Origin of the sequence: Rathayibacter sp. AY1C1, assembly GCF_002932105.1 — a bacterium.
GTDB lineage: Bacteria > Actinomycetota > Actinomycetes > Actinomycetales > Microbacteriaceae > Rathayibacter.
Window position 1 is genome coordinate 1 of record NZ_PSWH01000020.1, and the last position, 56,255, is coordinate 56,255.

The following is a 56,255-nucleotide window of genomic DNA, read 5'->3' on the forward strand; positions in this document are numbered from 1 at the left end:
CCGCCACCCCCGTCCGCCCCACCCGAGAGGAGGCGACCGCATGTACGAAGGCATCGTCCAGGAGCTGATCGACGAGCTCGGCCGGCTCCCTGGCATCGGCCCGAAGTCCGCCCAGCGCATCGCGTTCCACATCCTGCAGACCGAGACGTTCGACGTCACCCGGCTCGCCGAGATCCTGCTCGAGCTGCGCGGCCGTGTGCACTTCTGCGACATCTGCGGGAACGTGGCGGAGGAGGCGACCTGCGGGATCTGCCGCGATCCGCGCCGCAGCCGCGCCGTCATCTGCGTCGTGGAGGAGGCGAAGGACGTCCCGGCGATCGAGCGCACCCGCGAGTTCCGCGGGCTCTACCACGTGCTCGGCGGCGCGATCAGCCCGATCGACGGCATCGGCCCGGATCAGCTCCGCATCCGCCAGCTGCTGCAGCGGCTCGCGGACGGCGAGGTGCAGGAGGTCATCATCGCGACCGACCCGAACCTCGAGGGCGAGGCGACGGCGACCTACCTCTCGCGCATGCTCAGCACCCTCGGCATCCGCATCACCCGCCTGGCCTCCGGGCTGCCCGTCGGCGGAGACCTCGAGTACGCCGACGAGATCACCCTCGGCCGCGCCTTCGAGGGCCGCCGGCTCGTCGAGAACTGACGCGGCCGCCGGAGTCGCATGACCGCTCCGGCATGCGGTCGACCGGTAGACTCGCCCGTCGGGTCGCGACGGCGGTCCAGCCACCGACACGGGAGCAGCACGTGAGCCTGATCGTCCAGAAGTTCGGCGGGTCCTCCGTCGCCGACGCGGAGAGCATCAAGCGGGTCGCGAAGCGGATCGTCGCCACCAAGCAGGCGGGCAACGACGTGGTCGTCGCCGTCTCTGCCATGGGCGACACCACCGACGACCTGCTCGAGCTCGCCCACCAGGTCACGCCCATCCCCGCCCCTCGCGAGCTCGACATGCTGCTCTCCTCGGGCGAGCGCATCTCGATGGCGCTGCTGGCGATGGCGATCAAGAGCATGGGCTTCGAGGCCCGCTCCTTCACCGGCAGCCAGGCCGGCATGATCACGGACGCGCAGCACGGCGCCGCCCGCATCGTCGACATCACCCCGGTCCGCCTCCGCGAGGCGCTCGACGAGAACGCCGTCGTCATCGTCGCGGGCTTCCAGGGCTTCAACCGCGACACGAAGGACATCACCACCCTCGGCCGCGGCGGCTCGGACACCACCGCCGTCGCGCTCGCCGCGGGACTCGGCGCCGACACCTGCGAGATCTACACCGACGTCGACGGCGTCTTCACCGCCGACCCGCGGGTCGTCAAGAAGGCCCGCAAGCTCGATCGCATCACCAGCGAGGAGATGCTCGAGCTGGCCGCCGCGGGAGCGAAGGTGCTGCACATCCGCGCCGTCGAGTTCGCCCGCCGCCACGGAGTCACGCTCCACGTGCGCTCCTCCTTCAGCCCCAACGAGGGCACCATCGTCTACAACGCCGAGACCGCCGGCGCCGAGCAGAACGGACAAGCCGTGGAAGAGCCCATCATCGCCGGAGTCGCCGCCGACCTGAACGAGGCGAAGATCACCGTCGTCGGAGTCCCCGACATCCCTGGCAAGGCCGCGCAGATCTTCACGATCGTGGCCAAGACCGGCTCCAACATCGACATGATCGTGCAGAACGTGTCGGCTGCGGCCACCGCCCGCACCGACATCTCGTTCACCCTGCCCAAGGCCGACGGCCAGACGGTCCTCATGGCTCTCAACGCCGAGAAGGACGAGGTCGGCTTCGAGTCCCTGCAGTACGACGATCAGATCGCCAAGCTCGCGCTCGTGGGCGCCGGGATGCGCACCAACGCCGGCGTCTCCGCGAAGCTGTTCCGCTCCCTCTACGAGGCCGGGATCAACATCGAGATGATCTCCACGAGCGAGATCCGCATCTCGGTCGTCACCCGCGCCGACACCGTGAACGAGGCCCTGCGCGTCGTGCACACGGCCTTCGGGCTCGACGCCGAGGACGAGGCCGTCGTCTACGCCGGCACCGGCCGCTGACGGCCGGACACCCTCGCGGTCCGGCCGTTCCTCCCGAGCGGCCGGACCGACCGGTACCCTCTCCCTCGATCCCCCCGCCACGAGCGGCCTGCGCGCCGCACGGACGAAAGAGCACAGCATGAGCAGCACCCCCCTCCACGTGGGCGTCGTCGGCGCGACCGGCCAGGTCGGGAAGGTGATGCGCCGCCTCCTCGAGGAGCGCGACTTCCCGATCGCGTCCATCCGCTTCTTCGCCACCGCCCGCTCGGCGGGCACGACGCTGCCGTTCCGCGGCGAGGACGTCGTTGTCGAGGACGTGGAGACCGCCGATCCGTCGGGGCTCGACATCGCCCTGTTCTCGGCCGGAGCCACGGGCTCGCGCGCGCAGGCGCCCCGCTTCGCCGCGGCCGGCGTCACCGTGATCGACAACTCCAGCGCCTGGCGGATGGACCCCGAGGTCCCGCTGGTCGTCAGCGAGGTGAACCCCCACGCCATCGACCAGGCAGTCAAGGGCATCATCGCCAACCCCAACTGCACCACGATGGCCGCGATGCCGATCCTCAAGGTCCTCGACCGCGAGGCGGGGCTCACGCGCCTGATCGTCAGCACCTACCAGGCCGTGTCCGGCAGCGGGCTGGCCGGAGCGAACGAGCTGGCCGGCCAGGTCCGCGCCGCCGTCGCCGACGAGCACCTGCTCGACCTGGTGCACGACGGCTCGGCGGTCGACTTCCCCGCGCCGGACAAGTACGTCGCCCCGATCGCCTTCGACGTCATCCCCTTCGCGGGGAGCCTGGTCGAGGACGGCTCGAACGAGACCGACGAGGAGAAGAAGCTCCGCAACGAGAGCCGCCGCATCCTCGAGCTCCCGGAGCTGCTGGTCTCGGGCACCTGCGTGCGCGTCCCCGTGTTCACCGGCCACTCGCTCTCCGTCAACGCCGAGTTCGCCTCCGCCCTCAGCCCCGAGCGTGCTCGCGAGCTGCTGGCCGACGCGCCCGGCGTCGTGCTGCGCGAGGTGCCGACTCCGCTGGAGGCCGCGGGCAAGGACCCGAGCTTCGTCGGCCGCATCCGCGCCGACGAAGGCGCTCCGGAGGGACGCGGCCTCGCGCTCTTCATCAGCAACGACAACCTCCGCAAGGGCGCGGCCCTGAACGCCGTGCAGATCGCCGAGCTCATCGCGGCGAAGCAGCCCGTCTCCTGACCTCCGTGGACGGGGCCGGCGCCGAGCGCTCCGGCCCCTTCCGGGTGGAAAAGCCGCGAATTTGATGGGGGAGCGGGGCCCCTCCCCGCCGCGGTGTGCTCGGGCGAGCGTAAACTCGACTCTCGTGAACTCCTCGGAACCGGTCGACGTCGCCCTCATCGGTGGGGGCATCATGAGCGCCACGCTCGGCGCCCTCATCACCCAGCTGCAGCCCGACTGGACGATCGCCGCCTACGAGCGCCTCGGCGACGTGGCGCAGGAGTCGTCGAACCCGTGGAACAACGCGGGCACCGGTCACGCGGCCCTCTGCGAGCTGAACTACATGCCCGAGGCGGCCGACGGCTCCGTCGACCCGGCCAAGGCGATCCAGATCAACGAGCAGTTCCAGATCTCGCGCCAGTTCTGGTCGAGCCTGGTGGAGTCCGGCGACATCCGCGAGCCCTCCAGCTTCATCAACCCGGCGCCGCACATGACCTTCGTGCACGGCGAGGCCAACGTCGAGTACCTCCGGAAGCGCTACGAGGCGCTCAAGGACCAGCCGCTGTTCGCCGGCATCGAGTTCACCGAGAGCGTCAAGACCATCCACGAGTGGGCGCCCCTGCTGATGGAGCAGCGTCCCGCCGGCGGCGGCCCCTACGCGGCGACGCGCATGCCGGCCGGCACCGACGTCGACTTCGGCTCGCTGACCCACCAGCTGTTCGACCACGTCGTCGCCCACGGCGGCACGCTCGACACCGGCCGCGAGGTCACCGACATCACCCGGCAGAAGGACGGCACCTGGCGCCTCGACCTCAAGCAGGTCGTCGGGGGCACGCCCCAGTCGGTGACCGCCCGCTTCGTCTTCGTCGGCGCCGGCGGCGGTGCGCTGCACCTCCTGCAGAAGTCGGGCATCCCCGAGATCAAGGGCTTCGGAGGCTTCCCGATCTCGGGCCAGTTCCTCCGCACCGACAACCCCGAGCTGGTCGCCCGGCACAAGGCGAAGGTCTACGGCAAGGCCGCGGTCGGCGCGCCCCCGATGTCGGTGCCGCACCTCGATGCGCGCGTCGTCGACGGCGAGTCGTCCCTCCTCTTCGGCCCCTACGCGGGCTTCACGCCCAAGTTCCTGAAGCGCGGCTCGTGGCTCGACCTGCCCCTGTCGATCCGGCCGCACAACATCGGCCCGATGCTCGCGGTCGCCCGCGACAACCTCGACCTGATGAAGTACCTGATCGGCGAGGTGCTCGCCGGCCGTGGCAAGAAGATGAAGGCCCTGCGCGAGTTCCTGCCCACCGCCCGCGACGAGGACTGGTACCTGATCACCGCCGGCCAGCGCGTCCAGGTGATGAAGAAGGACGAGAAGAAGGGCGGCGTGCTGCAGTTCGGCACCGAGGTCATCACGGGAGGGGACGGCACGATCGCCGGCCTGCTCGGCGCCTCGCCCGGAGCCTCGACCGCCGTGCCGATCATGCTCGACATCGTGCAGAAGTGCTTCCCCGACCGGATGAAGGCCTGGGAGCCGCGTATCCGCGCACTGGTGCCGAGCTACGGCTCGACGCTCAACGACGCGCCCGAGAAGGCCGAGCAGACGGTCACCGCGACCGCCGAGACGCTGGAGCTGTCCGCCTCGGTCTGATCGGCTGCGACCCGCTCGAACGTATGTTCTAATGGCCCCATGAGGTGGAGCGGGCAGTCGATCGGCACGGCCGACGAGGCCGCGCTGCCCGGGCTCGTCAAGCTCACCGACCTGGTGCGGACGGTGCGCACGCCGGAGTTCGAGGGCATCACCTTCTACGAGGTGCTCGCGAAGTCGGCGCTCAACCGCGTGCACACCTCCTCGAAGATGCCGTTCGGCTGGAGCATCAACCCGATGCGCGGCTGCACCCACGCCTGCACCTACTGCTTCGCCCGGCCCACGCACGAGTACCTCGAGTTCGACGGCGGCCGCGACTTCGACTCGCAGATCGTCGTGAAGGTGAACGTCGCCGAGGTCCTCACCCGGGAGCTCGCGAAGCCGAGCTGGGAGCGGCACCCCGTGGCACTCGGCACCAACACCGATCCGTACCAGCGCGCCGAGGGCCGCTACCGGCTGATGCCGGGCATCATCGCCGCGCTCGCCGCCTCGGGCACCCCGATCTCGATCCTCACGAAGGGCTCGCTGCTGCGGCGAGACCTGCCGCTGCTCCGCGAGGCCGCCGAGCACGTCCCGGTCGACCTCGGAGTGTCGATCGCCGTCTACGACGAGGGCCTCCAGCGCTCCGTCGAGCCGGGTGCGCCGACCGCGGCGGCCAGGCTGGCGACGGTCACCGCGGCACGGGAGGCCGGCTTCGACTGCTCGGTGTTCCTGATGCCGATCCTGCCGTTCCTCACCGACACACGGGCGCACCTCGACGAGTCGCTCCGGGCCTGCCGCGAGGCGGGCGCCAGCACGATCATGTACTCGACCCTCTACCTCAAGTCCGGGGTGAAGGAGTGGTTCCTGCAGTGGCTCGGGCAGGAGCACCCCGAGCTGGTCGACAAGTACCGAGCGCTCTACCCGGGCCGCGACGCCTACGCGCCTCTCGAGTACCGGCGCTGGCTCTCCGCGCGCATCCGCCCGCTGATGCGCGCGCACGGGCTCGAGCGCGGCGAGGAGGACCCGGCCACCGGCTCCGTCAAGTCCTCCGCCCTGAATTCGCTCGGGACGCTGCGGACCCTCGGCGGCGAGCGGCGCTCCCTCCAGCACGACGGGCTGCTGGTCGGGGAGCTCGGGCCGGAGCGCGCCGCGATCCTGCCCGGCGTCGGGCAGCCGACGCTGTTCTGAGCCGGGGGCGGGCCCGGCCGCGGCTAGGATCGTCCGCATGGTCACCCGCTCCGGTGAGCCCTCGGGCTCCTCCGCCCGGAGCGCCCGCGACGCGGCACCCCGTGCGGTCCGGCTCGGCCTGCTCGACCCGCGCGAGGACCTGCTCGCGGCGACGAGCGCGTGGATCCGCACCCACGCCCCGGACTTCGAGGTCGTCGTGGCCGCCTCCACCTGGCACGACCTGGTGACGAGCGATGTCTTCCCCACCCAGGTGGTCGTGATGGACGTCGAGCTGCGCGAGCCGATCTCGATCGAGGCGCGGATCCGGACCTGCCGGGCGGCGGGAGCCGCGGTCGTGGCGCTCTCCGCGAGCGAGGACGACGAGGTCCGCGAGCGCGCCCTGAAGGCCGGAGCCGTGCGGCACCTGGCGAAGTCGCGCCCGCTCGCCGAGGTGATGGAGCAGACCCGCGCCGCTCTCGAGATGCGCTCGGCCGACGTCTCGTCCGCGCAGTGGCGGCCCCTGCCGTCCGGGGTCGCGGCGCAGCAGCGCCCACGGCTCAGCGCCGGCGAGCTGGAGGCGCTGCGCCTCTACGCGTCCGGATCGAGCACCCCCGAGGTCGCCGCCAAGATGAACGTGCAGTTCGAGACCGCGAAGACCTACCTGCAGCGCGTGCGCCGCAAGTACGTCGCCGTCGGCAGGCCCGCGAGCCGCCGGGCCGATCTGATCCGCCGCGCCGGCGAGGACGGGTTCCTCCCGTGACCGGCCCCTGCTCACCCCGGGGGCCCCGCCTCCGGACCCGCCCCGAGGAGACCTGATGGCCAAGCTGTACTTCCGCTACGGAGCGATGAACAGCGGGAAGAGCACGTCGCTCCTGCAGGCCGCGCACAACTACGAGGAGCGCGGGCACCGGGTGCTGCTGGCCAAGCCGGCCGTCGACACGAAGGGCGAGGAGCTGATCGTGTCGCGGCTCGGCGTGACCCGTCCGGTGGACATCCTGTTCGAGCCCGACGGGGACCCGGTGGCCGTCTTCACCGCGGCCCGGGCCCGCGTCCTGGCCGAGTCGAAGCGCGACGTGAGCGCTCTGCTCGTCGACGAGGTGCAGTTCCTGCCGGAGTCGCACGTCGACGATCTGCTCCGGATCTCCATCCTCGAGAACGTGCCCGTCCTGGCGTACGGCATCCGCACGGACTTCCGCACCGCCGCGTTCCCGGGCAGCAGGCGGCTCCTGGAGATCGCCCACAGCCTCGAGGAGCTGAAGACGATCTGCCGGTGCGGGCGCAAAGCGATCTTCAACGGGCGCGTCGTGGACGGCCGCTTCGTCTTCGACGGCGATCAGGTCGCGATCGACGGAACGGCGGTCACCTACGAGTCGCTGTGCGGCGCGTGCTACCTCCAGGAGAGCCGCGGCCGGCTCCGCGGCTGACCGGTCGAGCGTTCCTCACCGGTGCGACACCCCTCCGAAACGAGGAAGTGGGTAGCCTGACGACGTGACAACACCGGAAACGGAATTACGCCTTTCGAAGCAGCAGGAAAGGTCGGGGGAAACGATGACGGCGCAAGGGGCACCGCTGAGGCGTCGGCCGTCGTGGGAGCAGGACTACCGGCGACGGCTGCTCATCACGGACGTCGTCGCGATCGTCCTCTCCGTCTTCGGCACGCAGCTCTTCTGGTTCGACCTGAACCTGAACTCGGATCTGGGGTTCAAGAACCCCGCCGACATCGCGGTCAGCTACACCTGGGTGTCCGTCGCCCTGTCGGTCGGCTGGCTCCTCGCCCTCCAGGTCTTCGACACGCGCGACCGCCGGATCGTCGGCACCGGCTACGTCGAGTACCGCCGCGTCGTCGACGCCTCCATCTGGCTCTTCGGCATCGTCGCGATCATCGCCTACCTGCTCCAGATCCTGCTCGCGCGCGGCTACATCATCACGGCGTTCCCCGCCGGGATCGTGCTGATCTGCGTCGGCCGCCTGGTCTGGCGATCCTGGCTCACCCGGCAGCGCCGGGCGGGCCGCTTCTCGAGCCAGGTCGTGCTCCTCGGCTCCCGCGCGAGCGTCCTGCACACCGCGCGCGAGCTGCGTCGCGGCACCGAGGCCGGCTACAAGCTCGTCGGTGCCGTCTCGACCTCGGTCGGCGGTGCGGACGCGCTGCGGAGCGAGCAGGAGCTCTCGGGCCTCGCGGTCCACGGGTTCACCGGGATCGACGGCGTCCGCGCCGTGATGGACGCCACCGGTGCCGACACGGTGGTCGTCACGAGCTCCGACGAGCTGGCGCCGCAGCGGATCCGCGAGCTGAGCTGGACGCTCGAGCCCGGGCGCGAGCACCTCGTCGTGGCGCCGAGCCTCACCGACATCGGCGGTCCGCGCATCCACACCCGCCCCGTCGCGGGCCTTCCGCTGATCCACGTCGAGACCCCGCGCTTCGACGGCCGCCAGCGGTTCGCCAAGCGCCTCTTCGACATCCTGGCGTCGACCATGCTGATCATCCTCAGCGCGCCGGTGCTCGTCGTCGTCGCCGTGCTGGTCAAGGTCACCAGCCCCGGGCCCGTGCTCTTCCGGCAGGAGCGCATCGGCCTGAACGGCGCGACCTTCGAGATGCTGAAGTTCCGCTCGATGGTCGTCGACGCGGAGGCGCGACTGGCGGCTCTCGCGTCGCAGCAGCGTGCGGAGGGGAACTCGATCCTCTTCAAGATGGCGAAGGACCCGCGCGTCACCCGGGTGGGCGCGATCCTCCGGCGCTTCAGCCTCGACGAGCTGCCCCAGTTCCTGAACGTCTTCCGCGGCGACATGTCCCTGATCGGCCCCCGCCCGCCGCTGGCCCGCGAGGTCGAGCAGTACGAGGAGCACGTGCACCGCCGCTTCCTGATGAAGCCGGGCATCACCGGGCTCTGGCAGGTCAGCGGACGCTCGAACCTCTCGTGGGAGGACACCGTCCGCCTCGACCTGTACTACGTCGAGAACTGGTCGATGACCGGCGACATCGTCATCCTCTTCAAGACCGCGCGCGCCGTCCTCGCCCGCGACGGGGCGTACTGATCGCCGGGGGGAGGGGCGCCGAGCCCCGCACCCTGTCCGTCTCGGTCCTCGAGACCCCGTTCCGCGTGGTCTTCGGACGCGGCGTCGGCGACGAGGACGCGGCGCGGATCGCCGACAGCTGGGCCGCCTGCGCGTCCGAGCCCGACGCGGGAGCACGCGACGTCCTCGCCGAGGTGGGGCACGATCCCTCCGTCCCGGTCGACGGCTCGCCCCGGGTCTCGAGCGCCACGCTCGCGCAGCTCGAGGAGTCCCTGACCTCGACCCTGACCCTCGAGGCGATCGGCGCCCGGCGCGCCGACCTGCTGATGCTCCACGCCTGCGGGATCTCCGACGAGTCCGGCCGCGTGCTGGCCTTCGTCGCCGCCTCCGGGACCGGCAAGACCACCATCGCCCGGACGCTCGGGTCCCGCTTCGGCTACGTCACCGACGAGACGGTCGGCGTGACCCCGGAGGGGCGCGTCCTGCCCTATCCCAAGCCGCTGTCGGTGAAGCCGCTGACCGGATCGGCGCCGAAGGCGCAGCTGGCCCCCGGGTCGCTCGCCCTCCGACCGGTCCCGGAGGCGCCCCTGCGTCTGGCGGGCGTCCTCCTGCTCGAGCGCCGCGACGGCGTCGGGACGCCCTTCCTCGAGCACGTCGACCCGGTCGACGCGATCGAGGATCTGGTGCCGCAGACCTCGTACCTCTCGGCCCGACCGCGGCCGATCGCCGATCTCGTCCGCACCCTCTCGGCGCTGGGCGGCGTCCGGCGACTGGTCTACTCCGAGGCCGCGAGCGTGGTGCACCTGGTCGAGGAGGTCTTCGCGTCCCTCGGCGCCGAGGCCCCGTCCGCCTGGTCCGAGGTGGTCTCCGTGCAGCTCGACCCTGTGGGCGAGGCCCTGCCCGGCACCGTCCTGCGCACCCCTGCGGACGACGCGGTGGAGCTCGCCGACGGCCAGCTGCTCGTGTTCTGCGGCGGCACCCTCGTTCGCCTGTCCGGCATCGGCCCGACGATCTGGCGCCACGCCGGCCGGGGCTCCGATCTGCCCGGTCTCGTCGCCGCGGTGCTCGAGGAGGCGGGCCCGCCGCCCGCCGGCGTCGATGCGGAGGCGGTCGTCGAGTCGGCGGTCGTCGAGCTCGAGGGCCTCGGAGTGATCAGGAGAGGGACTCCGCCGGAGCCCACCCCTGACGGGTGGCACGGTTGACGCGCCTGGCGCCGAGGGCGCGGAAGCGCTGTGTCAGAATTCGGAAGAACCCGTCGCCGGCGCCCGCCGCGTGATCCGTACCAGCGAAGGAAATCTGACTCTGTGGAACTTCGAGACGTCCTCCGGCTGCTGCGCGACCACTGGATCCCGATCGTCGCGGCGATCCTCCTCGGCACTCTCGTCGCCTTCGGCTGGTCGCTGACGCAGAAGCCGCGGTACGTCGCCGACTCGCAGGGCCTGGTCTCCGTCGCCACCACCGGTGCCGACGACAGCCAGGCGATCTACACGCAGCAGATCGCGCAGTCCGTCGCCAAGTCGAGCCTCGCCACGTACGTCCCGATCGCCACCTCGCGCGACGTGGCGCAGATCGCGATCGACAGCCTCGGCCTCGACGTCTCGCCCGCCACGCTGATCTCGGCGATCACGGTGCAGGCCGACACGGTCGCCCCGGTGATGAAGGTCAGCGCCACCGCCTCCACCCCCGAGGGCGCGCAGAAGCTCGCCGACGCCTGGGTCGCGGCCATCGCCACCAAGGTGCAGCAGGTCAACCAGGAGACGGGCGTCGGCGACACGGTCTCCCTCACCGTTCTGCAGGCCGCGGCGCTCCCGTCCTCGCCGGCGTTCCCGAACCTGCGCCTCGTCCTCGCGGTCGGCGCGCTCGCGGGCCTCGTCCTCGGTCTCGTCTACGCGTTCGTCCGCAACACGTTGGACCGGCGCATCCGCACCGCCGAGATGGTCGAGCGCCTGTTCGACCTCCCCGTGGTCGGCACCCTCCCCGTCGACAAGCGCCTCAGCGAGACCAACCGCATCGTCCCCGAGGCCGACACGACCGACTACATCAAGGCCGACGGCAAGCACGCACTCGCCGAGGCGCTGCGCGAGCTCCGCACGAACCTGCAGTTCATGAACATCGACAGCCCGCCGCGCATCATCGTCGTGACGAGCCCGCTGCCCTCGGACGGCAAGTCGACGGTGACCGCGAACCTCGCGGTGACGCTCGCCGCCTCCGGCCAGCGGACCGTCGTCGTCGATGGCGACCTCCGCAAGCCCACCGTCGCCAAGTCGTTCGGCCTCGTTCCCGGCGTCGGCCTGACCGACCTGCTGATCGGCAAGGCGGAACTGCAGGACGTCCTGCAGCCGTGGGGCCCGTCCGGCAACCTCTGGGTGCTCGGAGCCGGGTCGATCCCGCCGAACCCGTCCGAGCTGCTCGGCTCCAACGGCATGGACATCCTCCTGCACGAGATCGCTCGCGAGGCCATCGTGATCGTCGATGCGCCGCCGCTCCTGCCCGTCACGGACGGCGCCATCCTCACCGCCCGCACCGACGGCGCGCTCGTGGTCATCTCCGCGGGTAGGACGACGACCGACGAGCTGGGCAAGGCGATCCAGAACATCGAGCGGGTCAGCGGCCACACCCTCGGCGTGATCCTCAACCGCGTGCCCGCGCGCGGCCAGGTCGGCCGGGGCTACGGCTACTACTACACGAGCTACTACGGCTCCGAGCGATCGGGTGCCCGCCCGGACACGGCCGTCGAGCCCGAGCCCGCGTCGACCTCGGCCTGAGCGCCCCGCGATGATCTTCCCGGGAGACGACTCCGCCCGCCCCGCCCGCCGGAGCTGGCGACCGGACGAACCGGTCGCCGCCTCCGCCGCCCCCGTCTTCACCGTGCTCTCGGTCTGCACCGGCAACATCTGCCGGTCGCCGATGGCGGAGCAGCTGCTGCGCGCCGCACTCGCCGACGCGACATCACCCGCGGGAGGTCCGCTCTTAGCGTTCACGAGCGCCGGAGTGAGGACGCGCGACGGACTGCCGATGGACCCGGTCTCGGCCCGCTTCTCGGCTCAGCACGGGGGAGACCCGGCCGCGCACACGAGCGCGGTGCTCGGCGACGCGATCGTCGGCGACGCCGACCTCCTGCTCACGATGACGCGCGACCACCTGGTCGACGCCTCCCGGCGCTTCCCGTCGCTCCTCCTCCGCGGCTTCACGCTGCTCGAGTTCGCCCGCGTGCTGCCGTTCGTGCTGCGGGAGGTGCCGCTGCCGACGGTCGAGGACCCCGCCGCGCGGCTCCGCGCCGTCGTGCGGCTCGCCGCCGCCCACCGCGGGCGCGCCCCGCGGGGCGAGGGCGGCGACGACATCGAGGACCCGATCGGCCGCAGCGAGGCCGTGCACGAGCGCGTGGCGGCGCAGATCGCGGCGGCTGTCGCCGACGTCTCCCGTGATCTGAGAGCATTGGCGCGGCGGTAGTCGCGCGTCCGCGGGCGCGCTGACGCCTCGCCGCATCGCATCGCTCCTCCTCACCGTCGCGACCGCGACACGAACCCGCCACGATTCGGAGAACCCCTGTGAAGCTTTCTGTCATCGGCTGCGGCTACCTCGGTGCCGTCCACGCTGCCGCCATGGCCGAGCTCGGCCACGACGTCATCGGCATCGACGTCGACCAGAAGAAGATCGACGCCCTGGCCGCCGGCACCGCGCCGTTCTTCGAGCCCGGCCTCCCGGAGCTGCTGTCCTCCGGCGTCGCCTCCGGGCGCCTGCGCTTCTCGACCGACATGGCCGACGCCGCCGGTGCGGCCGTGCACTTCGTCGCCGTCGGCACCCCGCAGAAGCCGGGCGAGAACGCCGCGGACATGACCTACGTCGACTCGGCGATCGACGGTCTCCTGCCCTACCTCGAGGCGGACTCCCTCGTCGTCGGCAAGTCGACCGTCCCCGTCGGCACCGCCGCCCGCCTGGCCGACCGCATCGCCTCCTCCGGTGCGACCCTCGCCTGGAACCCCGAGTTCCTCCGCGAGGGCTTCGCCGTCAAGGACACGATCAGCCCCGACCGCCTCGTCTACGGCGTGCCCGCGGGCGAGGCCGGAGCAGCGGCGAAGGCGACCCTCGACGAGGTCTACGCGACGGCGCTCGCGGCCGAGACCCCGCTCGTGGTCACCGACTACGCCACCGCCGAGCTGGTGAAGGTCTCGGCCAACGCCTTCCTCGCGACCAAGATCTCGTTCATCAACGCGATCGCCGAGATCGCGGAGGTGACCGGCGCGGACGTCACACAGCTCGCCGACGCCATCGGCTACGACGTGCGGATCGGCCGCCGCTTCCTGAACGCGGGCATCGGCTTCGGAGGCGGCTGCCTCCCGAAGGACATCCGCGCCTTCTCGGCCCGCGCCGACGAGCTCGGCGTCGGCGAGTCCGTCGCCTTCCTCAAGGAGGTCGACGCGATCAACCTGCGTCGCCGCCAGCGCGTCGTCGACCTCGTCACCGAGGGCCTCGGCGGCTCCGTCGCGGGCCGCCGCATCGCGGTGCTCGGTCTGGCGTTCAAGCCGGAGTCGGACGACATCCGCGACTCGCCGTCGCTCGACGTCGCCGCGCGCCTGCACGACCTCGGTGCGACCGTGGTCGCGACCGACCCCGAGGCGATCGAGAACTCGCGCCGCCGCTACCCCGAGATCACCTACACGACCGACGTCGACGAGGCGCTGGCCGGTGCCGACGCCGTGGTCGTCGTGACGGAGTGGAAGCAGTTCCGCGCCCTCGACCCCGCGGCCACGGCGGCGAAGGTGGCCAACACCTTCCTCGTCGACGGTCGCAACTGCCTCGACCCCGCCGCCTGGCGTGCGGCCGGCTGGGAGTACCGCGGCCTCGGCCGCTGACGCGGCGGAGCCGTCGTCTCAGCGGACGCGGCTCGGCTGGTCCGCCACGACGCCGGAGGTGCCGCGGAGGGGGATGTGCGCGAAGGCGTCGTCCCACTCCGCCGCCCTCCGGCGTCGTCGTGCGCGGACGACCATCCGGAGCAGGACGCCGGCGACCGCGCCGAGGAGGGCGCCGGAGGTGTTCATCACGACGTCGTCGACGGTGGCGAAGCGCGCCGAGAGGAAGAGCAGCTGGCCCGCCTCGATGAGCGAGCTCACGACGGCGCCGACGGCGACGGCGACCCACGCCCTCCGGGGCCGCAGGTTGAGGGCCAGGAGCAGCCCCAGGGGCACGAACAGGGCGATGTTGGCGGTCGACTCGATGAACGCGTAGTCGACCATCGGGAGGCCGTGCCGGGCGAACCAGGAGGTCACTCGGCCGAGATCCCCCCGCACTCCCGCATCGACGGGCGTCGGCCAGAAGGCGATCGCTGCGAGCGCGACCACGTAGGGCACGCCGATGGCGAGGGTGAGGCGGGTGAGCGACCGAGTCACGGTGCTCCTCTCGTCGGTCGTCGGGCGGGGGCGGCGACGACGGCGGAAGAACAGTCTCGCTCCCGGCTGCTGGGATCGGGCCGGGAGGCGCGGGGGAGTGGGCTGGAGGCACGCCCATGGGCAGGACGCTTGGGACGCCGACAGCGGTGCTCGAGCCGGAGAGCGCGGGGCGGTGATCGCGCCGGCTCCGTCGTCGACCGGGCTCCGGCCCGGGCGAGCATCCGCCTGCGGGCGAGCCCCGCCACAGCAGAATTCCGAGAACGCCCCAGGAACGACGAAGCCCGGCCGGATCATCGATCCTGGCCGGGCTTCTCACCGGTCGGGGTAGCGGGATTCGAACCCACGACCTCCTCGTCCCGAACGAGGCGCGCTACCAAGCTGCGCCACACCCCGGTGTGCTCATCACGGAGAACCGCTCACGAGCCTCGACAATAGTAGCCGATTTCCGGACCGCCGTCGGACACCCCTCGTCAGGCCGCCGGAGTGAGCGTGACGAGGGTCGCCTCGGGCCGGCAGGCGAAGCGCACCGGTGCGTAGATCGAGGTGCCGACTCCGGCGGACACGTTGAGGTACGAGCTGCGCAGTCCGTTGTCCCACGTCGTCGAGCCGGCGACCTTGTCGCGCGGGATGTCGCAGTTGGTGACGAGGGCGCCGAAGCCCGGGACGCAGACCTGCCCGCCGTGCGTGTGCCCGGCGAGGATCACCTCGGCGCCGCGGGCGACGAAGTCGTCGAGGATGCGCTGGTAGGGCGCGTGCGCCACGCCGATGCTGACCCCGGCCGGTCCGTCCTCCGCGCCGCGCAGCTCGTCCACGGCTCCGGCGACGAGGTCGATGCGGTCGAGGCCGATGTGCGGGTCGTCGACGCCGAAGAACTCGATGCGCGTCCCCTTCACCGTGATGCTCTCGGCGCGGTTGTTGAGGTCCACCCAGCCGAGCCCGTCCGAGAAGAAGCCGGTCAGCCCGTCGGTGTCGAGATCGGCCTCGTGCTGCTTGGGGTTCTTGGAGGGGCCGACGAAGTAGCGGAGCGGGTTCTTGATCCGAGGGCCGAAGTAGTCGTTGGATCCGTTGACGAAGGCGCCGGGGATCCCGGCGAAGGGCTCCAGAGCCCGGCGGATGCCGAGCACGCCGTCGCGGTGGCCGAGGTTGTCGCCGGTGTCGACCACGACGTCGGGCGCCAGGGCGAGGAGCGAGCGGATCCACTCCTGCTTCTTCGTCTGCCACGGGGCCATGTGCAGGTCAGACACGTGCAGGACGCGGATCGGCTCGGAACCCGCGGGCAGCACCGGGAACGACGTGCGCCGGACGGTGAACAGCGTCCGCTCGACGCCGATGCCCCAGGCCGCGGCGACGGCTCCGGCCGCGGCGACGGTCGCGAGGGCGGTGGTCAGGGGGCGACGGGTGCGTCCGGTCATGGGTCCTTCTCTCGCACGTCGGCCGCGAGCGCGGCCGCGTTCATTCTGCCGGACGCTCCCTCGGGAGCAGCCGGGGGTGCCGGGGCTCAGCCCGCGCGGGGCGGGGCGCCCGGTCCGGCACTGATCTGCAGGGTGATCTCCGCGCCCCGGGAGACGCGCGACCCGGCGGGCGGGTTCGTCTGCGCGACCGTCCCTGCCGGGCGGTCGGAGGGGACCGGAGAAGTGTCGACGCGGACCGTGAAGCCGACGGAGCGCAGGCGTGCGGCCGCCGCAGAGGGGCTCTGGCCGGTGACCTGGGGCACGGCCTCCTGCGGAGCGTCGACGAGCGAGCGGACGGGAGCCGGGAACGCCGTCCCGCCGTACTTCGCGTCGGCGACGCGCATGATGCGCGGCCAGATCTGGTGGCGCACCTGACCGGCGTTCACCCGGTTGAGACTGAACCCGCGCATGGAGGTGAAGCCGGTCACGTTGCCGACCCAGGTGGCGGTGGCGACCTCGGTGCTCGCGCCGACCATCCACGTGTGCAGCGCGTCGTCCGTGGTGCCGGTCTTGCCGATGTGCGGCACCCCGGTGCGGGGGTTGGAGGGGGCTCCGGTGCCGCCCGTCACCACTTGCTGCAGGGCGTAGCCGGCGGTCGCGGCAAACTCCTCGGACATCCCCTGGCTGCACTCGGAGGCGGGCGGCGCGACGTCCGCGCCCGTGCGGTCAACGATCCGGTCGATCGCGATGGGCGTGCAGACGGTGCCCTTGTTCGCGAAGCCGGCGAAGGCCGTGGCCATCGTGAGCGGAGCGATCTCGTTGGTGCCGAGGATGGTCGGCGCGAGCTTCTGCAGCTCGGTCCCGTCGGCACGGTGCACGCCCATCGCCAGCGCCGTGTTGCGGATGCCGCAGAGGTCCAGCTGCTGGGCCATGGCGGCGAACGAGGTGTTGATCGAGCCGGTCGTGGCCTGCAGAGCCGTGGTCACTCCTCCGTTGCCGCCCTCGTCGTTCCCGGGGTTCCAGGACTCGCCGTAGTAGACGCCGTCGGGCTCGCAGCTGTCACGGAAGGTCGTGTAGGCGCGGCGGGTGCCGTCGACGCTCTCGCCGAGCGAGTGCCCCTCCTGCAGCCACTCCGCGAGGGTGAACACCTTGTAGGTCGAGCCGACCTGGAATCCCGAGGAGCCGCCGTACCCGAAGTCGGTGTTGTAGTTGACGCTCGTGTAGTTGGGGCCCGTCAGGTCCGGATCGTTGGAGTAGTCCTTGTTCTGGGTCATCGCGAGGATGCGGCCGGTGCCGACCTCGACCGAGACGCTCGCGCTGCCGATGTTCACGTTCGCCATCGACTTGGGCACCCAGTCGTCGGTGGCCGAGACGGCGGCCTGCTGCAGGTCGGAGTCGAGGGTCGTGTAGATCCGGTAGCCGCCGCGCTTGAAGGTGGCGTCGCGCTCGTCCTGACTCGCACCGAACGCGTCGTCGTTCTTGATGACCCAGGTGACGTAGTCGCAGAAGAAGGCCGCGACTCCGGCCGTCTGGCAGCCGGTGCTCGGCTCGGTGATGTTCGGCGTCACGGGCTCGGCGACGGCCGCCTGCGCCTGCTCGGACGTCACCTTCGACTCGAGGTCCATGCGGGTGACGATGTAGTCGCGCCGGTCCCGGGTCTGCGGGTAGCCCTCCGCGGCGGGGTTCGCCGGGTCGCCGGGCCGGTCGAAGCGGAACTTCTCGGGGTTGTTCACGATCGCGACGAGCGCGGCGGACTGCGCGAGCGAGAGGTCCTTCGCGCTCACTCCGAAGTAGTAGCGGGCAGCCGCCTCGACGCCGTAGACGGTGCCGCCGAACAGGGCGATGTTGAGGTAGCCCAGCAGGATGTCGTTCTTCGGATACTCCTTCTCGAGCCCGATGGCGAGCCGCATCTCGGCGACCTTGCGCTCCGGAGTGGTCTCCGTGGCCTCGCGGTAGGCCGCGTCGCGCTCGATCGGATCGCTGAGCGCCTCCGCCTTCTGCACGAGCACGTTCTTGACGTACTGCTGCGTGATGGAGGAGCCGCCCTGGACGTCCCCGCCCATGGCCGTCGTCGCGGCCGCGCGGACGGTGCCGAGCAGATCGATGCCGCCGTGCTCGTAGAAGCGGGGGTCCTCGGAGGCGACCACGGCGTCCTTCACGAACGGCGAGATCTCGTCCCAGCCCACCTCGACGCGGTTCTGGGCGTAGAAGGAGGCGAGCAGCACGTCGCCGCCGGAGGAGTCCTTCGCGTACACGTCGCTCTTCTCGGCGAGCGTGCCGATCTCGAGGTACTCGGGGAGGTTGTCGAACATCTCCACCGTGTTGCCGGCGGCCATGCCGCTCAGCGCGATCGCCGGCGTCACCGAGGCGGCCACCAGGACTCCCGCGACGACGCTCATGGCGACGATGCCGATCAGACCGCCGACGGCGCCCCCGATGGTCTTCACGACTCTGGTCCCGCCCTGCCCCGACATAGAATCAGCGTAGTCGCCGCGCTCGGACGAGCCGCGGCGCTCATCCCGCCGACGCGCGGCGCTCAGCAGTCGTCCCGCACCGGCCGCACCCGAGGAGAGCCATGTCCGTCCCGCGCTGGGAGTACATCACCACCCCGCTGATGATCCACAACACCACGGCGATCCTGAACACCTGGGGATCCGAGGGCTGGGAGCTGGTCCAGATCGTGACCGGTCCCGAGGGCGGCCTCGTCGCGTACCTCAAGCGCCCTGTCGCCGAGGCCGGCGCGTGATCGCCGAGCGCCTCGCGGAGCTCGGCGTCGAGCTGCCCGCCGTGGCGGTCCCCGCCGGCGCCTACGTCCCCGCCGTCGTGCACGGCGGCCTCGTCTACACGGCGGGGCAGATCCCCTTCGTCGACGGCGCTCTGCCGCTGGTCGGCAAGGTCGGCGACGAGGTGTCGCCCGAGCAGGCGAAGGAGCTGGCCCGCACCTGCGCCCTCAACGCGCTCGCGGCCGTCGCCGACGCGATCGGATCGCTCGACCGGGTGACGCGGATCGTGAAGCTCACCGGCTTCGTCGCGTCCGCCTCCGGCTTCACCGGGCAGCCCGGCGTGATCAACGGCGCCTCGGAGCTGCTCGGCGACGTGTTCGGCGAGCCCGGCCGTCACGCGCGCTCGGCCGTCGGGGTGGCGGAGCTGCCCCTCGGCGCTCCCGTCGAGGTCGAGCTGATCGTCGCCTTCGACTGACGCACCGCCCCCTCCGGCCCACGCGGCGGGAGGGGGCGGCGCCCGGTCAGTCCGCGGCGATCGCGGAGGAGATCACCGCCATCACCTGCGTGTCCGCGAGCGTCGTCGTGTCGCCCACGGCGCGTCCCTCCGCCACGTCGCGCAGCAGCCGGCGCATGATCTTCCCCGAGCGGGTCTTGGGCAGCTCCTGCACCACGAAGATCCGCTTCGGGCGGGCGATCGCGCCGATGTGCTCGGCGACGTGCGCCTTCAGGGTGGCCTCGAGCTCGTCGTGCCCGTGGGCCAGCGCCTCGGCCTGGCTCGCCTTCGCGATCACGAACGCGACCACGGCCTGGCCGGTGGTCTCGTCCGCGGCTCCCACGACGGCCGCCTCGGCGACGACAGGGTGCGAGACGAGGGCCGACTCGATCTCCGCCGTCGAGAGGCGGTGGCCGGAGACGTTCATCACGTCGTCCACGCGCCCCAGGAGCCAGAGGTCGCCGTCCCGGTCGCGACGCGCTCCGTCGCCCGCGAAGTAGCGGTCGCCGAACTTCGACCAGTAGGTCTCGACGTAGCGCTCCGGGTCGCCCCAGATGCCGCGCAGCATCGCCGGCCAGGGCTCGGTGATCACGAGCAGTCCGCCCTCGTCGGCGCCGACCGGCGTCCCGGAGTCGTCGACCACGTCGATCGAGATGCCCGGCAGAGCGACCTGCGCGGACCCGGGCTTGAGCGTCGTGACGCCGGGCAGGGGGGACACCATCATCGCGCCGGTCTCGGTCTGCCACCACGTGTCGACGATGGGGGTGCGGCCGCCGCCGATGACGTCGCGGTACCAGACCCACGCCTCCGGGTTGATCGGCTCGCCGACCGATCCGAGCAGGCGCAGGCTCGAGAGGTCGAAGCGCTGCGGGATCTGCCGGCCGAGCTTCATGAAGGAGCGGATCGCCGTGGGAGCCGCGTAGAGGATCGTCACGCCGTGCTTCTCGACGATCTCCCACCAGCGGCCGGGATGCGGGCTGTCGGGAGTGCCCTCGTACATCACCTGGGTGGCGCCGTTGGCGAGCGGGCCGTAGACGACGTAGCTGTGCCCGGTGATCCAGCCCACGTCCGCGGTCGACCAGTAGACGTCCGACTCGGGGTGCAGGTCGAAGACCGCGCGGTGCGTGAAGGCGACCTGGGTGAGGTATCCGCCGCTGGTGTGCAGGATGCCCTTGGGCTTCCCGGTCGTGCCGCTCGTGTAGAGGATGAAGAGGGGCTGCTCGGCAGGGAACGGCTTCGCGACGTGGTCGGCGTCGACCGCCACGATCTCCTCGTGCCACCAGAGGTCGCGCCCCTCGTGCCAGGCGACCTCGTTGCCTCCGCGGCGCACGACCAGGACGTGCTGGACGCTGGACTCGCCGCCGAGGGCGAGCGCGGCGTCGACCGCCGGCTTCAGGGGCGAGACGGCGCCCTTGCGCCAGCCGCCGTCGGCGGTGATGACGAGTGTCGCCTCCGCGTCGTCGATGCGCGCGCGCAGGCTCTCGGCGCTGAAGCCGCCGAAGACGACGGAGTGGACCGCCCCCAGCCGGGCGACGGCCAGCATCGCGATGACCGCCTCCGGGATCATGGGCAGGTAGATCGCGACGCGGTCGCCGGCGCGGACGCCGAGGCTCGTGAGCAGGTTCGCGGCGCGCTTCACCTCGGCGGTGAGCTCGGCGTAGGTGATCGAGCGGGAGTCGCCGGGCTCGCCCTCCCAGTGCAGGGCGACGCGGTCGCCGTGGCCGGCCAGGACGTGGCGGTCGAGGCAGTTGTAGGCCACGTTCAGCTCACCGTCGTCGAACCACTTCGCGAACGGGGGCTCGCTCCAGTCGAGGGTGCGCGTGAACGGCCGGTGCCAGTGCAGGAGCTCTCGGCTCCGGTCGGCCCAGAAGGCGAGGCGGTCGGCCGCGGCCTCGTCGTAGAGCGCGGCGGTCGCGACCGCTCCGGCGGCGAGATCGGCCGGCGGCGGGAACCGGCGGGTCTCGTGGAGGAGATTGTCGATGGCGTTCCGGTCGGCGGCCGGGGCGTCGGGGGGAGTGGACATCTGCGATTCGCTCCTTCGCGAGTGAGACGTTCGCCGGCCCGCGCGGTCGGCGTCGCACCACCGTAGCGCCCGCCTCCAGCGCGGATCGCCGAGCGCCGCAAGCTGGGTGCGGGGCGGGTGTCGGATAAGAGTCCGCAGAGAACAGGATCCGGGCTTGGCGAATCGCGATCCGTCCCCTACAGTTGCATACGGCCGAATGAACTTCGGCCCAGCGGCGCAAGTGATTCCCCCCAATCCAGCGCCGCCGAGGCGGCACCTGTTCCCCCCAATGGGTGCCGCCCCCTTCTTCCCGCCGGATCCGGCGGAGGGACGCCCCCGCTCGAGCCCTGCTCGCGGGGGCGTTTCCGCGATGCCGGGACGTCTCCTCGTCGACTGGGCTTCTCTGCGCCGTGGGGACCCTCCTCGGAGGGGCTCCCTGCCGAGAGCCCCGGGCCACCCCTGCGCGCGCGTCCGGCCCGGGTCGTTCCTCCACAGGCGCCGACGCGGGCGTCTCTCCTCCGATCGGGCAGGGAGCGCCCCGGCGCGCGGAACGGGCTCCTAGCGTGCCGGGATGACCCGCGACTTCGTCCCCCTCGTCCCCGCCGAGCACCGCCGCGACCCGCTGCCGGTGCGGCCCGCCGCCGCCGGTCTCGGGCTGCTCGCGCCGCACGCCGCGGATCCCGCGGTGACCGACCTCTTCGTGAACGGCGGCGCGGGCCTCTGGATCGACCGGGGCGGTGGTGCGGAGCGGGTTCCGGAGTGGACGCTCGACGCCGCCGGAGCACGGCGGCTGGCCGTCGCGCTGGTCGCGGCCGGTGGACGGCACGTCGACGAGGCGAGCCCGTGCGTGGACGTCAGGCTCCGCCACGGGGTCCGCGTGCACGTCGTGCTGCCGCCGGTGGCGACCGGGGGAGCGCTCGTGTCGGTGCGGGTGCCGCGGTCGGACTCCTGGACGCTCGGGGAGCTGCAGGCGGCCGGGATGCTGGACGACGACGGAGTGCGGCTTCTGCGCCGGGCGGTCCGCGAGCGGTGGAACCTGCTGATCACGGGAGCCGGTGGATCAGGCAAGACCACCCTGCTCGGCGCCCTGCTCGGGTGCGCGGCGCCGACCGAGCGGATCGTGGCCATCGAGGACGTCGGCGAGCTCCGGCCGGCGCACCCGCACGTCGTCTCACTCGAGGCGCGGCAGCCCAACCTCGAGGGCGCCGGTGCCGTGGGCCTGGACCGGCTCGTGCGGGAGGCGCTGCGGATGCGTCCGGACCGCCTGGTCCTCGGCGAGTGCCGCGGCGTCGAGCTGCGCGAGCTGCTGTCCGCGCTGAACACCGGGCACGACGGCGGTGCGGGGACCCTCCACGCGAACTCCCTCGAGGACGTGCCCGCGCGTCTCGAGGCGCTCGGGGTCCTCGCGGGACTCGGGCCCGAGGCGATCGCCCGCCAGACGGTCAGCGCGATCGACATGGTGCTCCACCTCGAGCGCCGCGACGGGCGGCGGCGGCTGGCGGCATCCGGGACGTTCGCGCTCGACGCGGCCGGCCGCCTGAGGGTCGAGGACGGGTCGCTCCCGAGCGCCTCGAGGTCGAGCGCGTGACGGGCCGCGACGGGCTGGACGAGGTCGCGGCCGTCGTGCACCGACTGGCCGTCCTCCTCGCGGCGGGAGTGGCTCCCGCGTCGGCCCTCGGGCATCTCGCGGAGGCGGAGGGGGCGGACAGCGGGGACGCGCGGCGGCGGCGACTGCTCCGGGCGGTGTCGGAGGAGGCCGGCCGCGGGGGCGACGTGACGGAGGCGCTGCTGCGCGGGACGCCGGTTTCGCGGCGGAGCGGCTCGGAGCGGAAGCGGCCGCGACGGCGAGCGCCGGACACCGGTGAGGCGACCGCGTGGGCGGCGCTGGCCGCCGCGTGGCGGGTGGCCGCCGACTCCGGCGCGCCGGTCGCCGCCGCTCTCGGCGAGCTGGCGGAGTCCCTGCGCGAGCTGGCGCGCGCCCGCCGGGACATCGAGGTGGCTCTGGCCGGTCCCTCCGCCACCGGGAGGGTCGTGAGCGCGCTGCCGCTGGCGGCGCTGGGTCTGGGGGCACTGCTGGGCTTCGACGTGGTCGGCGTGCTCCTCGGGACGGTGCCCGGTGCGGTCTGCCTGGTGGGGGGAGCCGGGTTGATGGCGGCCGCGCACGCGTGGACGCGGCGCCTCGTCCGAAGCGCGGCCCCGGCCGATCCGGCGCCCGGGCTCGCGCTCGACCTCCTCTCGGTGGCGCTGGCCGGTGGCGGCTCGATCGAGTCGTCGCGCGCCCGGGTCGTGGCGGCGCTCGCCGAGTGCGGGCTCGACTCGGGCGAGCGCGTGCTCTCCGACGCGGACCCGGTGCTCGCCCTCTCCGCGGCGGCGGGCGTGCCGGCCGGACGCCTGCTCCGGAGCGAGGCGGCTCTGGTCCGGGCACGGGCGTCCTCCGGGGCGCGGGAGCGAGCCGCTCGGCTCGGCGTGACCCTGATGCTGCCGCTCGGAGTCTGCGTGCTGCCGGCGTTCCTGCTGCTCGGAGTGGCTCCGATGGTCGTCTCGGTGCTGCTCTCGACGTTCTCGGTGGCGGCGTGACGCGGTCGACCGCTCCTCCACAGGGGCGGGATCGGGAGGCGTCTCCACGGATCGGCCGGAGGGTCGATCGGTGGGATCGGGAGTCAGCGATCCTCGGAGGAGGGGCATGGAGCGGGGCGGAACGGAGCAGGACACATGAGCAGTGACACGGCGATCAGCGGCGGGGGAGTCTCCCGGAGTCGAGGACTCGGTAGGAGCAGGGATGCGGGAAGTCGTGTGCCCGGAACGAGCCGGGGCTCGAGGAGCGGCGGAGGTGCGGCGTCCGGCGGAGGAACTGGCATCGACGTCTCCGCGGGGCGCGTCGAGTGGCGCCGACCCGGGTGGGGAGGTCTCGGCGCTCTGGGCGACGAGGAGGGGTCGGCGACGGCGGAGTACGCGATCGCGACGATGGCTGCGGTCGGTTTCGCCGGGCTGCTGGTGGTCATCCTCAAGGGCGACGAGGTGCGGAGCATCCTGACCGACCTGGTGACCCGCGCGCTCACCGCGGCGGGATGAGAGGCCTTCCGCTGCTGCGCGGGCGGCTCGTCCAGGAGGAGGGCTCGGCCACTGCCGAGCTCGCGCTCGTGCTCCCGGCGGTGGTCGCGGTGCTGGCGCTGTGCCTGGGGTCGGTAGCGGCCTCGGCGCAGTACGTCCGGCTCGTCGACGCGGCCGCCGACGCGGCCCGGTCCGCGGCCCGGGGCGACGACCCCCGCGCGCCGCTCGCCCGGGTGACGGGGGCGTCGCTCACGGCGGGGGAGCAGGACGGACTGGTCTGCGTCGACGTCGCGGCCCGGCTGCGCCCGCTCCCGGCGGTCTCGCTCCCGGTCTCGGTCCGGTCCTGCGCGCTGGGCGGGGGCGGATGATCCGCCGGCTCCCCGGGGCTGTCCGCTACCGGGAGGAGGGATCGGCCGCGGTCGTGGCGATCGGAGTCGTCGCGGGCACGATCCTGGTGACGGCCGCCGTCCTCGCCGGCTGCGCAGGAGTCGTCGGGCACCAGCGAGCGGTCGCCGCCGCGGACGCCTCGTCCCTGGCAGCGGCCGACGTCGCCTCCGGCCTGCTGGCCGGGGATCCGTGCGGACGTGCCGCCGCCGTGGCCCGCGCGAACGGCGCCGAGCTCGTCCTCTGCGACGTCGACGGCGGCGTCGCGAGAACGGAGGCGGCCGTCGCCGCGGGTCCGCTCTCCCTCACGGCGCGGTCGAGGGCCGGCCCGCCGCCCTGAGGGCGGAGGCAGCAGCGGGCGTCGTCCGGACCGAGGTCCGGACGACGCCGCGGGAGCGCGTCAGTCGGAGGAGAGTCGCTGGTACCGGTACGCGGCGGCGGTCGGCAGGGCGCCCGCGCCCTCGTCGTGCTCGAGGCCGCCGGCGAGGAGGTAGATGTAGCGGGAGCCCGCCCTCGCCCCGGGGATCTCGAGGCGTGCGGCGGGGGCCTGATCGTCGCCGTATCCCCGGCGGAGGGTCTTGCCCTCCAGTGGTCCGTCGAGGAGCTTGGCCGTGTAGGCGGAGGTCGTGGTGGTGTGCGTCGTTGCCATGCCTCATCATGCGCCGATCGGCGCCGCGCGTCACCCCCGTCGATGGCAGGCCGGGCAGGCGGCTCCGAGGCCGTGTCCAGCGTCCTCCCGAGGTCCCCGTGTCCTCGGGAGGGGGCAGCACGTCCGGGGTCAGTGTGTATGGTGTGCCTGTCGGGCGCCCCCGCCGATGGGGACGCGTCGCCGTTCCCCGCACCACGTCGCCGCGCACCGTCTCCCCGCAGCAGGGGACGTCGGACCACTGGTCGTCCGACCCGACAGCACCAATCGAGGAGAACTGTGTCCGGCACGAAGAAGCTGGTGATCGTCGAGTCGCCGGCGAAAGCCAAGACCATCGCCCAGTACCTGGGCGACGGCTACGAGGTGCTCGCCTCCGTCGGGCACATCCGCGACCTCATCGAGCCGAAGAACCTCCCCCCGGAGCTGAAGAAGGGCCCGCTGGGCAAGTTCTCCGTCGACGTCGACAACGGCTTCGAGCCCTACTACGTCGTCTCCGACCAGAAGAAGAAGACGGTCGCCGACCTCAAGCGCGCGCTGAAGAACGCCGACGAGCTCTACCTCGCCACTGATGAGGACCGCGAGGGCGAGGCCATCGCGTGGCACCTCCTCGAGGAGCTCAAGCCCAAGGTCCCCGTGCACCGCATGGTCTTCCACGAGATCACGAAGGACGCGATCCAGAAGGCGCGCGACAACACCCGGGACATCGACACCTCCCTGGTCGACGCCCAGGAGACCCGCCGCATCCTCGACCGCCTCTACGGCTACGAGATCTCGCCCGTGCTGTGGCGCAAGGTCGGCCCCGGGCTCTCGGCCGGTCGGGTGCAGTCGGCCGCGACCCGCCTGGTGGTCGACCGCGAGCGGGAGCGCCTGGCGTTCGTGTCGGCGAGCTACTGGGACCTCGCCACCGTGCTCGCACCCGAGTCGGACGCCGCGGCGGGCTTCGACGCCCGCCTGGCGCGGCTCAACGGCAAGCGGATCGGAAGCGGCCGCGACTTCGACGACCGCGGTCAGCTGAAGGGCGACGTCACCGTCCTCGACGAGTCCACCGCCGGTGCCCTCGCCGAGGCGCTGCGCGACCCCGCCACCACGGTCCGGGTCTCGAACCTCGAGTCCAAGCCGTACTCGCGCCGCCCCGCCGCCCCGTTCACCACGTCCACGCTCCAGCAGGAGGCGGCGCGCAAGCTCCGCTTCTCGGCGCGCCAGACGATGAGCGTCGCGCAGTCGCTCTATGAGAACGGCTTCATCACCTACATGAGGACCGACTCGCCCGGGCTCTCGCAGCAGGCGCTGAACGCCGCACGCACTCAGGCCGCGTCCCTCTACGGAGCCGAGACCGTGCCGGACAAGCCGCGCCTGTACTCCGGCAAGAACAAGAACGCGCAGGAGGCGCACGAGGCCATCCGGCCCGCGGGCGAGACCTTCCGCACCCCAGACCAGCTCTCGGGCACCCTCCGCGGCAACGACCTCCGCCTCTACGAGCTCATCTGGAAGCGCACCGTCGCCTCGCAGATGGCCGACGCCAAGGGCTCGACCGCCACCGTGACGCTGCTCGCCGAGCCGGCCGGCGACGTCGCGAAGACCGCCGAGTTCACCGCCTCCGGAACCGTCATCACCTTCCGCGGATTCCTCCTCGCCTACGAGGAGGGGCGCGACGAGGAGCGTCACGGCGCCCGCGACGAGAAGGACGCCAAGCTGCCGGTGCTCGAGGTCGGCCAGAGCCTGGTCGTCGCCGCGGTCGAGGCCAAGGGCCACGAGACCTCGCCGCCCCCGCGCTACACGGAGGCGAGCCTGGTCAAGGCGCTCGAGGAGCTCGGCATCGGCCGGCCCTCCACCTACGCGTCGATCATCTCCACCATCGTCGACCGCGGCTACGTCACTCCGCGCGGCACCGCCCTCGTGCCCAACTGGATCGCCTTCTCGGTGGTCCGGCTGCTCGAGGACTTCTTCTCCGACCTGGTGGAGTACGACTTCACCGCCGAGATGGAGGGCGACCTCGACCGCATCGCCGGCGGCGAGGAGGACCGCGTCGCCTGGCTCAACCGCTTCTACTTCGGCGGAGGCACGCACCCCGGGCTCCGACACGTCGTGGACAACCTCGGCGAGATCGATGCGAAGAGCATCAACTCCGTCCGGATCACCGACGACATCACCCTGCGCATCGGCAAGTACGGCCCCTACCTCGAGGTGGCCCAGGAGGAGGGGCAGGAGACGCCGCGTCGCGTCAACCTGCCGCTCGAGCTGGCTCCCGACGAGCTCACGCCCGCCAAGGCGCAGGAGCTCGTCGACGCCCCGGTGCAGACCGACCGCGTGCTGGGAAGCAACCCCGACTCGGGCAAGACCGTCGTCGTCAAGGACGGGCGCTTCGGCCCCTACGTGACCGAGGTCGATCCGGAGCCGGAGACCACGGCGGATCCCGCCACCGGGGAGGTCGTCGAGCCCGCGCCCGCGAAGCGCGGCGCGAAGAAGCCCGCTGTCGTGAAGCCGCGCACCTCCTCCCTCTTCAAGTCGATGGACGTCGCGTCGATCGACCTGGCGACGGCGCTGCGCCTGCTCGACCTGCCGCGCACGGTCGGCGACGACCCCGAGAGCGGCGAGCCGATCACGGCTCAGAACGGCCGGTACGGCCCGTACATCAAGAAGGGCACCGACAGCCGGTCGCTCACCAGCGAGGACCAGATCTTCGAGGTCGACCTGCCGACGGCGCTCGAGATCTTCGCCCAGCCGAAGTACGGGGCGCGACGCGCGTCGAGCGCGCTGAAGGAGTTCGAGGCGGACCCCGTCAGCGGCAAGCCGATCCGGATCCGCGACGGACGCTTCGGCGCCTACGTGACCGACGGCGAGACCAACGTCACGATCTCCAAGGGCCTCACGATCGAGGAGATCGACTTCGAGCAGGCGGTCCAGATGCTCGCCGACAAGCGCGCGAAGGGCCCGGCCAAGAAGGCTCCGGCCAAGCGCGCGCCTGCCAGGAAGCCCGCGGCCAAGACCACGGCGGCCAAGACCACGGCGGCCAAGACGACGGCGGCCAAGACGACCGCGGCCAAGACGACCGCGGCGAAGACGACGGCGGCCGCCAAGAAGACGACCGCAGCGAAGAAGCCCGCCGCGCCCCGCGCCACCGCCGCGAGCCGCGCGGCCGCGGCGGCCGCCGCCGAGACGTCGGACGCGACGGAGTCGTGACCGGGCTGTTCGTCACCCTCGAGGGCGGGGACGGCGCGGGCAAGACCACGCAGGCCCGGCTGCTCGAGGAGTGGCTGGGCACGCGGGGCGAGACCGTCGTCCGCACCCGCGAGCCCGGAGGCACTGAGGTGGGCCTGCAGATCCGCGAGATCGTTCTGCACCACCGCGGCGAGATCGACCCGCGGGCCGAGGCCCTGCTCTACGCGGCGGACCGCGCCCAGCACATCGGGACGCTCGTGCGACCGGCGCTCGAGCGCGGCGAGGTCGTCGTGCAGGACCGCTACATCGACTCCTCCGTCGCCTACCAGGGAGCCGGGCGGGTCCTCGACGCCGTCGAGGTCCGGCGGCTCTCGGAGTGGGCCACCCACGACCTGAGGCCCGACCTCACCGTCCTGCTCGACCTCGACCCCGCCGTCGCGCGGGGCCGGCTCGACGCGGCCCGCACCCGCTTCGACCGGCTGGAGGCCGAGAAGGCGGAGTTCCACGGGCGCGTGCGCGAGGCGTTCCTGGCGATCGCCGAGACGGACGCCGAGCGCTTCCTCGTCGTGGACGCCGCTCTCCCCGTCGAGGAGATCGCGGCCGCGGTGCGGGAGCGGGTCGCCGTCCTCCTCGACGGCGCGTCGGCTGTCGGTGCTCGCGGTTAGCCTGGTTGCATGACCGTCTGGAGCCAGCTCGTCGGGCAGGAGCACGCCATCGGCGCCCTGCAGGACGCCTCGACGCCCCGGGACGACCATGGCCGGGAGTCGTCGTCGATGACGCACTCCTGGCTCATCACCGGCCCTCCCGGGTCCGGCCGCTCGAACCTCGCCTACGCGTTCGCCTCCGCACTGCTCTGCCGCCACGGCGGCTGCGGGGAGTGCCCCGACTGCCGCCAGGTCGCCGCCCGCTCCCATCCCGACCTCGCCGTGCTGACGACCGAGCGCGTGATCATCTCGATCGACGAGGTGCGGCGGCTGGTCAGCAGCTCGCAGTACTCGCCCTCGGTGTCGCGCTACCGCGTCATGGTCATCGAGGACGCCGACCGGATGAGCGAGCGCACGTCCAACGTGCTGCTGAAGGCGCTCGAAGAGCCGCCGGAGCGCACGGTCTGGATCCTGTGCGCCCCGAGCGAGGCCGATCTGCTCCCCACCATCCGCTCCCGCGTCCGCTCCGTGCGGCTCCGCGTGCCGAGCGTCGAGGACGTCGCCGGTCTCCTCGAGCGCCGCGACGGGGTCGACCCCGAGACCGCCGAGCGCGCCGCCCGCCAGGCTCAGAGCCACATCGGGATGGCGCACCGCCTGGCGACCGACGCGAACGCGCGCGAGCGCCGCGAGGAGACGCTCCGCATCGCCCTGCGCCTCCGCGGCGTCTCGGACGCGGTGCTCGGCGCTGCGCGGATGATCGAGGTCGCGACCGAGGACGCCAAGGCGATCACGCTCGAGCGCGACGAGGCCGAGCGGCAGCAGGCGCTGCGCTCGCTCGGCGTCGAGCTCGGGGGCACCGTGCCCGCGCAGCTCCGCTCGCAGCTGCGGGCGCTCGAGGAGGATCAGAAGCGACGCGCGACGCGGAGCCTCCGCGACGGCCTCGACCGGATCCTCGTCGACCTGCTCTCCCTCTACCGCGACGTGGTGCGCCTCCAGCTCGGAGCGCCCGGCGGCGTCATCAACGAGGAGGTCCGGACCGAGATGACCGCGCTCGCCGACGCGACTCCGCCCGACCGCACGCTCGCCGTCCTCGACGCGATCGCGACCGCCCGGCAGCGGATCGACGCGAACGTCTCCCCGGTCCTCGCTCTCGAGGCGCTGCTCGTCGTCGCGGCGCGCCGCCCGGTGGCCGCGTGAGGCGGGGGCGCCGGTCGGCCGTCGTCGTCGCGCTCGCCGCGGCCGCGTCTCTCCTGACCGGCTGCTTCGCGCCCGGCCCGAGCGTCGACCGGACCTCCACCCCCTATCCGCAGACCGTCGACGACTCCCTGGAGCGCTACTACTCGCAGGTGCTGGTCTGGGACGACTGCGGCGACGGCGCTCTCTGCACCGACGCGACCGTCCCGCTCGACTGGGACGACCCCTCGGGGGAGACGGCGTCGATCGCCCTGGTGCGCCGACCCGCGACGAAGGGACCGGCGATCGGCTCCCTGCTCGTGAACCCGGGCGGACCGGGAGCGTCGGGCGTCGACTTCATCCGTGACAGCGCCGACTACGCGGTCGACTCCGCGCTCGCCGCCCGGTACGACGTCGTCGGCTTCGATCCGCGCGGAGTGGGCGCCTCCACCGCGGTCTCCTGCCTCGACGCCGCGGGCCTCGACTCCTACCTCTACGACATCACGCCGGGGGAGCGGGGCAGCGACGAGTGGATCCAGGCGCAGCGCACGACCGCTGCCGCGTTCGCCGCCGCCTGCCAGGAGCGCAGCGGGCCACTGCTGCCCGAGGTCGGCACCCCGAGCGCCGCCCGTGACCTCGACGTGCTTCGCGCGGCGCTCGGCGACGAGACGCTGCACTACCTCGGCTACTCCTACGGCACGTTCCTCGGAGCGACCTACGCCGGGCTGTTCCCGAACCGGGTCGGCCGCCTCGTCCTCGACGGCGCGATCGACCCGGCGGCCACCTCGTTCGACGTGGTGCGCGAGCAGGCGAAGGGGTTCGAGAGCGCACTGCGCGCCTACCTCGCCGACTGCCTCCGCTCGGACGACTGCCCGTTCACCGGCACCGTCGACGCGGGGATGGCCCAGCTGAAGCGCATGCTCGAGGACGTGGACGCCTCGCCGATCCGGGCCGCCGACGGCCGTGAGCTCGGCGCGAGCACGCTGTTCACCGCGATCGTCTACCCGCTCTACGACGCCACGGCGTGGGGAGCGCTGAGCGAGATGCTGGCCGGCGTCCGCCGGGGCGACGCCGCGGTCGCGTTCCAGTACGCGGACGCCTACAACGGGCGCGACGCGGACGGCCGGTACGCGGACAACACCACCGAGGCGTTCCTCGCGATCAACTGCGTCGACTACTCCTACGACGCCGACACCGCCTCGATGCGCGCCGACGAGGCCGCTCTCGAGCAGGCCGCGCCGACGATCGGCCGCTACATGGCCTACGGCGACATCCTCTGCAGCGAGTGGCCGGCGGCGTTCGAGGGCTCCCGCGAGCCGATCACCGCGGAGGGCTCGGCGCCCATCCTGGTCGTGGGCACCACGAACGATCCCGCGACGCCCTACGTGTGGGCGCAGGCGCTCGCGGGCGAGCTCTCCGCCGGTCACCTGGTCACCTACGACGGCGAGGGCCACACGGCCTACAATAAGTCGACGTCCTGCGTGAACGACGCGGTCGACGCGTACCTGCTCGAGGGGACCGTCCCGGAGGTGGACCCGAAGTGCTGACCGAGCAGGAGCGGTCCCGCGAGCAGCAGCCCGGGCTCCGCGAGCGCAAGCGCCTGGCCACGCGGCGGGCGATCGAGATCGCCGTCCTCCGCCTCGCTAGCGAGCGCGGGCCGGAGCGCGTGACCATCGACGACGTCTCGCGCGCCGCCGACGTCTCCACGCGCACCTTCTTCAACTACTTCGCCTCGAAGGAGGACGCGCTGGTCGGCGGGCTCCCGGTCATCGCCGACGAGACGGCGGCGGCGTTCGTCGCGGGCCGGGGCGCCGTGCTCGAGGACCTGCAGCGGGTCTTCGTCGCCGCGATGGAGGAGCCGCTCGAGGAGGACCGGGAGCTGCACGTCCTCCGCCGCGCGCTCTTCCGCGAGCACCCGCATCTGGTCGGTCTGAAGATCGCGGGCATGCGCGAGTTCGAGCTCGCGGTCGAGGGGCTCGTCGCCGAGCGTCTCGGCCAGGAGGACGACGACGCGGAGCGGGTGCGCAGCCGGGCGCGGATGCTGACGCTCCTCGGGCTCGCCGCCGTCCGCCACGCCTGGGCGGCCTGGGTCGATCACGACGGCCGGGAGGCCCTGCCCGGACGCATCGCCCGCTCCTTCGAGGAGCTCCGCGGCGCGCTCGCCTGAGCCGAGCGCGGCGGTCGCCGCCGCCGTCGCGGAGCCTCTGCTCGACCGCGCCGTCCTGATTCACGCCCGGGGGCGCGAGCAGGCTATGCTGTGTAATCGTGTCCGGGGCTCAGGCCCCGCGTGCACGCCGCCTTAGCTCAGTCGGCAGAGCGTCTCACTCGTAATGAGAAGGTCGTGGGTTCGATTCCCACAGGCGGCTCCCTCTCCCGTCATCCGCGACGTGCCGGCCGGATCCGCGAGTTCCCGGCCTCATCCTCGACGTCCAGGTCGCGTCGAACTCGCGTCGCTACCCTGTTGCGGATGACCGACACGCCTCCTCCCCGCCGTCGCCGCACTCTCGTGGTCGCCGCGGTGCTCGTGGCCGCCGTGCTCGGTGGCGGCGCCTTCGGCGTGGGGACGGCCCTCGGCAGCGCCACGGAGCCCGGGGCGCTGCCCGTCGTCTCGACCCCGACCGCCACCGCGACTCCCACCCCGACGCCGACGGCCACGGCGCGGCCCACCGCCGAAGCGGCGGCCGAGGCGCTCCGCACCTGCTCGGTGGCGGGGCTCGCCGCCGACCCGCGCCTGGGCTCGATGCAGGCGCGGGTGGTCGACGCCGCGACGGGCGAGGTCCTGTTCGACCGCGGGGGCGGGACCGCGTCCCGCACCGCCTCCGCCCTCAAGATCCTCACGGCCGCGTCGGCGCTCGCGGTCCTCGGCCCGGACACGCGCATCGCCACCACCGTGGTCCGGGGGAGCGAACCCGGGAGCGTCGTCCTCGTCGGCGGGGGAGACCTCACCCTGACCCGGCTCCCGACCGGCCGGGAGTCGACCTACGCCGGAGCGGCCCACCTCGACGACCTCGCGGCGCAGGTCGAGAGCGCCTGGGAGGCCGACCCCTCCACCGCCGGGACGCCGATCACGTCGCTGGTGCTCGACTCCTCCCTCTACTCGGGCGAGACCTGGCAGCCGAGCTGGAACCGCAAGGAGCAGGTCGACGGCTACATGCCCGAGATCACGGCGCTCCAGGTGGACGGCGATCGCGAGGACCCCACGGCCTCGACCTCCGAGCGCGGCACGGATCCGGTCGGCCGGGCCGGAGGGGCGTTCGCCGATGAGCTGGACGGCTCGCCCGTGGTCTCCACCGGGACGGCTCCCGCGGGCGCGGCGGTTCTCGGCACGGTGGAGTCGGCCCCGGTCGGCACGCTCGTGCAGCAGATGCTGCTCGTCTCCGACAATGCGATCGCCGAGATGCTCGCGCGACTCGTCGCGATCCGCACCGGCGCGGGCAGCGACTTCGCTGCCGAGCAGGCCGGTGTGCTGCAGGGGCTCGCCGGTTACGGCGTCGACACGTCCGGGATCGCGATCGTCGACGGCTCCGGCCTGAGCGACGACAACGCGGTCGCGCCGGCGTACTTCACCGAGCTGCTCCGGAAGGTGCAGGCCCGCGAGGGGCAGCTGGGGATCCTCCTGGACGGCCTGCCGGTGTCGGGCCGGACGGGCTCGCTCTCCTACTCCGACCGCTTCGCCGGCGACAACGCCGCGGCCGACGGCGCGGTGCGAGCGAAGACGGGCTGGATCGACACCGGCTACACCCTGGCCGGCGTGGTCACCGCGGCGGACGGCACCGAGCTGACCTTCGCGGTCTACGCTCTCGGCGACGTCTCCGACTCGGCGAAGACCGCGATCGACACCCTCGTGACGGGCGTCTACCGCTGCGGATCCTCGCTCTCCGATTCCTGACGCGGGCGGGTCGACCTCCCGCTCCTCCTCTCCACCTCCTCCCGGAAGGCCCACGATGACCACCGCACTCCTGATCGTCGACGTGCAGAACGACTTCACCGAGGGCGGCGCGCTCGCCGTCACAGGCGGCGCGGCCGTCGCCCGGGGCATCACCGCGCATCTGGCGGCGCACGCAGACCGGTACTCCGCGGTGCTGGCCTCCCGCGACTGGCACGAGGGCGACTCCGACAACGGCGGCCACTTCGCGGTGGAGCCGGATTTCGTCGACAGATGGCCCGTCCACTGCGTCGCCGGCACGGACGGCGCGCGGTTCCACCCGGCCCTGGACACCGCTCGGATCGACGTGCAGATCCTCAAGGGGCAGGGCCGCCCCTCCTACTCGGCCTTCGAGGGCACGACGGAGGCGGGCGAGGAGCTCGGCGCCGTGCTCGCGGAGCGGGGCGTCACCGCGCTCGACGTCGTGGGACTCGCGACCGACCACTGCGTGCGCGCCTCGGCACTCGACGCGCGACGGGCGGGGCTCGAGGTCCGCGTGCTCGAGGACCTGATCGCGGGCGTCTCCGAGGAGGCGAGTGCCGCGGCGCTGCGCGAGCTCACGGAGGCGGGAATCCGCGTCGAGCGGTCAGTCTGAGGGCTCGTCCCTCCACAGGGCTCAGGGAGGCGCAGGTCCTCGAGGCTCCCGGCGACCCCGCCCCCGGAGCGATCGCCCGTCCTACACTGGGAGGACGAGAAGCTCCTCCTGGCGCGGTCTGCGCGCTCCGATCCGAAGAAGTGGTTCCCTCCTGTGACTGATTCCGTCGCGTCCCGCGCCGCCGAGACCGCTCTGCTCGCCCGCATCCCCACGCAGCTGCTGATCGGCGGTGAGTGGGTGGACGCCTCCGGCGGCGGCTCGATCGACGTCGAGGACCCGGCCACCGGAGCGGTCCTGGTCTCGATCGCCGACGCGACTCCGGAGGACGGGGTCCGGGCGCTCGACGCCGCCGTCGCCGCCGGTCCGTCGTGGGCCGCGACGGCGCCGCGGAAGCGGGGCGAGATCCTCCGGCGGGCGTTCGACCTCCTGCAGGAGCGCACCGAGGAGTTCGCGCTCCTGATGGCGCTCGAGATGGGCAAGCCGGTCGCGGAGGCGAGGGGCGAGGTCGTGTACGGCGGCGAATTCCTCCGCTGGTTCAGCGAGGAGGCGGTGCGCATCAGCGGACGCTACGGAGTCTCGCCCGAGGGCAGCGGCCGGATGATCGTCTCGCAGCACCCGGTGGGCCCCTGCTACCTCATCACCCCCTGGAACTTCCCGCTCGCGATGGCGACGCGGAAGATCGCTCCGGCGCTGGCGGCGGGCTGCACCGTCGTCGTGAAGCCGGCCGAGCTCACTCCGCTCACCACGCTCGCCTTCGCGGCACTGCTCGCCGAGGCGGGGCTCCCCGACGGCGTGCTCAACGTGGTCACCACGTCCTCGGCGGGAGCCGTGTCGGCTCCGATCCTGTCGGATCCCCGCCTGCGGAAGGTGTCCTTCACCGGCTCCACGCCCGTCGGGCGCACGTTGCTGCAGCAGGCCTCCGAGAACGTGCTGCGGACCTCGATGGAGCTGGGCGGCAACGCGCCCTTCGTCGTGTTCGAGGACGCCGACCTCGACCGGGCGGTCGAGGGCGCGATGCTCGCGAAGTTCCGCAACATCGGCCAGGCCTGCACGGCCGCCAACCGCTTCTTCGTGCACGAGTCGATCGCCGAGGAGTTCGCCGCGCGGATCGTGGAGCGCGTGCGCGCTCTGCGCGTCGGCCGCGGCACCGAGGACGGAGTGACCATCGGCCCGCTGATCGACGAGCGCGCGGTCGAGAAGGCGTCCGCGCTGGTGGAGGACGCCGTCTCCCGCGGCGCGCGCCTGCTCACCGGCGGCGATCGGATCGAGGGGGCGGGCCACTTCTACCGGCCGACCGTGCTCGCGGGGGTCGACCGGGAGAGCGAGATCCTGCGCACCGAGATCTTCGGCCCGGTCCTCGCGATCGTGCCGTTCACCGACGAGGACGACGCCGTCGCGCTCGCCAACGACACCGAGTACGGACTGGTGTCCTACGTCTTCACGCGCGACCTCGCCCGCGGTCAGCGGATGATCGAGCGGCTCGCCACCGGGATGATGGGCCTCAACGTCGGCGTGGTGTCGAACGCGGCGGCGCCCTTCGGCGGGGTGAAGCAGTCGGGCCTCGGTCGCGAGGGCGGACTCGAGGGGATCCACGAGTACCTCAGCACCAAGTACACGCTCACCCCCGACCCCTTCGCCTGATCCGGTGGAGCGGATCGAGGTCGCCGCGCTCGACGATCCGCGGCTGCGCGACTACGCGCACGCGACCGACGTCGCGCTGAAGAACGCCCGCGGCCCGCACGGCCTGTACATCGCGGAGTCGGCGCTCGTGCTCGAGCGCGCGATCGCCGCCGGGCACCGGCCGCGCTCGGTGCTCGCCCTCGGCGGGTCGGCGGCGGAGGCCGAGCGCCTGGTCGGCCGCTTCGACGTCCCCGTCTTCACAGGCCCGGGTGAGCTCCTGGCCGAGCTCACCGGCTACACCCTGCACCGCGGCCTGATCGCGGCGATGGACCGGCCCGTGCTGCCCGACCCGGCCGGCCTGCTCGCGGGAGCGCGCCGCGTCGTCGTGCTCGAGGACGTGGTCGACCCGACGAACGTCGGCGCGATCTTCCGCTCGGTCGGGGCCATCGGAGCCGATGCCGTGCTGGTGACGCCGCGCTGCTCCGATCCGTACTACCGCCGCGCCATCCGCGTGAGCATGGGAACGGTCCTCCAGGTGCCCTGGACGCGCGTCGGCGACTGGCCGTCGACGCAGCGGCTCCTGCACGGAGCGGGCTTCACGATCGCGGCGATGGCTCTGACCCCGGAGGCGGTGCCCCTGCGGAACTTCGCCGCCCGCGCTCCGGAGCGCGTCGCCCTCGTGCTCGGCACCGAGGGGCAGGGTCTCACCGCCGACGCGCTCGCCGCCGCCGATGTCGCCGTCCAGATCCCGATGCGGCACGGGATCGACTCGCTCAACGTCGCTGCGGCGTCGGCGGTCGCGATGTGGGCGCTCGCCGAGCCCTCCTGACAGGCGCGCCTGTGCCCCGTTGGGGGTGCCACTGGGGCGTGAGAGCGCGCCCAGCGCTCGCCGGAAGCATCGACTGCGCTACCGTGGCCGCACTCCTGCCCGCAGCCGTCACGAACGAGGTCGTCCATGCTCCTGCGCACGACGCTCCGCCCGCCCGTCGCGCTGCTCGTCGGAGTCGCGCTCGCACTGAGCCTCACCGCCTGCTCCGGTCCCGCCGCGGAGGTGCCGGACGGGTCCGTGCGCGACTCGGGCTCCGTCGCGACCGCCGCCCCGGCGCCCACCGGCACAGCCGATCCCGAGAGCGGCGCGCGCATGACCCGCCTGATCAGCGACTGCCTCGCCCGCTACGGCCTGAGCGACCGGCCGCCGCTCGCGAGCCCGCTCGCGGAGGAGGAGGTCCGCCTGGCGGCGCAGCGCGCCCGGGACGCCTACGACGCCACCCTGACCGACTGCTCGGCGCAGGCGCTCGCGTCCGGAGAGCCGAGCAGCGATCGGACGGGAGAGCCCGGCGGCGAGCCGACCGACGAGCCCGACGCCGACTCCACCCCCGCTCCGGCGGGCTGACCGTGCGACTCGAGGGGACGTCCGCGCTGATCGCGGGGGGAGCATCCGGACTGGGAGCCGCGACGGCGACGGCGCTCGACGCCGCAGGAGCGCACGTGGTCGTGCTCGACCTGCCGCACGCGGTGGAGGCCGCGCGTCTGCCCGCCTCCGTGCAGCTGATCGCCGGGGACGTCCTCGATCCGGACGCCGTCTCGCGCGCCGTGGCGGCGGCGGGGGAGCTGCGCGTCGCCGTGAGCTGTGCGGGCGTGGCCACACCCGGGCGGCTGCTCGGACGCGACGGGCCGCTGCCGATCGAGCAGTTCGACCGGGTGCTGCGGATCAACACGACCGGGACGCTCAACGTGCTGCGCCTCGCCGCGGCGTCGATCGCCGAGCGGGAGCCGATCGATGGGGAGCGGGGAGTCCTGGTCACGACCGCCTCCGTCGCCGCCTTCGAGGGGCAGATCGGACAGGCGGCCTACGCCGCGTCGAAGGGAGCCGTGGCGGCGATGACCCTGCCGCTCGCGCGCGAGCTCGCGGCCCGGCTCGTGCGCGTGGTGTCGATCGCACCGGGCACGTTCGACACGCCCCTGCTCGCCGGGCTGCCGGACAGGGCCCGCGAGGCGCTCGGCTCGGCGACGCCGCATCCGGCTCGCCTCGGACGCCCCGAGGAGTTCGCGGCCCTGGTGCGGCACATCGTCGAGAACCCCATGATCAACGGCGAGACCATCCGGCTCGACGGGGCTCTGCGGCTGCCGCCGCGCTGAGGGACGAGCGGGCGCAGGCTGCCGGTCGAGACGTGCGGGCGTCTCGACACGCCGCTGCGCGGCTGGTCGACCGGCATGAGGCGGCGGCGGTCGCGAGACGCCGCTGCGGCGTCCGTCAGACGAGCAGCTGGTGCTTGGCGAGGTCCCGGTAGAGCGGCGTCGATTCGACGAGCTCGGAGTGGGTGCCGACTCCCACGACCTCGCCCTTCTGCAGCACGACGATGCGGTCGGAATCGACCACCGTCGACAGGCGGTGCGCGATCACCAGCAGGGTCCGGTTCTCGGCGACCGCGTCGATCGCCAGGCGCAGGCGCTGCTCGTTGAGTCCGTCGAGGCTCGACGTGGACTCGTCCAGCAGCAGGATCGGCGGGGCCGCCAGGAGCGCGCGGCCGATCGCAAGGCGCTGACGCTCACCGCCCGAGAGCATCACTCCGCTCTCGCCCACCGGCGCGTGCAGGCCGAGCGGGTTGCGCTCGAGCACGTCGGTCAGGTTCACCGCCTCGAGCACCCGGAGGCAGTCGGCGTCGTCGGCGTCGGGGCGGCCGAGGACGAGGTTCTCGCGGATGGTGCCGGCCAGGACCGGGGCGTCCTGCTCGACGTAGCCGATCTGCGCGCGGAGCGCGTCGCGGTCGATGGCCGTGATGTCGACACCGCCGAGTCGGACGACGCCGGCCTCCGGGTCGTAGAACCGCTCGATGAGGGCGAGGATCGTGCTCTTGCCCGCTCCCGACGGCCCGACCAGGGCGGTGCGCTTGCCGCGCGGCACGGTGAAGGAGACGCCGCGCAGGACGGTGCGGTCGCGCTCGTCCGCTACGGCCGCCGCGTCGGGAACGGCGCCCTCCTCGTAGGAGAACACCACGTCCTCGAAGGAGATGGCCTCCTCCGCCACGCCGGCGCCGAGGCCGCCCGCGGAGGCGTCGCCGTCGCCCTCGATCGGCAGATCGATGATCTCCTGGATGCGGCCGAGGGCGCCCAGCGCCGAGTTCACCGAGGTGATGGCGCCGATGAAGTTGCCGAGCGGCATCACCATCATGAAGAGGAAGAGGATGAACGAGACCAGCTGGGCGATGTCGATCGCGCCGGACGCGACGCGGTAGCCGCCGACGCCGAGGACGGCGAGGAAGGCGACCTGCATGGCGATCCCGGCCACCGGCACCACGAGGGCCGAGACGTGCGCGACGCGGATCCCGAGGCGGTACGCCTCCGTCGCGTGCTGGTCGACGACCGCGATCTCGCGGTCGGTGGCTCCGGCTGCGCGGATCGTCCGGACGGCACTGATCGCGCGCTCGACGGCCGCGGCCAGATCGCCGACCTTCTCCTGGGCCTTGCGGCTGGCGGTGCGGATGCCGCGGCCGAGGGTCAGCGCGAGCCCGAGGGCCACCGCCACCACCGCCACGATGATCAGCAGCAGCACCCAGTCGATGACGGCCATCGCGATGATCGCGCCGACGAAGACGAGGGAGCCCGCGATCGAGTCGACGAGCCCTTGGGTCAGCACCGCGCGCAGGAGCGTGGAGTCGGAGCCGACGCGCGAGACGAGGTCGCCGGTGCGGCGCGCGTCGAACTCCCGGATGGGGAGGCGCAGCAGCCGCGCGACGAGGCGGCGGCGGCTCGAGAGCACGATCCCCTCGCCGGTGCGCTGGAGCAGGTAGTGCGCGAAGCCCGAGATCAGCCCGGAGGCCACGACCAGGCCGACGAGGGCCCACACCAGCGGGCCGAGATCGAGACCGGACTGGACCCGGGTGATGACCTGGCCGACGAGCAGGGGCTGGCCGAGGCTCGCCGCCGCTCCGAACAGGCTGAGGACCACGACGACCGAGAGGATGCCGCGGTGCTCGAGCAGGTAGGGCACGAGCTGCGAGAAGGAGGCGCGGGGTCCGTCGTCGCGGGAGGGTCGTCGTCCGCCGCGCCGGGAGGTGGTGGTGCTCATCGCCGTCCATTCTGCCCCGTCGTCGCTGCGAGCAGGCCGCCAGAGGGCGGGCCCGGTGCTCAGGGAGGGAGCGGAGACGCGGACGGCCCGCCGGGGGATCCCGTCGGGCCGTCCTCTGCAGGGAGTCCTACGAGACGTTGTCGTGGTACGACGCGTTCTTCGTCTCCTTGGAGAGCAGGAGCGCGATCAGCGTCAGCACGGCCGCGGCGCTGAGGTAGAGGCCGACCAGCACGGTGCTGCCGCCCGCCGCCCTCCACAGCGCGACCGCGATGATCGGCGCGAGGGCCGCTCCGATGATCGATGCGAGGTTGTACGCCATCGCCGAGCCGGTGTAGCGGACGTTGGTCGGGAACAGCTCGGGGAGGACGGCGCCCATCGGGCCGAAGGTCAGGCCCATCAGCGTGAAGCCGAGGATCAGGACCGCCATGACGCCCGCGAAGCCGGCGCTGAACAGGGGCACGAAGAGCAGGCCGAAGACGAGGATCGCCGCGGTCACCACGAGCAGCGTGCGCCGGCGGCCGAAGCGCTCCGCGAGCGGGCCGGAGACGAGCGTGAAGATCCCGAAGAACACGACGCCGACGATCAGCATGACGAGGAAGTCGTTGCGCGTGTAGCCGAGGCCCGGAACCGCGCCGTCGACGGGCGAGGTGCCGTAGGTCAGCGTGAACGTGGTCATGAGGTAGAAGAGCACGTAGGTCGCCAGCATGATGAAGGTGCCCAGGATGAGCGGGCGCCAGCTGGTGACGAAGACGCGGGCGAGGGGCAGCTTGGCGACCTCGCCCTTCTCGACGACCTTCTGGAACGCGGGCGTCTCGACGAGCTTGAACCGCACGTAGAGCCCGATGATCACGAGCACGGCGCTCGCCAGGAACGGCACGCGCCAGCCCCAGGCCGCGAACGTCTCGTCGCTCATCGTGCTCGCGAGCACCAGGAACAGGACGTTGGCGACGATGAAGCCGATCGGTGCGCCCAGCTGCGGGAAGGTGCCGTAGATGGCGCGCTTGCCGGCCGGTGCGTTCTCGGTCGCGAGCAGCGCGGCTCCGGACCACTCGCCGCCGAGGCCGAGGCCCTGGCAGAAGCGCATCACGACGAGCAGGAACGGAGCGAGGAACTCCCAGCCGGGCGTGAGCGCGGTGGGCAGGCAGCCGATCAGGAAGGTCGCGACGCCCATGGTGAGCAGCGAGGCGACGAGGGTGCCCTTGCGGCCGACGCGGTCGCCGAAGTGGCCGAAGATGATCGACCCGATCGGGCGCGCGATGAACGCGACGCCGAAGACGGCGAAGGAGGCGAGGAGGGCCGTGGCCGGGTCCTCGTTGACGAAGAAGAGCGACGGGAAGACCAGGACGGCGGCGGTCGCGTAGGCGTAGAAGTCGTAGAACTCGATCGAGGTGCCGATGAGGCTGGCGAGGATGACGCGGCCGCGGGAGTTCTGCGGGGCGGCTGCTGGCGCGTCGGAGACGGCGGGAGAGGACATGAGGGAGGGGCTCCGTGTGGACGGCGACTCCCCCTGAGCCGGCGGGGCGGGGCGTCGATCGGGCGTCGCGGACCGCTGGGGCGAGGGGGAGGAGAGAGGGGTCGCTCGTGACGACCCGACCACTTTACTCCGTGTTCTCCCAGGTTCGTGTGCGGGCGGCCCCAGGACGGGGGCCGCCCGCAGTGGTTCAGCTGCGCAGCGAGCGGAGGAGCAGAGCGGTCGAGACCGCCGCCTCGGCCGCCTCGCGCCCCTTGTCCTCCTTCGAGCCGGGAAGGCCCGCGCGATCGATGCCCTGCTGCTCGGTGTCGAGGGTGAGCACGCCGAAGCCGACCGGCTTGCCCGTCAGGATCGAGACGGTGGTGAGCCCGGAGGTGGCGGCGTCCGAGACGTACTCGAAGTGCGGGGTGCCGCCGCGGATGATCACGCCGAGGGCGACGACCGCGTCGGCCCCCGCCTCCAGGGCCGCCTTCGAGGCGACGGGCAGCTCGAACGAGCCGGGCACGCGCACGAGCGACCAGGACGCTCCGGCCTCGTCGAGGGCTCGGCTCGCTCCGGCGATCAGACCGTCGCTGATCTGCTCGTGCCAGGTGCCCGCGATGACGACGACGCGCAGTCCCGCGCCGTCGAGAGGGGAGGTGGTGGGGGCGCCGCTACCGGCCATTGCTACTCCTTCGTGGTGGCGCCGGCGATCCCGGCGTCGAGGGCGAGGCCGGAGATCCCGGCGTCGAGGGGGTCGTGGTCGAGGACGCTGTCGAGGGTGTGGCCCATGCGGTCGCGCTTGGTCTCGAGGTAGCCCTCGTTGAAGGCGCCGACTCCGACGACGAGCGGCACGCGCTCGGCGACGACGATGCCGCGGTCGGTGAGCTGGCGGACCTTCTCGGGGTTGTTGGTGAGCAGGCGCACCTCGGTGAGGCCGAGGTCCTCGAGGATCCCGACCGCCGCTCCGTAGTCCCGCGCGTCGGCGGGGAGCCCGAGGGCGAGGTTCGCGTCGAGGGTGTCGAGGCCGTCCTCCTGCAGGCGGTAGGCGCGCAGCTTGTTGATCAGGCCGATGCCCCGGCCCTCGTGCCCGCGGAGGTAGACGACGACGCCGCCGTCCCGCTGGATCGTGTCGAGGGCGGCGTCGAGCTGGGGTCCGCACTCGCACTTCAGCGAGCCGAACGCCTCGCCGGTCAGGCACTCGGAGTGCACGCGCACCAGTGCGGGCCGCCCCGCGGCGACCTCTCCCGCGAGGATCGCGACGTGATCCGCTCCGGTCTGCCGGTCGCGGTAGGCGCGGATGCGGAACGGGCCGTGGGTGGTCGGCACCGTGGTCTCGACCTCGAAGCTCACCCGCGCGCTCTCCGGGACCGCGACCGTGACGGGCACCTCCGCGTCGCAGTGGAACTCCTGCAGGTACGCGATGAGGGCCGCGACCGTGGTCACCGGCACGCCCTCGCGCTCGCCGAGAGCGATCAGCCCGGGCAGCCGCATCATCTCGCCGTCCTCGGCGACGATCTCGGAGATCGCGCCCACGGGGTACAGGCCGGCGAGCTTCATCAGGTCGACCGCCGCCTCCGTGTGCCCGTCGCGCTCGCGCACGCCGCCGTCGACGGCGCGCAGCGGCAGGATGTGGCCGGGGCGGTTCAGGCGGGACGGGGTCGCCTCGGGGTCGGCCAGCACGCGGAGGGTGTGCGCGCGGTCGGAGGCGCTGATGCCGGTGGAGAGCCGGTCGGCCGCGTCGACGGACAGCGTGTAGGCGGTGCCGCGCGGGTCCTCGTTCTCGACCACCATCAGCGGCAGGGCGAGGCGGTCGGCGATCTCGTTGGTCATCGGCGCGCAGATGAACCCGGAGGAGTGGCGGACCATCCAGGCGATCGTCTCCTGGCTGGCGAGCTGGGCCGAGACGATGACGTCGCCCTCGTTCTCGCGGCCCTCGTCGTCCGCGACGATGATCGGGTGCCCGGCGCGCAGCGCCTCGACGGCCTCGGGGATGGTGGCGAGGCTCATGAGCGGGCCTCCGCGATCGAGCGCAGTGCGAGCATCCGCTCGACGTGGCGGGCCAGGACGTCGGTCTCGATGTTGACCTGATCGCCGATCGCGCGCGCGCCCAGCGTGGTGACGGCGAGCGTCTCGGGGATCAGCGAGACCTCGAACCACTGCTCCGGCTCGGCGGCGGGGCTGATCGCCGAGACGGTCAGCGAGACGCCGTCGACCGCGATCGAGCCCTTGTCGACGACGAGCGGAGCGATCTCCGCCGGCAGCGAGAACCGCAGCACCCGCCAGGCCTCGCCCGGTGCGATCGCGAGCAGCGTCGCCGTGCCGTCGATGTGGCCCTGGACGATGTGGCCGCCGAGCCGGTCGCCCACCAGCGCGGCGCGCTCGAGGTTCACGGGGTCGCCGACGCCCACGGTGTCGAGGGTCGACATCCGCAGGGTCTGCGCCATGACGTCGGCGGTGAAGCCCTGGTCGGTGTGCTCGACGACGGTGAGGCAGACGCCCGAGACCGCGATCGAGTCGCCGTGCCGCACGCCCTCGACGGCGAGGGGCCCGCGGATGCTGAGGCGGATCGCGTCGGCGCCCGCCTCGACAGCGGTCACGACGCCCTTCTCCTCGATGATTCCGGTGAACATCAGTGGGTCTCCATCTGCAGGGCGTGGGGGAGGCGGGCCGGGGTGCCGGCACCGCCCGCGGGGAGGACGTCGGGGCGCGCGGTCACGAGGAGGTCGTCGCCGAGGATCTGGACCGAGCGGAGGGAGAGGCGCCGGGCCCCGCCGATGCTCTCCACGCCGAGGTCGCCGAGCGCGAGGCGGGGGCCGCCGAGGAGCGCGGGCGCGAGGAACACGAGGTACTCGTCGACCAGTCCGGCGGCGACGAGCGCGGAGGCGAGGGTCGGTCCGGCCTCGACGTAGACGCTGCGGATCTCGGCGGAGTAGAGGTGCGCGAGGACCGCGGCGAGGTCGCGGGTGCGCTCGACCACGACGGCGCGGGGGTGCTCGTGCAGGCGGGCGCCTGGCGGTACGGGGCGCGTGCCGACGACGACGGGCACCGGCTGGTGGGCGAGGAGCTCGCCTCCGTCGCCGCGGGCGGTGAGCGCGGGATCGTCGGCGAGGACGGTCCCGGTGCCGACGAGGATCGCGTCGTGCGCGGCACGCTGCTCGTGCACGCGCTGACGGGCCGCCGCTCCGGTGATCCAGCGGCTGCTGCCGTCCGCCGCCGCGGTGCGGCCGTCGAGGGTCGAGGCCCACTTGAGCGTGACGAAGGGGCGGTGCAGGCGGGTCGCGGTGAGCCACGGGTGGAGGAACTGCTCTCCCTCCTCGGCGAGCACGCCCTCGATCACCTCGACGCCGGCCTTGCGGAGGGTGCGACCGCCGCCGGCCGAGCGCTCGCCCGGGTCCGGCACGGCGTAGACGACGCGGGAGACGCCCGCCTCGATCAGGGCGCGGCTGCAGGGACCCGTGCGCCCGGTGTGGTCGCACGGCTCGAGCGAGACGACGGCCGTCGCGCCGTCAGCGGCGCCCGGAGCGACGTGCGACAGGGCGTCGACCTCGGCGTGCGCGGTGCCGGCTCCGTGGTGCCAGCCCTCGCCGAGGACGGTGCCGTCGGGCGCGAGGATCACGCAGCCCACGCGCGGGTTGGGTCCGCGGGCGGGCCCGCGCTCGGCGAGCGCCAGCGCCCGGCGCATCGCGTGCTCGTAGTCGATCGTCATTCCCGGTTCTTCCGTTCGTCGCCGAACTCCGGGGTCTCGATCGACGGGGCGCGGGCACCGTCGCTCAGCATCGCGCGGTGATGCGCGACGCTCGTGCTGCCTCTCCTCCGGACTTTCACCGTCGGTCCTGGAGTTCCACCAGGTCAACCGCCGCCCCTCTCGAGGGGCTGCGGCTCGCGGACTGTGACCGCCGGTTCGGAATTCCCACCGACCCCGGAGCACGTGCTGTCCGGTCAGCCTACTCACCCGCCGCCCGGAGGGAGCCTCCGCGCGTCACACTCCCGGCGCACGGTCGGCTCCGTGCGTCCCGGAGCCCGTCGGCGCTGCGGTCGCCCGTCGTCTCCGCACGGTGGACGGCCGCGTTGCGTCCCCTCCGTCGATCACTCTTCGTTTGCCGTAGATGTCGGTTGCATCCCAAATTGGATAGTCCGATCGTTCGACTCCGGTTGGCGTATACCGGCCGGGCTGGTCAGACACGGAAGGTCCTCCACCGGCGACGGAGATTTTCGCCGCTCAACGGCGCGACGAGAATCTCCGTCGATCGAGGCTCCGAGGTCAGCTCTCCCGCTGCTCCGCGCGCATGCGCCTCCTAGCGCGTCGAGCTACCTCCACGGTAAAAGCAGTGAGGACCAGTCCCGTTCCAGGCCCGACGAAGGGCGTGAGAACGGCGCGTGCATCGGTGAACCAGAACAGAAGCAATAGAACCGCTGTACCGCCGAACAGCAGAAGCGCCAATCCTCCAAGGATGGGATTGCGCAATTCTCGGCGCATCGCCCGACTGAGATCGCGATCAGAGGCCATTGAATCTCCTTCGCTGTTCTTCGCGCGCTCTAACAGCGCTGGATGACCGGGTGCAGAGAGCCACCTATAGTGAGGTAGCGTGCGCCGAGGCACTGGCCAGAGTTGTTCGCTTGAACTGCGGCGACGTGGAATACGGCGCCGTAAGCGCCGCACACCGCTCCGAGGGGGCGAATGTGGCCGTCATTGATCCGCACAGTAATCCTGCCGCTGCTGCGGTAGATTGCGACGCGGTTTTCGTCTCGGTTCTGTTGAGCATGATTGTACAGAATGCGATGTCACAGGCGAGGCTGGGGTCGGCGACCACGGGATAGGATGCGCCCGTGTGATGCACTCTCTGCACCAGCGTGCCGCCGTCGATCGAGAAACTGGTCCTGACAGGAGCGCCGGTGGAATCTGAGGCCCAGGCCGGATTCATGAAGTTGACGGTCCGTCCGTGTGAATCCTTCACCGCAACCGAGTGGTCGATGAACTCAAGGATGGCGGGTTCTCCATCCACGGTCACGTCGAATCTTTAATCAGATGGGGCTGCCTGGTCCTTGATGAGAGCAAAGCCCGCATTGAGAACATGGCCTGCCCCTGTGAACGCGTAATCGTAGGAGTCGCTCATGTTGTAGACGAGCGCGCCTGAAGGCCCGACGCTCGCCGATCGGACAGCGGTTCCTGGAGTGATGCCGACGCTGTGGTTCCTGTATTCGACCGTGAGGCCGGACTTCGTCGAGAGGGAGCCGCTCGGCTCCAGGTGCTCTTATTCGGAGCTTAGTCGAGCGGCGCGTTCACTGGAGGCGGCGATAGGCGTGAGCAAGCCGAAAGATTGCATTGTCGATTCTGCTGTTCGGGTCGCTGTGACGACTCCCGGATCGGCCGTCGCAGGTGTCGCGACCAATGAAGTGAAAGCAAGTACGGTGCCCATGAGCAGCGCTCGAACCGATCTTCTGGTGCCTGGCAAGAACATCTCCTTCTCTCAACGTCATCTTTGACACCAGTCACAATTGCAGGGTTATCGCAGATCATCAATGATCGGGCGGGTTCCAGAAGTCCGATGGCGCGTTCGGAGGACCATTCGCCTAATGGTGTCCTTGGCGGGTCGCTCTCGTCGAGTCCCGCGCGACGGAGGGCGCTCGGTTCAGTTCCGGTGCTCGTCCACCCAGCGCGGGAAGGGGTCCGCGTACTCCGCCCAGGCGGCGGGGCCGGCCAGCAGCTCCTCGGGGGTGAGCAGGCAGCTCTGCAGGACGGCGGTCAGCCTCCCGGTGTCCAGGCCCGTCCCGAAGAAGGCGAGCTCCTGGCCGAGAGGCGCGTCCTCGTCCCAACTGAGCAGGCTGGTCGGGTCCAGCGTCAGCACGTCGCCGGCGACCGACCACGAGCCGACCCGGTCGGCGCGCGTCGCCAGGCGCACCAGGCCGCGGGAGCGGAGGATGCGGCCCACCTTCTCCGCCACCAGCTCCCCGTGGACCGCCGTGCTCAGGCGGCCGGGGTGGAAGGGCAGCGGATCGCGGAACACGAACTCCTCGACGGTCGTGCCCGAGGCGCGGCGCCGCGAGGTCCCGTAGAGGGCGCACTGCCAGCCCATCGAGGAGGCGATCGCGTGCGCGCGCCGGGGGTGGAGCCTCCGTGGCGCCGCCGGGGGCTCACCGGCGGGGAGGAGATCGGCGGTGGGGGCGAGTGCTCGCAGGAGGTCGCGGACGAGTGCGGTCCGCTCGGGGTCGCTCTCGGAGAGGGGCTCGGCGAGGGCGATGAGGCTCGAGAACTCCAGGCGGGCGGCGAGGCGCTCCGCCGAGTCGAAGGAGGGGCCCGCGCCGCCGCAGAGCACGCGCAGGATCTCCTCCGTCGACGTCACGGCGACCACGTCGAGGATCGCGATGCGGGTGTCGGCGGGATGCCGCTGCGCGCAGAGGTGCTCGAGCACGAGTCCGATCTCGAGCGGGTCGGCCTGGCCATCGAGGGCGACGACCGTGTGACCGCGGTGGCCGTCGTCGGCGTCGGCCGCGAGGCGCCGGTGGAGCTCCTCGGCGAGAGCGGGACCGTCGGCGCCGGGCGGATCGACCTCGAAGGCGATCCGGGACTCGGGCCTGCCGGCGAGGAGCGCGGCGGTCCGCCCGGCGTCCCGGGGGTCGGTCGCGCTGACGAGGGTGACGGCGAGGACGGGGGGTGCGGGGTGGTGGGGCTCCATGGACCGCTACTCTATCGATAACAGTTCTCATTAACGACAGGAGCATCCGTGAAGGTCCGCAACTCCCTCAGGTCGATGAAGGCGCAGCCCGGCTCGCAGGTGGTCCGCCGCCGGGGCCGCGTCTTCGTGATCAACAAGCTGAACCCGCGCTTCAAGGCCCGTCAGGGCTGAGCGCCGACGGGAGGGTGCGAGCCCTCCCGTCGCGCACGGCCTCAGTGCTCGTCGTAGTGGCCGGCGTGAGCGGCGTGCTTGTGGCCGTCGTGGACGAAGTCCACGTGGTCGTCGTGCTGCACGGTCTCGTGGCCGCAGGCGTCGCCGTGCTCGTGGTCGGCGGTCGAGTGCTCGGCCTCCGACTCGTGCTCGTCGTAGTGGTCGCCGTGCAGGGCGTGGTGGTGCGTGCCGTGGACGTAGTCGACGTGGTCCTCGTGCTGCACGGCCGGGTGGCCGCAGCCCTCGCCGTGCTCGTGCTCGGTGACGGGGTGCTCGGCGTGGAGATCGGTGGTGCTCATGGTGCTGCCTTTCCGGATGCGGGGGCCGCGGACGCGACGGGCTCCAGCCGACCAGATCCATAAACGCATTGCAATGGATGCGCCTAATCGAGAGCGATCATCGTTCCCGACAAGGACGGAGGTCACCCCTCCAGGGCGTGCCGGACAGCGTCGTCGACGATGTGCGTGACGTGGGTGTCGGCGACGGAGTAGTGCGCCTCGCGGCCCACGCGCTCGACCGCGACCAGCCCGGCGGTGCGGAGCATCCGCAGGTGCTGCGAGACCAGCGGCTGCGAGAGCCCGGTCACCTCGGCCAGCCGCCCGACCGTCGACGTCTCCTCGGCGAGGGCCCGGAGCAGGCGCAGCCGGGAGGAGGAGGACAGCACCTTGAAGAGCTCGGCGGCGGGTTCGAGGTCCTCGGTCATCTGCTCATGTAAGCAGAGGTGCATGCGCCGTGTCCGCGCGGCGCCCCGCGCGCCTCCGGCTACCCTCGGTGCGATGGACGAGGACAGGTACGGGCAGGACGTGCTCGCCGGCGACTGGCGCGCCCGCGGCAGGGTCGAGGTGGCGGTGGTCGAGGCCGAGCGCGATCTGGTGGTCGAGGAGGTCGCCTCCGGCTTCGTGGGTGCCGTGCTCGGAGTGGAGCTGCGGATGGTGCGGCTGGAGGACCGGTTCGGCAAGGTCCGCGTGTTCCCGCTGGGGCCCGGGTTCCTCCTCGAGGGGAAGCCCGTGTCGCTCAAGGCGCCCGGGCTGAAGCGCGACGCCGGCCTCGGTCGCGCGCGCTCCGCCTCCGGCTCCTTCCAGGTCGCCGACGCGAAGGCGCGGGTCGCCCTGCCCAGCCGGATCTACGTCGAGGGCCGGCACGACGCCGAGCTGGTCGAGAAGGTCTGGGGCCACGACCTGCGGGTCGAGGGCGTCGTCGTCGAGTACATCGAGGGCGTCGACAACCTCGACGAGCTGGTGCGCGAGTTCCGGCCCGGTCCGGGGCGCCGCATCGGCGTGCTCGTCGACCACCTGGTGCGCGGCTCGAAGGAGTCGCGGATCGCCGAGCAGGTCGCCGCCGGTCCGCACGGCGCCCACGTCCTCGTCGTCGGCCACCCCTACATCGACGTCTGGCAGGCCGTGAAGCCCGGCCGGATCGGCCTGGAGCGCTGGCCCGAGATCCCTCGCGGAACCGAGTGGAAGCACGGGATCTGCGAGGCGCTCGGCTGGCCGCACGAGGAGCAGGCCGACATCGCGCGCGCCTGGCAGCGCATCCTCGGCCGGGTGCGCACCTTCCAGGACCTGGAGCCGGCGCTGCTGGGCCGGGTCGAGCAGCTCATCGACTTCGTGACGGAGCCCGCATGACCCGGCACGCGGGCCTCGGCCTCGCCCTCGACGCCGTGCTCGTCCTGGTCTTCGTGCTGATCGGCCGCGGGAGCCACGACGAGGGGTCGGCGCTGATCGGCCTGCTCACCACGCTCTGGCCGTTCCTGGCGGCGCTCCTGCTCGGCTGGGTCGTCACGCGCTCGTGGCGCTCCCCGGACCGGATCGTGCCCGCCGGGCTCGTCGTCTGGGCGGTGACCGTCGCGGGCGGGATGCTCCTGCGGATCGCCTCCGGGCAGGGCGTGCAGTGGAGCTTCGTGATCGTGACGGCCGTCGTGCTGGCCGTGTTCCTCCTCGGCCGCCGCGCTCTGACGCGGCTGATCGCCCGCCGGCGCTAGGCGGACCGGCGGCTCAGCCCACCCGCACCCCGAAGTGCTCCGCGAACAGCGGCAGCAGCAGGCTGAGCTGCAGCTCGGAGAGGGTGGCGCCGCGGAGGCCGTCCAGCCCGGTGAGCACGTGCAGCTCGGCGCCGCGCAGATCGAGGTGCTCGATCCGGGCCCGGGAGAGATCGAGGGAGCGGACGTCGCAGTCGACCAGGCGCAGCCGCGTGCCGGTCGCACCCGCCAGGTCGAGCTCGTCGATCGTGCAGCGCTCGAGCAGCACGTCGCGCACCGCGGCTCCGCGGAGGTTCAGGTAGCCGAGCTTGCAGTCGGCCACGCGCACCTGCTCCCAGGTGCTCTCGTAGAGCTCGGCCGAGCCCAGCCGCGAGGCGAGCAGCTCGACGGATCGGAGCCGGCTCCGCGGCGCCGAGAGCCCGGGGACGTCCAGCCGCTCGAGCCGCGACTCCGCGATCGACGCGGCCCGCAGCTGGGCGCCGTCCAGGACCACTCCCTCCAGCGCGCACTCGCTGAAGGAGGCCGCGGTGAGATCGGCGCCGGTGAGGTCGGTGCCGGCGAAGCGCAGCCCTTCGGCGTGCTCCCGGGCGCCCGTGTCCCCGGCGTACCCCTCGGCGAGGCCGTCGAGGAGGAGGGGGTCGAGCCGGGGAGGAGCGGTCGCGTCGCGCACGCGGCGAGCCTAGTGCTGGCACCATGGCGGCATGCCCCGCCTGCTCGCCGTGTGCCGCGTCGCCCGCATCCTGCCCGACTCCGGCACGGTCGGCGTGACCGCGATCGACAAGCGGCCGGTCGAGGGTCCCGTCGGAGTGCGCGACCTGGGCCTCTACGGCGACGTGCAGGCCGATCGCGCGCACCACGGCGGCCTCGACAAGGCGCTCTACGCCTACTCCGACGAGGACGCGGTCTGGTGGGCGGAGCGCCTGGGGCGGCCGGTGGCCGCGGGGATGTTCGGCGAGAACCTGCGGATCGCGGGCCTCGACGTGAGCGGAGCCGTGATCGGCGAGCGCTGGCGGATCGGCGAGGCGGTCGAGGTCGAGGTGACGATGCCGCGGACGCCGTGCGCGACGTTCCAACGGGCCCTCGGAGAGCCGCAGTGGGTGAAGCGCTTCGCCGACGAGGGGCGCACCGGCGCGTACCTGCGGGTGCTGCACCGCGGATCGGTGGAGGCGGGCGACGCCGTCGAGGTCCTGAGCCGGCCCGGGCACGGCGTCCCGGTCGACCGCTGGTACCGCGAGCACAGCCCGGCGGACGCGCAGGCGCTCCTCGAAGCGGAGGAGGCGGGCGCGCTCCGGCCGGCTCCGGCGCTGCGGGCGTCGATCGAGCGGGCGCTCGCCTGACCCGGTCTACTCCCCGCGCGCCTCGCGCTTGAGGCGGCGCTTGACCGCTCGCTCCGTGAGCACCGTCAGGTAGTCCTGCACGGGCCGGTCCTGCAGGTCCGCGAGCTCCTCGCGCACGAGCGGCGCGACCTGCTCCTCGGAGTGGTCGGGGAACTTCTTGCGCACGTTCGCGGTCACGTCGCGCACCACCTGGTCGAGATCGAAGTCGGTCGTCATGCGGAGATCCTGGCCCCTCCAGGTGAACAGGAGGGGCACGGAGCCCACGGCCCCGCGCCCCTCCTCCGTGCCGATGGTCAGCTCGCGGCGACGGCGATCTCGTTCGGCGTGACGTCGAGCTCGCCCGTGGCGACGACCTCTCCCGTGGTGAGGTCGACGGCGTGGATGCTGTCGGCGGCCGGGTCGGTCACGTAGGCGATGTCCCCGGCGACCGTGATCGCGGGGTGCGGATCCTGCCACTCGACCGGGCTCTCCCAGGCGTCGACGACGGGGTAGGAGGCGGTCAGCTCGCCGGTCTGGGGGTCGAGGACGTGGATCGCGCCGTCCGAGGCGATCATGTACGCCAGGTCGTCGGGGCCGCGGGCGACGCCGCGGAAGGTGTACTCGACGCCCTCGGGCAGGTCGACGACGTCGAGGGTCTTCGCCTCGGTGTCGATCAGCGCCACGCGGTGCAGGAGGTAGCCCTCGGCGTCGCGGTCGTCCTTGTAATCGCCGACGATGATCGGGCTGGTCTCGCTGACCCAGGCGTTGCCCATGCGGCCGTACGGCTGGTCCGGCGCCTCGAGCTTCGTGATCTCGCCGCCGTCGTAGACCAGGGCGCCGTTCTCGCAGCCGAAGACGACGACCTCGTTCTCGGCCGTGCCCTCTCCGTGGACTCCGGGGCACTGGTCGTTCGTGGCCGTCACGGCGCCGGAGGCGTCGCGCACCTCGATGCCGTTGCGCCCGTCGGCATCACCGACCGTGGTGAGGAAGGTGCCGTCCTCGAGGACGATCGAGACGCCGTGGTGCGCCTCGACTCCCGGGATGGTCTCGGTCTCGGGCATCCCGTCCGAGGACGCCAGGTCGGCGGTCTCGAGGACGGTCGTGTCGCTCGTGCCGTCGGCGTAGAGGACGGTCTTCCCGGCGTGCCGGACGACGTGGCCCGGGGTGTCCGCGGGGAAGACGATGTCCGTCAGCTCCGGCTCGCCGCCGGTGCCGGCGGCGGTGTCGAGGAGCTGGAACCCCTCGCTCATGGTGACCATGACGTGGCGGTCGTCGCCGGCGGGGTTGAGGCGGGTGAACTCCTCGGAGTCCAGGTCCGCGACGGTCTCGAGGGTCTCGCCGTCGAGGACGAGGATGCCGCCCTCGTAGGCGACGGCGACGCGGGCGCCGGCGGCCGCCGCGGCCTCGATGGCCGGTGCGGTGGACGCGGAGGACTCGGCGGCCGGGGTCGAGCTCGACGAGCAGGCCGCGAGGACCGTGATCGAGCAGGCGGCGATCAGGCCGAGGCCCGCCCGCCGGACGTGGGGATTCTGCATGGGTGCTTCTTCTTCCTGGTGGTGGATCGGAGGGCTCACGGGGAGAGCCCGGTGGCGATGCGCTGCGTGTTGACGCGCATCATGGCGAGGTAGTCGGGAGCGCCGCCCTCGGGCCCCGTCAGGGACTCCGTGAACAGCTCGACCACCTCCACGCGGATGTCGGCCTCGCTCGCGAGCGCCTGGACCAGGCGGTCGGGAGACGAGGACTCCGCGAAGATCGTGGGGACGCCGGTCTGCTCGACCGCGTCGACGAGATCGGCGAGGTCGGAGGCGGACGGCGCCGCGAGGGTCGTGCCTCCCGGGATGACGGCGCCGACGACGTCGAAGTCGAAGCGGTCGGCGAGGTACCCGAAGACGTGGTGGTTGGTGACGAGGGCGCGGCGCTCGGCGGGGATCGCGGCGAACGCCGCGGCCATCTCGGAGTCGAGCCGCTCGAGCTCGGCGCGGTAGCCGGCCGTCCGGTCCCGGACGGCGGCCGGATCGACGCCGTCGAGCGCGGCGAGCACGGGCCCGAGGGAGTCGACGACGTCGATCATCCGGCCGGGGTCCGTCCAGAAGTGCGAGTCCGGGCTCCCCTCCGCGTCGCCCTCGCTGTAGTCGAGGACGTCGACGGCGTCGCCGGCGACGAACGCGGGGACGTCCTCACCGGAGGCCTCGTCGAGGTGCTGCTGCAGGCCCTCCTCGAGTCCGAGCCCGTTCGAGACGACGAGGTCGGCGGAGCGCAGGCGCGCCGCTTCCTGCGCCGAGATCTCGAACGAGTGCGGGTCGGCGTCGGGCTTCATCAGCGTGACGACCTGCGCCTCGTCGCCGACGAGCTCGCCCACGACGTCGCCGAGGATGTTGGTGGAGACGATGACGAGGGGCCTCTCGTCCTCCTCCGCGGACGTGCAGCCCGACAGGAGCAGGACCGCCGCGGCGGACGCGACGGCCCAGCGGCGCCTCATCGGCCCGTCTCCGCCGTGAAGGCCGGCTCGGTGGCGGTCTCGAAGGTGCGGGCGAGGCGCGCGCCGTCCGCGTAGTCGATCTCGTGCAGCTTCCGCTCGGCGGGCGCGCTGAGGTAGGCCCGCTGCTGGTCGGCGATCAGGACGGGCCGCGAGCCGTCCGCGGTCGTGTCCGCGACGAGTGGCGCGGTCTCGGCGAGGACCGCACCGTCGGAGCCGTCGAGCACCAGCACGCGGCCGTCGGCGGCGAGGGCGAGGACGGTCTCGTCCGCGTCGTCCACCGCGGTGACCTGCGCCAGCGGGGCGGGAGAGGGGAGGAGGCTCCAGGAGCGCTCCCGGGTGTCGAGGAGCCAGATGCCCGCGTCCCCGGCGAGGCCGGCGACCGTGGGGCGGCCCTCGCGGTTGTCGAAGGAGGCGGCGGGTGGCGCGGTGGTGCCGGCGGGGTAGGGGATCCGCTCGACGATGAGCTCCTCGTCCTCGATCGACGCCAGGAGTGCGCCGTCGGAGCAGCCGATGACGGCGCCGACGCGGGTGGTGATCGTCCCGGCGGGGTCGGGGCAGGCCTCGCGGAGGCCCGTCGGCTCGCCGTCCGAGTCGTAGCCGGCGACGGCCGCTCCGGATCCGGACCCCTCGGTCACCAGTGCGGACGAGCCGACGGGCACGACCATCCCGGGTCCGGGCTCGACGTCCTTCCGGAACCGCTCGACGATCGCCCCCTTCGACAGCGCCTCGGTGTCGAGGAGGACCGCCTCGCCGGAGTCGGGGAAGAAGAGTCCGGTTCCGCCGGTGGTCGAGAGGTTCGTCGTGGCGACGACGGCCGTCCCGGACCCCTCGACCGTGCCGATCAGGCGGGGGTCCGCGCGGTAGTAGTGGAAGTGGTCGACGTGGTCCCAGGTCCACACGCCGCTGTCGACGATCTCGACGCCCGCATCGGTCTGGGCGAAGAGGTAGCGGCCGTCGGTCGTCATCGCGCTCGGTGCGCCGATGGTGCCGAGGCCGGTGACCGTCTCGTCGAGGAGGTCGAGGTGCGACACGGCGCCCGACGGGTCGATCGACGTCAGCCCCAGGCGCGGCTCGGCGAGCTCGGCGGCGTTCGCGACGGCGCCGTGGCCGGAGCCCGTGTCGTCCGCGGCCGGCGCGGAGGCATCGGTCGAGCAGGCGGCCAGGCCCAGCGCGAGAGCGCCCAGGAGGACGGTGGAAGCGGTGGTTCGGGAGTGCACGGAGTCCTTTCGAGGGTGAGCGGGGGAGGAGCGGTGCCGGCAGGGCCTCATGCGGCGACCGGCTGAGGGCCCGACCGGGACGCGAGGGCCGACGCGGCCGAGCGGACCGCCCAGGACACCGCGGCGACCGCGATGGCCGTGCCGGCGACCGAGGCGCCCGCGGCCGTGGCCGCGTGCCAGGAGACGAGCAGGCCGACGAGCACGGAGGCCGCGCCGAGGATCGACGCGAGCAGCATCCGGGTCGGGATGCGCGTGGTCCAGTGACCGGCGGCCACCGCGGGAGCCAGCAGGAGCCCGACGACGAGGAGCGAGCCGACCGCCTGGTAGGAGGCGACGACGGCGAGGGTCACCAGGCCGACCAGCGCGGCCTGAGCCGAGCGCGGACCGAGGCCGAGCACCGCGGCGATGCGCGGATCCAGCGCCAGGGCGACGAGCGGGCGGTGGAAGGCCGCTGCGACGAGGAGGCCGACTCCGGCGGCGGCGGCGAGCAGCCCGATGTCGACGGGGGTGATCGCGAGGATGTCGCCGAAGAGGATCGAGGTCGCGTCCGTGGCGAAGCTGCCCGAGTGCGAGATCACGATGACCCCCAGCGCCAGCATGGCGACGAAGAGCAGGCCGATGCTGGTGTCGTAGGACAGTCGTCCGCGCCGCTGCAGGGCCGCGATGCCGAGGCTCATCAGCACCGCGCTGGCTG

The 56,255-nt window shown here is 72.6% G+C and carries 56 protein-coding genes, 2 tRNA genes and 1 riboswitch (1 of these 59 running past the window's edge); of the genes, 35 read left to right on the top strand and 23 right to left on the bottom strand.

Annotated features, from left to right (window positions below):
- Positions 1–40: 40 nt before the first annotated feature.
- From recR to C5C71_RS10750, 12 genes are all read left to right on the top strand, one after another.
- Positions 41–640, top strand: coding sequence for a recombination mediator RecR (recR, locus tag C5C71_RS10695; RefSeq protein ID WP_104222157.1), 600 nt, complete (start codon positions 41–43; stop codon positions 638–640).
- A 101-nt stretch (positions 641–741) separates the two neighbouring features.
- Positions 742–2,025 carry an aspartate kinase gene (locus tag C5C71_RS10700; RefSeq protein WP_104222160.1) on the top strand — a complete coding sequence of 428 codons (1,284 nt, stop codon included), beginning with the start codon at positions 742–744 and terminating at the stop codon, positions 2,023–2,025.
- A 118-nt stretch (positions 2,026–2,143) separates the two neighbouring features.
- The gene (locus C5C71_RS10705) at positions 2,144–3,202 is read left to right on the top strand and encodes an aspartate-semialdehyde dehydrogenase (RefSeq protein ID WP_104227259.1); all 1,059 of its coding nucleotides are present in this window, start codon (positions 2,144–2,146) and stop codon (positions 3,200–3,202) included.
- Between the two features lie 64 nt (positions 3,203–3,266).
- On the top strand, positions 3,267–4,814 hold the full coding sequence (locus C5C71_RS10710; protein ID WP_104222163.1) for a malate:quinone oxidoreductase: 1,548 nt from the start codon (positions 3,267–3,269) through the stop codon (positions 4,812–4,814).
- Between the two features lie 39 nt (positions 4,815–4,853).
- Entirely contained in the window at positions 4,854–5,981 is a 1,128-nt protein-coding gene (locus C5C71_RS10715) for an Rv2578c family radical SAM protein (RefSeq protein WP_104337661.1), read from the top strand.
- A 37-nt stretch (positions 5,982–6,018) separates the two neighbouring features.
- Positions 6,019–6,720: a LuxR C-terminal-related transcriptional regulator gene (locus C5C71_RS10720; RefSeq protein WP_104237728.1), complete on the top strand. Its 702-nt coding sequence runs from the start codon at positions 6,019–6,021 to the stop codon at positions 6,718–6,720.
- A gap of 55 nt (positions 6,721–6,775) precedes the next feature.
- Positions 6,776–7,384: a thymidine kinase gene (locus tag C5C71_RS10725; RefSeq protein ID WP_104337662.1), complete on the top strand. Its 609-nt coding sequence runs from the start codon at positions 6,776–6,778 to the stop codon at positions 7,382–7,384.
- A gap of 124 nt (positions 7,385–7,508) precedes the next feature.
- Complete coding sequence (locus C5C71_RS10730; RefSeq protein WP_104222171.1) at positions 7,509–8,993, top strand: sugar transferase; 1,485 nt, start codon at positions 7,509–7,511, stop codon at positions 8,991–8,993.
- Between the two features lie 65 nt (positions 8,994–9,058).
- Positions 9,059–10,174, top strand: coding sequence for a hypothetical protein (locus C5C71_RS10735; protein ID WP_104337663.1), 1,116 nt, complete (start codon positions 9,059–9,061; stop codon positions 10,172–10,174).
- A gap of 102 nt (positions 10,175–10,276) precedes the next feature.
- Complete coding sequence (locus C5C71_RS10740) at positions 10,277–11,737, top strand: polysaccharide biosynthesis tyrosine autokinase (protein WP_181027156.1); 1,461 nt, start codon at positions 10,277–10,279, stop codon at positions 11,735–11,737.
- 10 nt (positions 11,738–11,747) lie between these two features.
- A complete protein-coding gene (locus C5C71_RS10745) occupies positions 11,748–12,422 on the top strand; it encodes a hypothetical protein (protein WP_104335807.1) in 675 nt (224 codons plus the stop codon).
- A gap of 98 nt (positions 12,423–12,520) precedes the next feature.
- On the top strand, positions 12,521–13,825 hold the full coding sequence (locus tag C5C71_RS10750) for a UDP-glucose/GDP-mannose dehydrogenase family protein (RefSeq protein WP_104268851.1): 1,305 nt from the start codon (positions 12,521–12,523) through the stop codon (positions 13,823–13,825).
- An 18-nt stretch (positions 13,826–13,843) separates the two neighbouring features.
- Here C5C71_RS10750 and C5C71_RS17935 read toward each other — a convergent pair whose 3' ends face one another.
- From C5C71_RS17935 to C5C71_RS10770, 4 genes are all read right to left on the bottom strand, one after another.
- The gene (locus C5C71_RS17935) at positions 13,844–14,359 is read right to left on the bottom strand and encodes a VanZ family protein (protein WP_258068712.1); all 516 of its coding nucleotides are present in this window, start codon (positions 14,357–14,359) and stop codon (positions 13,844–13,846) included.
- 319 nt (positions 14,360–14,678) lie between these two features.
- Positions 14,679–14,752, bottom strand: a tRNA-Pro gene (locus tag C5C71_RS10760).
- Positions 14,753–14,829: 77 nt separating this feature from the next.
- On the bottom strand, positions 14,830–15,771 hold the full coding sequence (locus C5C71_RS10765) for a metallophosphoesterase (protein WP_104337665.1): 942 nt from the start codon (positions 15,769–15,771) through the stop codon (positions 14,830–14,832).
- 86 nt (positions 15,772–15,857) lie between these two features.
- Positions 15,858–18,224: a transglycosylase domain-containing protein gene (locus tag C5C71_RS10770; RefSeq protein ID WP_104337666.1), complete on the bottom strand. Its 2,367-nt coding sequence runs from the start codon at positions 18,222–18,224 to the stop codon at positions 15,858–15,860.
- A 101-nt stretch (positions 18,225–18,325) separates the two neighbouring features.
- Between C5C71_RS10770 and C5C71_RS17615 the strand changes: the two genes are divergently transcribed.
- The gene (locus C5C71_RS17615; RefSeq protein ID WP_164861113.1) at positions 18,326–18,496 is read left to right on the top strand and encodes a hypothetical protein; all 171 of its coding nucleotides are present in this window, start codon (positions 18,326–18,328) and stop codon (positions 18,494–18,496) included.
- Positions 18,493–18,948, top strand: a complete 456-nt coding sequence (locus C5C71_RS10775) for a RidA family protein (protein ID WP_219812178.1) — start codon at positions 18,493–18,495, stop codon at positions 18,946–18,948. Before C5C71_RS17615 ends, C5C71_RS10775 begins: the two co-directional genes overlap by 4 nt.
- Before the next feature lie 46 nt (positions 18,949–18,994).
- Here C5C71_RS10775 and acs read toward each other — a convergent pair whose 3' ends face one another.
- A complete protein-coding gene (gene acs, locus C5C71_RS10780) occupies positions 18,995–20,989 on the bottom strand; it encodes an acetate--CoA ligase (protein WP_104337667.1) in 1,995 nt (664 codons plus the stop codon).
- Positions 20,990–21,539: 550 nt separating this feature from the next.
- On the opposite strand from acs, the gene C5C71_RS10785 reads away from it, so the two are divergent.
- From C5C71_RS10785 to C5C71_RS10805, 5 genes are all read left to right on the top strand, one after another.
- Positions 21,540–22,556: a TadA family conjugal transfer-associated ATPase gene (locus C5C71_RS10785; RefSeq protein WP_104337668.1), complete on the top strand. Its 1,017-nt coding sequence runs from the start codon at positions 21,540–21,542 to the stop codon at positions 22,554–22,556.
- Positions 22,553–23,545: a type II secretion system F family protein gene (locus C5C71_RS10790; RefSeq protein WP_104337669.1), complete on the top strand. Its 993-nt coding sequence runs from the start codon at positions 22,553–22,555 to the stop codon at positions 23,543–23,545. The genes C5C71_RS10785 and C5C71_RS10790 overlap by 4 nt, the downstream gene beginning before the upstream one ends.
- Before the next feature lie 216 nt (positions 23,546–23,761).
- Positions 23,762–24,040 (top strand): DUF4244 domain-containing protein, encoded by a 279-nt coding sequence (locus C5C71_RS10795; RefSeq protein ID WP_244229600.1) that lies wholly within the window; start codon positions 23,762–23,764, stop codon positions 24,038–24,040.
- Positions 24,037–24,387, top strand: coding sequence for a TadE family type IV pilus minor pilin (locus tag C5C71_RS10800; protein ID WP_104222193.1), 351 nt, complete (start codon positions 24,037–24,039; stop codon positions 24,385–24,387). Before C5C71_RS10795 ends, C5C71_RS10800 begins: the two co-directional genes overlap by 4 nt.
- The gene (locus C5C71_RS10805) at positions 24,384–24,743 is read left to right on the top strand and encodes an Rv3654c family TadE-like protein (RefSeq protein ID WP_104337670.1); all 360 of its coding nucleotides are present in this window, start codon (positions 24,384–24,386) and stop codon (positions 24,741–24,743) included. The genes C5C71_RS10800 and C5C71_RS10805 overlap by 4 nt, the downstream gene beginning before the upstream one ends.
- 60 nt (positions 24,744–24,803) lie before the next feature.
- Here the strand turns inward: C5C71_RS10805 and C5C71_RS10810 are convergent, their stop codons facing one another.
- The gene (locus tag C5C71_RS10810) at positions 24,804–25,052 is read right to left on the bottom strand and encodes a hypothetical protein (protein WP_104222197.1); all 249 of its coding nucleotides are present in this window, start codon (positions 25,050–25,052) and stop codon (positions 24,804–24,806) included.
- 276 nt (positions 25,053–25,328) lie between these two features.
- Between C5C71_RS10810 and topA the strand changes: the two genes are divergently transcribed.
- The 12 genes from topA (at position 25,329) to C5C71_RS10870 (ending at position 38,304) form a co-directional block, all read left to right on the top strand.
- On the top strand, positions 25,329–28,229 hold the full coding sequence (gene topA, locus C5C71_RS10815) for a type I DNA topoisomerase (protein ID WP_104337671.1): 2,901 nt from the start codon (positions 25,329–25,331) through the stop codon (positions 28,227–28,229).
- Positions 28,226–28,873, top strand: coding sequence for a dTMP kinase (tmk, locus tag C5C71_RS10820; RefSeq protein ID WP_104267511.1), 648 nt, complete (start codon positions 28,226–28,228; stop codon positions 28,871–28,873). Before topA ends, tmk begins: the two co-directional genes overlap by 4 nt.
- Positions 28,874–28,882: 9 nt before the next feature.
- Entirely contained in the window at positions 28,883–30,049 is a 1,167-nt protein-coding gene (locus tag C5C71_RS10825; RefSeq protein ID WP_104337672.1) for a DNA polymerase III subunit delta', read from the top strand.
- A complete protein-coding gene (locus C5C71_RS10830; protein WP_104337673.1) occupies positions 30,046–31,572 on the top strand; it encodes an alpha/beta hydrolase in 1,527 nt (508 codons plus the stop codon). Before C5C71_RS10825 ends, C5C71_RS10830 begins: the two co-directional genes overlap by 4 nt.
- A complete protein-coding gene (locus C5C71_RS17620; protein WP_181027157.1) occupies positions 31,566–32,192 on the top strand; it encodes a TetR/AcrR family transcriptional regulator in 627 nt (208 codons plus the stop codon). Before C5C71_RS10830 ends, C5C71_RS17620 begins: the two co-directional genes overlap by 7 nt.
- 126 nt (positions 32,193–32,318) lie before the next feature.
- Positions 32,319–32,391, top strand: a tRNA-Thr gene (locus tag C5C71_RS10840).
- 101 nt (positions 32,392–32,492) lie between these two features.
- Positions 32,493–33,914, top strand: coding sequence for a D-alanyl-D-alanine carboxypeptidase/D-alanyl-D-alanine-endopeptidase (dacB, locus tag C5C71_RS10845; protein ID WP_104337674.1), 1,422 nt, complete (start codon positions 32,493–32,495; stop codon positions 33,912–33,914).
- Positions 33,915–33,969: 55 nt separating this feature from the next.
- Positions 33,970–34,545, top strand: coding sequence for an isochorismatase family protein (locus tag C5C71_RS10850; protein ID WP_104337675.1), 576 nt, complete (start codon positions 33,970–33,972; stop codon positions 34,543–34,545).
- 153 nt (positions 34,546–34,698) lie between these two features.
- On the top strand, positions 34,699–36,186 hold the full coding sequence (locus C5C71_RS10855; RefSeq protein ID WP_104292279.1) for an NAD-dependent succinate-semialdehyde dehydrogenase: 1,488 nt from the start codon (positions 34,699–34,701) through the stop codon (positions 36,184–36,186).
- A 4-nt stretch (positions 36,187–36,190) separates the two neighbouring features.
- On the top strand, positions 36,191–36,994 hold the full coding sequence (locus C5C71_RS10860) for an RNA methyltransferase (protein ID WP_104337676.1): 804 nt from the start codon (positions 36,191–36,193) through the stop codon (positions 36,992–36,994).
- A gap of 126 nt (positions 36,995–37,120) precedes the next feature.
- A complete protein-coding gene (locus tag C5C71_RS10865) occupies positions 37,121–37,558 on the top strand; it encodes a hypothetical protein (protein ID WP_104222215.1) in 438 nt (145 codons plus the stop codon).
- 2 nt (positions 37,559–37,560) lie between these two features.
- Positions 37,561–38,304 carry an SDR family NAD(P)-dependent oxidoreductase gene (locus tag C5C71_RS10870; protein WP_104222217.1) on the top strand — a complete coding sequence of 248 codons (744 nt, stop codon included), beginning with the start codon at positions 37,561–37,563 and terminating at the stop codon, positions 38,302–38,304.
- 115 nt (positions 38,305–38,419) lie between these two features.
- Here the strand turns inward: C5C71_RS10870 and C5C71_RS10875 are convergent, their stop codons facing one another.
- From C5C71_RS10875 to C5C71_RS10905, 9 genes are all read right to left on the bottom strand, one after another.
- Positions 38,420–40,234 carry an ABC transporter ATP-binding protein gene (locus tag C5C71_RS10875; protein WP_104233721.1) on the bottom strand — a complete coding sequence of 605 codons (1,815 nt, stop codon included), beginning with the start codon at positions 40,232–40,234 and terminating at the stop codon, positions 38,420–38,422.
- A gap of 127 nt (positions 40,235–40,361) precedes the next feature.
- Positions 40,362–41,708: an MFS transporter gene (locus C5C71_RS10880; RefSeq protein ID WP_104337677.1), complete on the bottom strand. Its 1,347-nt coding sequence runs from the start codon at positions 41,706–41,708 to the stop codon at positions 40,362–40,364.
- A 187-nt stretch (positions 41,709–41,895) separates the two neighbouring features.
- A complete protein-coding gene (gene ribH, locus C5C71_RS10885) occupies positions 41,896–42,369 on the bottom strand; it encodes a 6,7-dimethyl-8-ribityllumazine synthase (protein ID WP_104250609.1) in 474 nt (157 codons plus the stop codon).
- Positions 42,370–42,371: 2 nt separating this feature from the next.
- Positions 42,372–43,694: a GTP cyclohydrolase II gene (gene ribA / locus C5C71_RS10890; protein ID WP_104337678.1), complete on the bottom strand. Its 1,323-nt coding sequence runs from the start codon at positions 43,692–43,694 to the stop codon at positions 42,372–42,374.
- Complete coding sequence (locus C5C71_RS10895) at positions 43,691–44,317, bottom strand: riboflavin synthase (RefSeq protein WP_104268884.1); 627 nt, start codon at positions 44,315–44,317, stop codon at positions 43,691–43,693. The genes ribA and C5C71_RS10895 overlap by 4 nt, the downstream gene beginning before the upstream one ends.
- On the bottom strand, positions 44,317–45,393 hold the full coding sequence (gene ribD / locus C5C71_RS10900) for a bifunctional diaminohydroxyphosphoribosylaminopyrimidine deaminase/5-amino-6-(5-phosphoribosylamino)uracil reductase RibD (protein WP_258068713.1): 1,077 nt from the start codon (positions 45,391–45,393) through the stop codon (positions 44,317–44,319). The genes C5C71_RS10895 and ribD overlap by 1 nt, the downstream gene beginning before the upstream one ends.
- A gap of 91 nt (positions 45,394–45,484) precedes the next feature.
- A riboswitch (FMN riboswitch) is annotated at positions 45,485–45,617 on the bottom strand.
- A 331-nt stretch (positions 45,618–45,948) separates the two neighbouring features.
- Positions 45,949–46,194 (bottom strand): hypothetical protein, encoded by a 246-nt coding sequence (locus tag C5C71_RS17290; RefSeq protein WP_146084454.1) that lies wholly within the window; start codon positions 46,192–46,194, stop codon positions 45,949–45,951.
- Positions 46,195–46,258: 64 nt separating this feature from the next.
- Positions 46,259–46,696 carry a hypothetical protein gene (locus C5C71_RS17295; protein WP_146084455.1) on the bottom strand — a complete coding sequence of 146 codons (438 nt, stop codon included), beginning with the start codon at positions 46,694–46,696 and terminating at the stop codon, positions 46,259–46,261.
- Between the two features lie 621 nt (positions 46,697–47,317).
- Positions 47,318–48,361 (bottom strand): GTP-binding protein, encoded by a 1,044-nt coding sequence (locus C5C71_RS10905; RefSeq protein WP_104337679.1) that lies wholly within the window; start codon positions 48,359–48,361, stop codon positions 47,318–47,320.
- 48 nt (positions 48,362–48,409) lie between these two features.
- On the opposite strand from C5C71_RS10905, the gene ykgO reads away from it, so the two are divergent.
- A complete protein-coding gene (gene ykgO, locus C5C71_RS10910; RefSeq protein ID WP_104226896.1) occupies positions 48,410–48,532 on the top strand; it encodes a type B 50S ribosomal protein L36 in 123 nt (40 codons plus the stop codon).
- Positions 48,533–48,573: 41 nt separating this feature from the next.
- Here the strand turns inward: ykgO and C5C71_RS17940 are convergent, their stop codons facing one another.
- Together C5C71_RS17940 and C5C71_RS10920 are read right to left on the bottom strand one after the other, a co-directional pair.
- Entirely contained in the window at positions 48,574–48,870 is a 297-nt protein-coding gene (locus C5C71_RS17940; protein WP_104222233.1) for a hypothetical protein, read from the bottom strand.
- A gap of 122 nt (positions 48,871–48,992) precedes the next feature.
- On the bottom strand, positions 48,993–49,274 hold the full coding sequence (locus C5C71_RS10920; protein WP_104222235.1) for a helix-turn-helix transcriptional regulator: 282 nt from the start codon (positions 49,272–49,274) through the stop codon (positions 48,993–48,995).
- Between the two features lie 73 nt (positions 49,275–49,347).
- Here C5C71_RS10920 and C5C71_RS10925 point away from each other — a divergent pair, with 73 nt between their 5' ends.
- Positions 49,348–50,196, top strand: coding sequence for a DUF3097 domain-containing protein (locus C5C71_RS10925; RefSeq protein WP_104337680.1), 849 nt, complete (start codon positions 49,348–49,350; stop codon positions 50,194–50,196).
- Positions 50,193–50,552 (top strand): DUF3054 domain-containing protein, encoded by a 360-nt coding sequence (locus C5C71_RS10930; protein ID WP_104233715.1) that lies wholly within the window; start codon positions 50,193–50,195, stop codon positions 50,550–50,552. The genes C5C71_RS10925 and C5C71_RS10930 overlap by 4 nt, the downstream gene beginning before the upstream one ends.
- Positions 50,553–50,565: 13 nt before the next feature.
- On the opposite strand, the gene C5C71_RS10935 is transcribed toward C5C71_RS10930, so the two are convergent.
- Positions 50,566–51,219, bottom strand: a complete 654-nt coding sequence (locus tag C5C71_RS10935) for a pentapeptide repeat-containing protein (protein WP_104237705.1) — start codon at positions 51,217–51,219, stop codon at positions 50,566–50,568.
- A gap of 31 nt (positions 51,220–51,250) precedes the next feature.
- Between C5C71_RS10935 and C5C71_RS10940 the strand changes: the two genes are divergently transcribed.
- Complete coding sequence (locus tag C5C71_RS10940; RefSeq protein ID WP_104337681.1) at positions 51,251–51,886, top strand: MOSC domain-containing protein; 636 nt, start codon at positions 51,251–51,253, stop codon at positions 51,884–51,886.
- Positions 51,887–51,892: 6 nt separating this feature from the next.
- Here the strand turns inward: C5C71_RS10940 and C5C71_RS10945 are convergent, their stop codons facing one another.
- The 5 genes from C5C71_RS10945 to aztB all read right to left on the bottom strand — a co-directional run.
- On the bottom strand, positions 51,893–52,102 hold the full coding sequence (locus tag C5C71_RS10945) for a three-helix bundle dimerization domain-containing protein (RefSeq protein WP_104262881.1): 210 nt from the start codon (positions 52,100–52,102) through the stop codon (positions 51,893–51,895).
- 77 nt (positions 52,103–52,179) lie between these two features.
- Positions 52,180–53,400 carry a zinc metallochaperone AztD gene (gene aztD, locus C5C71_RS10950; protein WP_104337682.1) on the bottom strand — a complete coding sequence of 407 codons (1,221 nt, stop codon included), beginning with the start codon at positions 53,398–53,400 and terminating at the stop codon, positions 52,180–52,182.
- A 35-nt stretch (positions 53,401–53,435) separates the two neighbouring features.
- The gene (aztC, locus tag C5C71_RS10955) at positions 53,436–54,344 is read right to left on the bottom strand and encodes a zinc ABC transporter substrate-binding protein AztC (RefSeq protein ID WP_104267523.1); all 909 of its coding nucleotides are present in this window, start codon (positions 54,342–54,344) and stop codon (positions 53,436–53,438) included.
- The gene (locus C5C71_RS10960; protein ID WP_104250618.1) at positions 54,341–55,561 is read right to left on the bottom strand and encodes an ABC transporter; all 1,221 of its coding nucleotides are present in this window, start codon (positions 55,559–55,561) and stop codon (positions 54,341–54,343) included. Before C5C71_RS10960 ends, aztC begins: the two co-directional genes overlap by 4 nt.
- 47 nt (positions 55,562–55,608) lie before the next feature.
- On the bottom strand, positions 55,609–56,255 hold the 3' portion of the coding sequence (gene aztB / locus C5C71_RS10965; protein ID WP_104283876.1) for a zinc ABC transporter permease AztB. 217 nt of this gene lie beyond the right edge of the window; 647 of the gene's 864 nt are visible here — the last part of the coding sequence; its start codon lies beyond the right edge, outside the window; it ends in the stop codon at positions 55,609–55,611.

Coding starts and splice junctions, on each gene's coding strand:
- recR (WP_104222157.1), top strand. CDS start 41: ATGTACGAAGGCATCGTCCAGGAGCTGATCGACGAGCTCGGCCGGCTC.
- C5C71_RS10705 (WP_104227259.1), top strand. CDS start 2,144: ATGAGCAGCACCCCCCTCCACGTGGGCGTCGTCGGCGCGACCGGCCAG.
- C5C71_RS10710 (WP_104222163.1), top strand. CDS start 3,267: ATGGGGGAGCGGGGCCCCTCCCCGCCGCGGTGTGCTCGGGCGAGCGTA.
- C5C71_RS10715 (WP_104337661.1), top strand. CDS start 4,854: ATGAGGTGGAGCGGGCAGTCGATCGGCACGGCCGACGAGGCCGCGCTG.
- C5C71_RS10720 (WP_104237728.1), top strand. CDS start 6,019: ATGGTCACCCGCTCCGGTGAGCCCTCGGGCTCCTCCGCCCGGAGCGCC.
- C5C71_RS10725 (WP_104337662.1), top strand. CDS start 6,776: ATGGCCAAGCTGTACTTCCGCTACGGAGCGATGAACAGCGGGAAGAGC.
- C5C71_RS10730 (WP_104222171.1), top strand. CDS start 7,509: ATGACGGCGCAAGGGGCACCGCTGAGGCGTCGGCCGTCGTGGGAGCAG.
- C5C71_RS10745 (WP_104335807.1), top strand. CDS start 11,748: ATGATCTTCCCGGGAGACGACTCCGCCCGCCCCGCCCGCCGGAGCTGG.
- C5C71_RS10765 (WP_104337665.1), bottom strand. CDS start 15,771: ATGACCGGACGCACCCGTCGCCCCCTGACCACCGCCCTCGCGACCGTC.
- C5C71_RS10770 (WP_104337666.1), bottom strand. CDS start 18,224: ATGTCGGGGCAGGGCGGGACCAGAGTCGTGAAGACCATCGGGGGCGCC.
- C5C71_RS17615 (WP_164861113.1), top strand. CDS start 18,326: ATGTCCGTCCCGCGCTGGGAGTACATCACCACCCCGCTGATGATCCAC.
- acs (WP_104337667.1), bottom strand. CDS start 20,989: ATGTCCACTCCCCCCGACGCCCCGGCCGCCGACCGGAACGCCATCGAC.
- C5C71_RS10785 (WP_104337668.1), top strand. CDS start 21,540: ATGACCCGCGACTTCGTCCCCCTCGTCCCCGCCGAGCACCGCCGCGAC.
- C5C71_RS10800 (WP_104222193.1), top strand. CDS start 24,037: ATGAGAGGCCTTCCGCTGCTGCGCGGGCGGCTCGTCCAGGAGGAGGGC.
- C5C71_RS10805 (WP_104337670.1), top strand. CDS start 24,384: ATGATCCGCCGGCTCCCCGGGGCTGTCCGCTACCGGGAGGAGGGATCG.
- C5C71_RS10810 (WP_104222197.1), bottom strand. CDS start 25,052: ATGGCAACGACGCACACCACCACGACCTCCGCCTACACGGCCAAGCTC.
- C5C71_RS10825 (WP_104337672.1), top strand. CDS start 28,883: ATGACCGTCTGGAGCCAGCTCGTCGGGCAGGAGCACGCCATCGGCGCC.
- dacB (WP_104337674.1), top strand. CDS start 32,493: ATGACCGACACGCCTCCTCCCCGCCGTCGCCGCACTCTCGTGGTCGCC.
- C5C71_RS10850 (WP_104337675.1), top strand. CDS start 33,970: ATGACCACCGCACTCCTGATCGTCGACGTGCAGAACGACTTCACCGAG.
- C5C71_RS10865 (WP_104222215.1), top strand. CDS start 37,121: ATGCTCCTGCGCACGACGCTCCGCCCGCCCGTCGCGCTGCTCGTCGGA.
- C5C71_RS10875 (WP_104233721.1), bottom strand. CDS start 40,234: ATGAGCACCACCACCTCCCGGCGCGGCGGACGACGACCCTCCCGCGAC.
- C5C71_RS10880 (WP_104337677.1), bottom strand. CDS start 41,708: ATGTCCTCTCCCGCCGTCTCCGACGCGCCAGCAGCCGCCCCGCAGAAC.
- ribH (WP_104250609.1), bottom strand. CDS start 42,369: ATGGCCGGTAGCGGCGCCCCCACCACCTCCCCTCTCGACGGCGCGGGA.
- ribA (WP_104337678.1), bottom strand. CDS start 43,694: ATGAGCCTCGCCACCATCCCCGAGGCCGTCGAGGCGCTGCGCGCCGGG.
- C5C71_RS10895 (WP_104268884.1), bottom strand. CDS start 44,317: ATGTTCACCGGAATCATCGAGGAGAAGGGCGTCGTGACCGCTGTCGAG.
- ribD (WP_258068713.1), bottom strand. CDS start 45,393: ATGACGATCGACTACGAGCACGCGATGCGCCGGGCGCTGGCGCTCGCC.
- C5C71_RS17290 (WP_146084454.1), bottom strand. CDS start 46,194: ATGGCCTCTGATCGCGATCTCAGTCGGGCGATGCGCCGAGAATTGCGC.
- C5C71_RS10905 (WP_104337679.1), bottom strand. CDS start 48,361: ATGGAGCCCCACCACCCCGCACCCCCCGTCCTCGCCGTCACCCTCGTC.
- C5C71_RS17940 (WP_104222233.1), bottom strand. CDS start 48,870: ATGAGCACCACCGATCTCCACGCCGAGCACCCCGTCACCGAGCACGAG.
- C5C71_RS10920 (WP_104222235.1), bottom strand. CDS start 49,274: ATGACCGAGGACCTCGAACCCGCCGCCGAGCTCTTCAAGGTGCTGTCC.
- C5C71_RS10925 (WP_104337680.1), top strand. CDS start 49,348: ATGGACGAGGACAGGTACGGGCAGGACGTGCTCGCCGGCGACTGGCGC.
- C5C71_RS10930 (WP_104233715.1), top strand. CDS start 50,193: ATGACCCGGCACGCGGGCCTCGGCCTCGCCCTCGACGCCGTGCTCGTC.
- C5C71_RS10940 (WP_104337681.1), top strand. CDS start 51,251: ATGCCCCGCCTGCTCGCCGTGTGCCGCGTCGCCCGCATCCTGCCCGAC.
- C5C71_RS10945 (WP_104262881.1), bottom strand. CDS start 52,102: ATGACGACCGACTTCGATCTCGACCAGGTGGTGCGCGACGTGACCGCG.
- aztD (WP_104337682.1), bottom strand. CDS start 53,400: ATGCAGAATCCCCACGTCCGGCGGGCGGGCCTCGGCCTGATCGCCGCC.
- aztC (WP_104267523.1), bottom strand. CDS start 54,344: ATGAGGCGCCGCTGGGCCGTCGCGTCCGCCGCGGCGGTCCTGCTCCTG.